At 70.5% G+C, this 57,156-nt stretch carries 48 protein-coding genes, 5 tRNA genes and 1 pseudogene (2 of these 54 running past the window's edge); 19 read left to right on the forward strand and 35 right to left on the reverse strand.

The features are described 5' to 3' along the window. Positions 1-340: the start of a serine hydrolase domain-containing protein gene (locus tag FHW73_RS09480; protein WP_183426447.1), read on the reverse strand. It extends 1,232 nt beyond the left edge of the window; the window shows 340 of its 1,572 coding nt (coding positions 1-340); it begins with the start codon at positions 338-340; its stop codon lies beyond the left edge, outside the window. 3 nt (positions 341-343) lie between these two features. Beyond that, complete coding sequence (locus FHW73_RS09485; RefSeq protein WP_183426448.1) at positions 344-3,127, reverse strand: TonB-dependent receptor; 2,784 nt, start codon at positions 3,125-3,127, stop codon at positions 344-346. 252 nt (positions 3,128-3,379) lie between these two features. On the opposite strand from FHW73_RS09485, the gene FHW73_RS09490 reads away from it, so the two are divergent. The 5 genes from FHW73_RS09490 to arsC all read left to right on the forward strand — a co-directional run bounded on the left by FHW73_RS09490 (position 3,380) and on the right by arsC (position 8,169). Beyond that, complete coding sequence (locus FHW73_RS09490) at positions 3,380-4,789, forward strand: SH3 domain-containing protein (protein ID WP_255492889.1); 1,410 nt, start codon at positions 3,380-3,382, stop codon at positions 4,787-4,789. A 23-nt stretch (positions 4,790-4,812) separates the two neighbouring features. Continuing rightward, complete coding sequence (locus tag FHW73_RS09495; RefSeq protein ID WP_183426449.1) at positions 4,813-5,913, forward strand: dipeptide epimerase; 1,101 nt, start codon at positions 4,813-4,815, stop codon at positions 5,911-5,913. Positions 5,914-5,967: 54 nt separating this feature from the next. Continuing rightward, entirely contained in the window at positions 5,968-6,447 is a 480-nt protein-coding gene (locus FHW73_RS09500; RefSeq protein ID WP_183426450.1) for a GNAT family N-acetyltransferase, read from the forward strand. 67 nt (positions 6,448-6,514) lie between these two features. Continuing rightward, positions 6,515-7,816: a cation:dicarboxylase symporter family transporter gene (locus FHW73_RS09505; RefSeq protein WP_255492891.1), complete on the forward strand. Its 1,302-nt coding sequence runs from the start codon at positions 6,515-6,517 to the stop codon at positions 7,814-7,816. Beyond that, the gene (arsC, locus tag FHW73_RS09510) at positions 7,813-8,169 is read left to right on the forward strand and encodes an arsenate reductase (glutaredoxin) (protein ID WP_183426451.1); all 357 of its coding nucleotides are present in this window, start codon (positions 7,813-7,815) and stop codon (positions 8,167-8,169) included. The genes FHW73_RS09505 and arsC overlap by 4 nt, the downstream gene beginning before the upstream one ends. 34 nt (positions 8,170-8,203) lie before the next feature. Here arsC and FHW73_RS09515 read toward each other — a convergent pair whose 3' ends face one another. The 11 genes from FHW73_RS09515 to FHW73_RS09565 all read right to left on the reverse strand — a co-directional run bounded on the left by FHW73_RS09515 (position 8,204) and on the right by FHW73_RS09565 (position 15,635). Further along, complete coding sequence (locus FHW73_RS09515; RefSeq protein WP_183426452.1) at positions 8,204-9,184, reverse strand: GGDEF domain-containing protein; 981 nt, start codon at positions 9,182-9,184, stop codon at positions 8,204-8,206. A gap of 145 nt (positions 9,185-9,329) precedes the next feature. Then, positions 9,330-9,416 (reverse strand) — tRNA-Leu (locus tag FHW73_RS09520). A 115-nt stretch (positions 9,417-9,531) separates the two neighbouring features. Further along, positions 9,532-9,607: transfer RNA gene (locus FHW73_RS09525), tRNA-Gly, on the reverse strand. Between the two features lie 45 nt (positions 9,608-9,652). Then, a tRNA-Cys gene (locus FHW73_RS09530) sits at positions 9,653-9,726 on the reverse strand. 79 nt (positions 9,727-9,805) lie between these two features. Further along, positions 9,806-9,881, reverse strand: a tRNA-Gly gene (locus FHW73_RS09535). Positions 9,882-9,917: 36 nt separating this feature from the next. Continuing rightward, positions 9,918-10,517 carry a CDP-diacylglycerol--glycerol-3-phosphate 3-phosphatidyltransferase gene (gene pgsA, locus FHW73_RS09540; protein ID WP_183426453.1) on the reverse strand — a complete coding sequence of 200 codons (600 nt, stop codon included), beginning with the start codon at positions 10,515-10,517 and terminating at the stop codon, positions 9,918-9,920. Positions 10,518-10,533: 16 nt separating this feature from the next. Continuing rightward, a complete protein-coding gene (uvrC, locus tag FHW73_RS09545; RefSeq protein ID WP_183426454.1) occupies positions 10,534-12,417 on the reverse strand; it encodes an excinuclease ABC subunit UvrC in 1,884 nt (627 codons plus the stop codon). Beyond that, positions 12,414-13,841, reverse strand: coding sequence for a thioredoxin-like domain-containing protein (locus tag FHW73_RS09550; protein ID WP_183426455.1), 1,428 nt, complete (start codon positions 13,839-13,841; stop codon positions 12,414-12,416). Before FHW73_RS09550 ends, uvrC begins: the two co-directional genes overlap by 4 nt. Before the next feature lie 68 nt (positions 13,842-13,909). Continuing rightward, a complete protein-coding gene (gene kdsB, locus FHW73_RS09555; protein ID WP_183426456.1) occupies positions 13,910-14,701 on the reverse strand; it encodes a 3-deoxy-manno-octulosonate cytidylyltransferase in 792 nt (263 codons plus the stop codon). Between the two features lie 209 nt (positions 14,702-14,910). Further along, positions 14,911-15,279 (reverse strand): hypothetical protein, encoded by a 369-nt coding sequence (locus tag FHW73_RS09560; RefSeq protein ID WP_183426457.1) that lies wholly within the window; start codon positions 15,277-15,279, stop codon positions 14,911-14,913. Further along, a complete protein-coding gene (locus FHW73_RS09565; RefSeq protein WP_183426458.1) occupies positions 15,279-15,635 on the reverse strand; it encodes a hypothetical protein in 357 nt (118 codons plus the stop codon). Before FHW73_RS09565 ends, FHW73_RS09560 begins: the two co-directional genes overlap by 1 nt. Before the next feature lie 178 nt (positions 15,636-15,813). On the opposite strand from FHW73_RS09565, the gene FHW73_RS09570 reads away from it, so the two are divergent. Further along, positions 15,814-17,445, forward strand: coding sequence for an FMN-binding glutamate synthase family protein (locus FHW73_RS09570; RefSeq protein ID WP_183426459.1), 1,632 nt, complete (start codon positions 15,814-15,816; stop codon positions 17,443-17,445). Between the two features lie 25 nt (positions 17,446-17,470). On the opposite strand, the gene lpxK is transcribed toward FHW73_RS09570, so the two are convergent. The 7 genes from lpxK to FHW73_RS09605 form a co-directional block, all read right to left on the reverse strand. Then, positions 17,471-18,460, reverse strand: coding sequence for a tetraacyldisaccharide 4'-kinase (lpxK, locus tag FHW73_RS09575; protein WP_183426460.1), 990 nt, complete (start codon positions 18,458-18,460; stop codon positions 17,471-17,473). Next, complete coding sequence (gene msbA, locus FHW73_RS09580) at positions 18,457-20,247, reverse strand: lipid A export permease/ATP-binding protein MsbA (RefSeq protein ID WP_183426461.1); 1,791 nt, start codon at positions 20,245-20,247, stop codon at positions 18,457-18,459. The genes lpxK and msbA overlap by 4 nt, the downstream gene beginning before the upstream one ends. A 4-nt stretch (positions 20,248-20,251) precedes the next feature. After that, on the reverse strand, positions 20,252-20,704 hold the full coding sequence (locus FHW73_RS09585; RefSeq protein ID WP_183426462.1) for a biopolymer transporter ExbD: 453 nt from the start codon (positions 20,702-20,704) through the stop codon (positions 20,252-20,254). Between the two features lie 3 nt (positions 20,705-20,707). Next, positions 20,708-21,349 carry a MotA/TolQ/ExbB proton channel family protein gene (locus tag FHW73_RS09590; RefSeq protein WP_183426556.1) on the reverse strand — a complete coding sequence of 214 codons (642 nt, stop codon included), beginning with the start codon at positions 21,347-21,349 and terminating at the stop codon, positions 20,708-20,710. A 59-nt stretch (positions 21,350-21,408) separates the two neighbouring features. After that, positions 21,409-23,733, reverse strand: coding sequence for a DNA internalization-related competence protein ComEC/Rec2 (locus tag FHW73_RS09595; RefSeq protein ID WP_183426557.1), 2,325 nt, complete (start codon positions 23,731-23,733; stop codon positions 21,409-21,411). Positions 23,734-24,024: 291 nt separating this feature from the next. Next, positions 24,025-24,768 carry a DUF4431 domain-containing protein gene (locus tag FHW73_RS09600; protein WP_183426463.1) on the reverse strand — a complete coding sequence of 248 codons (744 nt, stop codon included), beginning with the start codon at positions 24,766-24,768 and terminating at the stop codon, positions 24,025-24,027. A gap of 250 nt (positions 24,769-25,018) precedes the next feature. Then, on the reverse strand, positions 25,019-26,617 hold the full coding sequence (locus tag FHW73_RS09605; RefSeq protein ID WP_183426464.1) for a TIGR02594 family protein: 1,599 nt from the start codon (positions 26,615-26,617) through the stop codon (positions 25,019-25,021). 149 nt (positions 26,618-26,766) lie between these two features. On the opposite strand from FHW73_RS09605, the gene FHW73_RS09610 reads away from it, so the two are divergent. Continuing rightward, on the forward strand, positions 26,767-27,273 hold the full coding sequence (locus FHW73_RS09610) for a DNA-deoxyinosine glycosylase (protein WP_183426465.1): 507 nt from the start codon (positions 26,767-26,769) through the stop codon (positions 27,271-27,273). A gap of 187 nt (positions 27,274-27,460) precedes the next feature. After that, the gene (locus FHW73_RS09615; protein WP_183426466.1) at positions 27,461-27,910 is read left to right on the forward strand and encodes a hypothetical protein; all 450 of its coding nucleotides are present in this window, start codon (positions 27,461-27,463) and stop codon (positions 27,908-27,910) included. Between the two features lie 86 nt (positions 27,911-27,996). Here the strand turns inward: FHW73_RS09615 and FHW73_RS09620 are convergent, their stop codons facing one another. The 3 genes from FHW73_RS09620 to FHW73_RS09630 form a co-directional block, all read right to left on the reverse strand. After that, a complete protein-coding gene (locus FHW73_RS09620) occupies positions 27,997-28,848 on the reverse strand; it encodes a pirin family protein (protein WP_183426467.1) in 852 nt (283 codons plus the stop codon). Positions 28,849-29,038: 190 nt separating this feature from the next. After that, positions 29,039-31,246 carry a bifunctional 23S rRNA (guanine(2069)-N(7))-methyltransferase RlmK/23S rRNA (guanine(2445)-N(2))-methyltransferase RlmL gene (rlmKL, locus tag FHW73_RS09625; protein WP_183426468.1) on the reverse strand — a complete coding sequence of 736 codons (2,208 nt, stop codon included), beginning with the start codon at positions 31,244-31,246 and terminating at the stop codon, positions 29,039-29,041. A gap of 338 nt (positions 31,247-31,584) precedes the next feature. Further along, complete coding sequence (locus tag FHW73_RS09630) at positions 31,585-32,514, reverse strand: AraC family transcriptional regulator (protein WP_183426469.1); 930 nt, start codon at positions 32,512-32,514, stop codon at positions 31,585-31,587. A 91-nt stretch (positions 32,515-32,605) separates the two neighbouring features. Between FHW73_RS09630 and FHW73_RS09635 the strand changes: the two genes are divergently transcribed. Further along, complete coding sequence (locus tag FHW73_RS09635) at positions 32,606-33,436, forward strand: oxidoreductase (RefSeq protein WP_183426470.1); 831 nt, start codon at positions 32,606-32,608, stop codon at positions 33,434-33,436. 67 nt (positions 33,437-33,503) lie between these two features. On the opposite strand, the gene FHW73_RS09640 is transcribed toward FHW73_RS09635, so the two are convergent. Together FHW73_RS09640 and FHW73_RS09645 are read right to left on the reverse strand one after the other, a co-directional pair. Further along, positions 33,504-34,049, reverse strand: a complete 546-nt coding sequence (locus FHW73_RS09640; RefSeq protein WP_183426471.1) for a YqiA/YcfP family alpha/beta fold hydrolase — start codon at positions 34,047-34,049, stop codon at positions 33,504-33,506. Continuing rightward, positions 34,046-34,549: an MOSC domain-containing protein gene (locus FHW73_RS09645; RefSeq protein WP_183426472.1), complete on the reverse strand. Its 504-nt coding sequence runs from the start codon at positions 34,547-34,549 to the stop codon at positions 34,046-34,048. The genes FHW73_RS09640 and FHW73_RS09645 overlap by 4 nt, the downstream gene beginning before the upstream one ends. A 92-nt stretch (positions 34,550-34,641) precedes the next feature. Between FHW73_RS09645 and FHW73_RS09650 the strand changes: the two genes are divergently transcribed. The 4 genes from FHW73_RS09650 (at position 34,642) to FHW73_RS09665 (ending at position 38,272) form a co-directional block, all read left to right on the forward strand. Further along, a complete protein-coding gene (locus FHW73_RS09650) occupies positions 34,642-35,214 on the forward strand; it encodes an N-acetylmuramoyl-L-alanine amidase (RefSeq protein WP_183426473.1) in 573 nt (190 codons plus the stop codon). A 76-nt stretch (positions 35,215-35,290) separates the two neighbouring features. Continuing rightward, positions 35,291-36,172, forward strand: a complete 882-nt coding sequence (gene tesB, locus FHW73_RS09655) for an acyl-CoA thioesterase II (RefSeq protein WP_183426474.1) — start codon at positions 35,291-35,293, stop codon at positions 36,170-36,172. A gap of 1 nt (position 36,173) precedes the next feature. Continuing rightward, positions 36,174-37,007 (forward strand): hypothetical protein, encoded by an 834-nt coding sequence (locus tag FHW73_RS09660; RefSeq protein WP_183426475.1) that lies wholly within the window; start codon positions 36,174-36,176, stop codon positions 37,005-37,007. Positions 37,008-37,123: 116 nt separating this feature from the next. After that, positions 37,124-38,272: an RNA polymerase sigma factor gene (locus FHW73_RS09665; protein WP_183426476.1), complete on the forward strand. Its 1,149-nt coding sequence runs from the start codon at positions 37,124-37,126 to the stop codon at positions 38,270-38,272. Between the two features lie 130 nt (positions 38,273-38,402). Here FHW73_RS09665 and FHW73_RS09670 read toward each other — a convergent pair whose 3' ends face one another. Beyond that, entirely contained in the window at positions 38,403-39,065 is a 663-nt protein-coding gene (locus FHW73_RS09670; protein ID WP_183426477.1) for an EF-hand domain-containing protein, read from the reverse strand. A gap of 44 nt (positions 39,066-39,109) precedes the next feature. On the opposite strand from FHW73_RS09670, the pseudogene FHW73_RS09675 reads away from it, so the two are divergent. The 6 genes and pseudogenes from FHW73_RS09675 to FHW73_RS09700 all read left to right on the forward strand — a co-directional run bounded on the left by FHW73_RS09675 (position 39,110) and on the right by FHW73_RS09700 (position 46,189). Further along, positions 39,110-39,969: pseudogene (locus tag FHW73_RS09675) on the forward strand (arginyltransferase). Between the two features lie 8 nt (positions 39,970-39,977). Next, positions 39,978-41,210, forward strand: coding sequence for an endonuclease/exonuclease/phosphatase family protein (locus FHW73_RS09680; protein ID WP_183426479.1), 1,233 nt, complete (start codon positions 39,978-39,980; stop codon positions 41,208-41,210). A 141-nt stretch (positions 41,211-41,351) separates the two neighbouring features. Continuing rightward, positions 41,352-42,608 carry an HlyD family efflux transporter periplasmic adaptor subunit gene (locus FHW73_RS09685; protein WP_183426480.1) on the forward strand — a complete coding sequence of 419 codons (1,257 nt, stop codon included), beginning with the start codon at positions 41,352-41,354 and terminating at the stop codon, positions 42,606-42,608. After that, positions 42,608-44,716: a peptidase domain-containing ABC transporter gene (locus tag FHW73_RS09690; RefSeq protein ID WP_183426481.1), complete on the forward strand. Its 2,109-nt coding sequence runs from the start codon at positions 42,608-42,610 to the stop codon at positions 44,714-44,716. Before FHW73_RS09685 ends, FHW73_RS09690 begins: the two co-directional genes overlap by 1 nt. Positions 44,717-44,850: 134 nt before the next feature. Beyond that, positions 44,851-45,009, forward strand: coding sequence for a hypothetical protein (locus FHW73_RS09695; protein WP_183426482.1), 159 nt, complete (start codon positions 44,851-44,853; stop codon positions 45,007-45,009). Between the two features lie 73 nt (positions 45,010-45,082). Then, a complete protein-coding gene (locus tag FHW73_RS09700) occupies positions 45,083-46,189 on the forward strand; it encodes a hypothetical protein (RefSeq protein WP_183426483.1) in 1,107 nt (368 codons plus the stop codon). Positions 46,190-46,761: 572 nt separating this feature from the next. Here the strand turns inward: FHW73_RS09700 and pnp are convergent. From pnp to FHW73_RS09745, 9 genes are all read right to left on the reverse strand, one after another. Further along, positions 46,762-48,870 carry a polyribonucleotide nucleotidyltransferase gene (gene pnp / locus FHW73_RS09705; protein ID WP_183426484.1) on the reverse strand — a complete coding sequence of 703 codons (2,109 nt, stop codon included), beginning with the start codon at positions 48,868-48,870 and terminating at the stop codon, positions 46,762-46,764. 121 nt (positions 48,871-48,991) lie between these two features. Continuing rightward, positions 48,992-49,255, reverse strand: coding sequence for a 30S ribosomal protein S15 (rpsO, locus tag FHW73_RS09710; protein ID WP_183426485.1), 264 nt, complete (start codon positions 49,253-49,255; stop codon positions 48,992-48,994). Between the two features lie 164 nt (positions 49,256-49,419). After that, the gene (gene truB, locus FHW73_RS09715; protein ID WP_183426486.1) at positions 49,420-50,391 is read right to left on the reverse strand and encodes a tRNA pseudouridine(55) synthase TruB; all 972 of its coding nucleotides are present in this window, start codon (positions 50,389-50,391) and stop codon (positions 49,420-49,422) included. 176 nt (positions 50,392-50,567) lie between these two features. Next, positions 50,568-50,930 (reverse strand): 30S ribosome-binding factor RbfA, encoded by a 363-nt coding sequence (gene rbfA / locus FHW73_RS09720; protein WP_183426487.1) that lies wholly within the window; start codon positions 50,928-50,930, stop codon positions 50,568-50,570. A 125-nt stretch (positions 50,931-51,055) separates the two neighbouring features. Beyond that, positions 51,056-53,668 (reverse strand): translation initiation factor IF-2, encoded by a 2,613-nt coding sequence (gene infB, locus FHW73_RS09725; RefSeq protein WP_183426488.1) that lies wholly within the window; start codon positions 53,666-53,668, stop codon positions 51,056-51,058. A 227-nt stretch (positions 53,669-53,895) separates the two neighbouring features. Continuing rightward, positions 53,896-55,407: a transcription termination factor NusA gene (gene nusA / locus FHW73_RS09730; RefSeq protein ID WP_183426489.1), complete on the reverse strand. Its 1,512-nt coding sequence runs from the start codon at positions 55,405-55,407 to the stop codon at positions 53,896-53,898. An 8-nt stretch (positions 55,408-55,415) separates the two neighbouring features. After that, positions 55,416-56,078 (reverse strand): ribosome maturation factor RimP, encoded by a 663-nt coding sequence (rimP, locus tag FHW73_RS09735; protein WP_221187498.1) that lies wholly within the window; start codon positions 56,076-56,078, stop codon positions 55,416-55,418. A 179-nt stretch (positions 56,079-56,257) separates the two neighbouring features. After that, a tRNA-Met gene (locus tag FHW73_RS09740) sits at positions 56,258-56,334 on the reverse strand. A 158-nt stretch (positions 56,335-56,492) separates the two neighbouring features. Beyond that, positions 56,493-57,156 carry the 3' portion of a cupin domain-containing protein gene (locus FHW73_RS09745; protein WP_183426491.1) on the reverse strand. It continues 605 nt past the right edge of the window, so 664 of the gene's 1,269 nt are visible here — the last part of the coding sequence; the start codon falls outside the window, past its right edge; its stop codon occupies positions 56,493-56,495.

Genomic DNA, 57,156 nt, shown 5'->3' on the forward strand with positions numbered 1-57,156 from the left:
GCAGGTACCGCACCACCGGATCGTCCCAGCGCAGCCGCCCGGCATCGACCAGCCGTGCGAGCACCGCACCGGTCATCGCCTTGCTGTTGGAGGCGATCTTGAACAGCGTTTCGGCATCGACGGCCTCGCCCTCGCCCGCACGCAACTCGCCGCGCGTGTGCCGCAGTACGACCTCGCCATCGACCACCACGCCGACCGCGATGCCGGGCAGCGCGTAGCGCTCGGCCGCGGCGTCGACCAGCGCCGCCAGCCGCGCAGGTGGGACAGGCACAGCGGCCCCTGCGGGCAGGCCGGCGACCAGCCAGCCCGCCAGCGCCCAGGCCAGGCGAGTGGCGCGCATGCCTCAGAAATCGAAAGTGATGTTGGCGAACACCTGGCGACCGATCGCGCTGTAGGCACTGGCGAAGTACGGCCAGGCCGTGTGCGAATCGTCGCGCGGCGGCATCTCGTCGAGCAGGTTCAGCACGCTCACGCCAAGCGTCACGTTGTCGGTGATCGCATGCGATACGTCGGCGTTCCAGATCACATAGGCCGAGGTCCGGCCCGGAATCGCGGTGCCGTTGTAGTTCGGACGACTGCCGTAGCGGTAGCCGTAGAGACTGGCGTTCCAGTCCGCATTCGACCAGGCGGCGCGCCAGTTCGCACGACTGCGTTGGCTGTTGTACTCGACCGTGCTGCGCACATCGCGCGGCGCCTCGTCGCCGAACTGCGCGACTTCGAATTCGAGCACATGGGTGTAACCGGCCTGCAGGTTCAGATCGCCCCAATTGCCCAGATCGAGTCCGTAGCGAAGCGATGCATCGAGCCCTTCGGTGCGCATCAGCGCGGCATTGATCGGATAGGTCGCAAAGCGGGTGATGCGGCCGTCCGGGTTGAGGTCGGAGACCACGCGCTCCACCGCGCCGGCATAGAACTGGCACGATTGCGACCCGGTGTCGACGGCATTGCCGTTGCGGTCCCGGCCGAGCCGGCAGTTGGCCTCCTGCTCCAGGTAGTAGCTGTTGGACAGTGCCTGTACCCGGCCTTCGAGTTCGATGCGGTACCAGTCGACACTGAGCGACAGATTCGGCAGCGCGTCCCAGACCACGCCCAAGGTCGTGGACTTGCCCTTCTCCTCTTCGAGCAACGGATTGGAGGACTGGGTCATGTAGGTCTGGTAGTTGTACGCGGCCGTGCACTCGGGCGTTTCGGCGGCGATGCCGTTGAGGCGGCACAGGTATTCGTCGTCGACGAAGGGATTGGAGCCCGTGGTGCCGGCGTAGACCCAGAGCAGATCGGGGGCGCGGAAACTCGTTGCGTGCGCGCCGCGCAGCAGCAGCGTCTTGAAGGGACGCCACTCCAGGCCGGCCTGCCAGGTGATGGCGTCGTCGACCGAGGTGATGTCGTCGTACTTGTCGTAACGACCGGCGAGCGTGGCCTCCAAGCTCGAGAAGACCGGCACGCGGAGTTCGAGGCCGGCCGCGTAGCGGTTGCGCGGTCCGCCGCCCGGCGTGCTGGTGAGATTGTAGACACGGTCCGGACCGGTGTAGTCGACGGTGGTGCGCGGGTCGGGCGTGAGCGAATACGACTGCTTCGCCGCTTCGACGACGGCCGCCATCTGCAGTGGGCCGGCCGGCAGATCGAACAGCGGGCCACTGAAGACGAACTGGGCCTGGTCGGACTTGGACACGCCGCTGCTGACCACGGTGGTGGTGAGCTGGTCATACAGCGCGGCCGAGCCCGGCGCGAACAGCCGGTCGGTGTAGAACTCGCGGATCTCGGTGCCATCGGCGGTGTGGCCGAGCACCGGGCCCATGTAATGATCGCGCACCGCGCGGGTCAGGAAGCGGGGGCGCGTGGTGGTGATCTCGAAGCGCGACGAGGTGACACTGGCATCCCAGTCGAAGCGGCCGTCGCCGAGTGTGCCGCGCAGGCCGGCGTTGATGGACCAGGCGCGCTCGTCGTATTCGATGTACTTGGTGCCGCCGACTTCCTCGGGCAGGAAGATGCGCTGCGCAGTCACCAGGCCCCGCGTCGGGTCCTGCACGGTGAACGGCCCTTCGCCGATGTAGTAGTGCGTCTGGCTCGAACTCTTGTCGTTGGAATCGCTGCCCAGCAGTTGCACATAGCCGGTCAGCGTGTCGCTGAAATCGAAGCTGCCCGACAGGTAGCCGGAGGTCTTGCCGTAGGCGTTCTGGATCGAGCGCGCGTTGTAGTAGTCGAGCGCGCCGCAGCGGTTGGGCACGGCGACGCTCGATGCCGAATGGAAGGGTACGAAGTTCGGGTTGGTCGCCTCGCAGGCCTCCAGCATCGCTGGGTAGGACGGCGACAACGTGCCCGCATCGTCCCGCCACAGATAGGTCTGCCCGGCCCGGAAGTACACACCGCTGATCGATGCCGTCGGTCGCTCGGGGTTCGTGCGGTACTGCGGATGCGCCAGATAGGTCAGATCGCGCTGCGAGGCGACGATCTCTTCGCGATCCAGACGCTCGAGCGCATAGGTCAGGCTCCAGCGATCACCGGTCCGCCCGCCGGTCCACTGGAACAGTCCACTGTCGCCGCCGCCCCCGGACGTGGTGCCGCCGCGCAGGCGGATGGTGTCGCCGCTGAAGTTCTCCTTGGTGATGATATTGACCACACCGGCGACCGCATCGGACCCGTAGATCGCCGACGCGCCGCCGCTCATGACCTCGATGCGCTCGATCGCCGCCGCAGGAATGCTGCCCAGGCTCACCGCAGTGCCGTTGGAGCCGTAGGGCTGCGGATAGTCGGCTAGGCGCTGGCCGTTGAGCAGGATCAGCTGGTAGCCCGGGCCCAGGCCACGCAGGTTCATGAACTGGCCGTTGGGCGCGTTACCGGTCTGATCGGACTCGTTGAGCGTATTGCCGGTGAACTGGGTGAGCGTGCCCAGCGATTCCCAGACCGTGCTGAAGCCCTGCTTCTGGATGTCCTCGGCGGTGATCACCGTGACCGGCGCCGGGCCTTCGACCTCGGTCCGGGCAATGCGCGAACCGGTGACCTGCACCTGGTCGAGCGTGTTGACGCGGGTGTCGGTCGATTGCGCCGCGGCCGGCATCGCGATGGCCGCCAGCAACGCAAGGGCGAGCGGACAACGGCTCGAACGGAGGTGTCTGGGCGTTACGGGCATGCGGCATTCCCCTGGCGATGGCGTGGCGGGCGCAGCCGATGCACCGCGCGCGATCCACGCCTCGATGCCGGCCTGCTGCTGTGCGCCCGCTCCCCATGCGGCGCGACACGATGACGTTTTGATTACACCGCGCCCCCAGCCTTGTCAATCGCATCGGCCGGCTTGTCCACTGCGGCAAAACACCTATGCTCGAAGCGTCCCCGCGGCCCGTGCGGCCGCCACGCAGGAGCTTCGATGCAGACGACAACGGCCATGATGCGGACGCACCTGCGTGCCTCGCCCGCACGCCGGCGTGCATGGCGGCAGGTGGCCGGCACGGTGCTGGCATCGCTGCTGGCAGCAAGCGCATCGGCGACGACGCCGGCAATCCCCGGCATGACGCGCGCGCAGCTCGATCCGCAGTACTGGATCGACCGGCTCGACGCACCCGATGCGCGCCTGCTCGACCGCGAGGCGATCGCGGCCCAGAACGCCGCGATGCGGCGCGACGATCCCTCAATCCACGACGTGCTCGCATTGCCCGACACACTCGACCGCGCGACGGTCGCCGGTTGGGTCGAGGCGGTGTCGGCGCGCCCGTCGCAGCCCCGCTACACCCTCGATGGCCGCGTGCTGGATGCAGCGGCGCTCGACCGCCTGCTTGCCGATGTCGACCTGGCCGCCCTGCCCGCCGCGCCATCGCCCCGCTTCGGACTGGTCGTGCGCCGCGCCGACCTGCGTGCATTCCCGACCCGCACGCGGGTGTTCAGCCGCCCCGACGACACCGACATCGACCGCTTCCAGGAAGATGCCTTGTTTCCTGGCACACCGGTCGCAGTGGTGCACGCGAGCCGCGACGGCGCCTGGTACTTCGTCGTCAGCGAGCGCTACGCGGCCTGGATCGACGCCGCGCAGGTCGCCCTGGGTACACGCGAGGCGGTCGCCGACTACGTCGCGCGCGCGGCGCGCGGGCCGATCGTCACCGGCGCGACCGCGCGTACCGTCTACACGCCGCAGGCCCCCGAGGTCTCCGAGGTGCAGTTGGAGATGGGCGTGCGCGTGCCCGCACTCGACTGGCCCGGCGACCGTGTGCTCAATGGCCAGATCCCCTGGTACGGCCGCGTCGTGGAACTGCCGGTGCGCACCGCGACCGGCGATCTCGCGTTCACACCTGCGATGCTGCCGCAGTCAGCCGACGTCGCCGATGACGCGCTCGTGTACACCCGCGCGCAGTTGATCCGGCAGGCGTTCAAGTTCCTCGGCGAGCGCTACGGTTGGGGGCACTCGTACAACGCGCGCGACTGCAGCGGCTTCGTCTCGGAGATTTACCGCAGCATGGGCATCCTGCTGCCGCGCAACACCAGTGCGCAGGCCACGAGCCCGTCGCTGGACCGGGTCGCGTTCGCGCCGACGATGTCGCGCGAGGCGCGCCTGCGCCTGCTGCGGCAGACCGATGTCGGCGACCTGGTATTCATCCCGGGCCACGTGATGATGGTGATCGGCCACGTCGACGGCGATCCTTACGTGATCCACGACACCGCCGGCACTTCGCTGCGCGGCGCCGACGGTCAGCTCGCGCGACTGGCGCTCAATGGCGTGGTGGTGACCCCGCTGCTGCCCCTGTTGGGCGGCGACGGCGCGCCGACCATCGAGCGCATCACCAGCCTCCAGCGCGTGCGCTGACCGCCCTGCCCGGACCTGCCGCCATGAAGATCACCGACATTCGCCTGCACATGCTGCGCGTGCCGCTCAGGACGCCGTTCAAGACCGCGCTGCGCACGGTCGAACGGGTCGAGGACGTCGTCGTCACGATCCACACCGATACCGGTCACGTCGGCCATGGCGAAGCCGCCGCGACCGCGGTGATCACCGGCGACACGCAGGGCGCGATCGTCGCGGCGATCGCACAGGTCATCGCGCCCCGACTGGTCGGCCAGGAGGTCGGCGACCTCAACCGCCTCGTGCGCCTGGTGCAGACCGCGTTGGTCCGCAACACCAGCGCCAAGGCCGCGGTCGAGATCGCACTCTACGACCTGTTCGCGCAGCTGCACGGTGCGCCGCTGTACCGCATCCTCGGCGGCGGCGGCGAACCGGTCCTCGCCACCGACCTCACGATCAGCGTCGGCGACGTCGACACGATGGTCGCCGACGCCCAGGCCGCGCTCGCACGCGGCTTCCGCGCACTGAAGGTCAAGGTCGGCCAGGACACCGCGCTGGACCTCGAACGCATCCGCGCGGTCCACGCCGCGGTCGACGGTCGCGCCACGCTGCGGCTCGATGCCAACCAGGGCTGGTCGCCCAAGCAGGCCGTGCAGACGGTGCACCGGCTGGAGGCGGCCGGCATCCAGGCCGAACTGCTCGAGCAACCGGTGCCGGCGCACGACCTGCAGGGCCTGAAGTTCGTCACCGACCGCGTCGCGGTCCCGGTCATGGCCGATGAAAGCGTGTTCGGCCCGGTCGAGCTGATCGAACTGATCCGGATGCGCGCGGCCGACATCGTCAACATCAAACTGATGAAGACCGGCGGGCTGTCGAACGCGATCCGGCTGGCCGACATCGCCGCCCTGCACGGCATCGATTGCATGATCGGCTGCATGCTCGAGAGCAGCATCAGTGTCGCCGCGGCGGTGCACCTGGCGGTCGCCAAGGCCGACGCGATCACCAAGGTCGATCTCGATGGCCCGTCGCTGTGCGCCTACGACCCGGTCGAGGGCGGTGTCCATTTCGACGGCCCGTCCATCACCATCGGCGATGCGCCGGGTCTGGGCATCGTGTCGATCCGCGATCTCGTCCCGCTTCCCGCCTGAGCCCCGTTCGCCTCCGGGCGACAATGGGCGCCCTGTCGTTTCTGGAGGTATCCGATGCTGCGTCCTGTCGATCCGGCGCTCCATGCGCGCGATGCGACCGCCGCCGATCGCGCGCATGTGCTGACAATGATGCGTGCGTTCTATGCGGAAGACCGCCTGGTGTTCGATCCGGTCCGCGTTGGCGCCGGGCTCGATACCCTGCTGGCCGACCCCATACACGGCGTGGTGCTGCTGCTCGGCGACGGCGGCGACGATGGCTATCTGGTGCTCACCCGGGGCTTCAGCCTCGAACAGGGCGGCGCGTTCGCGCTGCTCGACGAGCTCTATGTCGCGCCGCAGGCGCGCGGCCGCGGCCTGGGCGCGCAGGCGCTGGCCCTAGCGGCCGAACGCAGTCGCGCCTGGGGCGTGGCGATGCTGCGGCTGGAGGTGCACCACCACAACCCGCGCGCCAAGGCGCTGTACCTGCGGGCGGGTTTCGTCGACGGCCATCGGGACATGCTGACGCTGACGCTGGACGCCCCCGCAGCGCGATGACCGACCGGCATCGCACACGGCCGTCGGCATGGCATGCTCGCCGGGCCCGCCCCTGCCGACCCGACCGATGACGCCCAGCCCGTCCGCGCCCGCCCGCTTCCGTCTGTCGATGCCCGCGCGCGTGCTGCTCGCGCTGCTGGCCGGTGCCGTCATCGGACTGGCGCTGGCCGCCTGGGACCCCCGGATCGCGGTACGCACTGCCGACATCGCCCAGCCGATCGGCACGCTGTGGCTGCATGCGCTGCAGATGACGGTGGTGCCGCTGGTCGCAGCGCTCGTGGTCGTGGGGGTCAATGCCGCGTCCGATGCCGCCGCGTCCGGGCGCACCGCGCGCCTGGCGATGGGCACCTTCGTCGTGATGCTGGCGCTGTCGGCGACGTTCGCCGCACTCGCCGCGCCGGCACTGCTGTCGCTGGTGCCGCGCGACGAGTCCCAGGCCGCGCTGTTCCGCGCCGCGATCGGCGCGCCCGACGTGCTGCCGCAGGCACCGGCGTTCGGTCTGTGGATCACCAGCCTGATCCCCAGCAACGCGATCGCCGCCGCGGCCGCCAGCGCGATGCTGCCGCTGGTGGTGTTCTCGATGTTCTTCGGTTTCGCGCTGACCCGTCTGGAGGCCGCGCGCCGCGAACGCATGCTCGAGCTGGTGCGCACGATCGCCGATGCGATGATCGTGGTCGTGCGCTGGGTGCTGGTCGCGGCGCCCTTGGGCGTGTTCGCGCTGGTGCTGTCGGTCTGCGCGCATGTCGGCCTGGGCGTGTTCGCCGCACTGGGCACCTATATCGCGCTGCAGTGCGTGCTGTATGTGGCGATCACGCTGCTGATGTACGTCATCGCGGTCGTCGTCGCCGGCGAGCGGCCGGCGCGCTTTGCCGCGGCGTTGTTGCCGGTGCAGGCGATCGCGGCGAGCACCCAGTCGTCGCTGGCCGCGCTGCCGGTGATGGTCGACAGCGCGCGCAGCCGCCTGGGCTATCCACTGGCGGTGACTTCGCTGGTATTGCCGATGGCGGTCTCGTTGTTCCGCATTGCCAGCCCGGTGCAGTATTTGAGCGTGGTGAGCTTCATCGCCTGGATCTACGGCATCGAGCTGGGCGCCGGCCAGTTGGCGATCGCGGTCGCGCTCGCCATCGTGATCAGCATGGGCTCGGTGGGCCTGCCCGGGCAGGTCAGCTTCATGACCAACAACCTGCCGGTCACCCAGGCCGTCGGCCTGCCGGTGGAGCCACTCGGCGTGCTGCTGGCCGTCGACACCCTGCCCGACGCCTTCGCGACCGTCACCAACACCACCGCCGACGTGACCGCGACCGGTGTGGTTGCACGGCGCAGCGGCACGCGTCCCCCTTCTTCCGATAGCGAACCTCCCGCGACATGAGTGATCCCTTCGTCCTCTATCACAACCCCCGCTGCTCGAAATCGCGCGCCGCGCTCGAGCTGCTGCAGGCACGCGGCATCGCGCCGCAGGTGGTGCACTATCTGGAGACCCCACCCGATGCCGCTGCGCTGCACGAGTTGCTGCAGCACCTGGACCTCGCCCCGCGGGCGCTGCTGCGCACGGGCGAGGCGGTCTATGCCGACCTGGGCCTGGCCGACCCGGCGCTCGACGACGCGGCGATCATCGCGGCCATGGCGGCCCATCCGAAGCTGATCGAGCGCCCGATCCTGGTGCACGGCGACCGCGCCGTCATCGGCCGACCGACCGAACGCCTGCTCGAGCTCCTGCCCTGACCCGCAGCGTCGACGGGCCACCGGCGACGCTGTGTCAGTCCAGGCCCTGGGCGATATGCGTGCGGTTGCGGCCTGCACGCTTGGCGAGGTAGAGCGAGGTATCGGCCCGGCCGAACCAGTCCTGCCAATCGTGCTCGGCAGCCAGCATGGCGCCACCGACCGACACCGTGATCGGGCCGGCCGGACTGCGCAGACGCCGTTCGACCTCCCCCCGCACGCGCTCGGCCGCGGCCAGCAGGCCCGCATCGTCGTCTGCGGGCAGCACGAGCACGAACTCCTCGCCGCCGAAGCGGTAGACCGCATCGCCCTCGCGCAGCGTGTCGCGCAGGATCGTGCCCAGCTCGACCAGCACCGCATCGCCGACCGCATGGCCGAAGGTGTCGTTGACCGCCTTGAAGCGATCAAGGTCCAGCACCAGCAGGCCAATCCCGGGCTGCCGGCGATCGTCCACCAGGCTGCGCAGATGCGCTTCCATCGCGCCGCGATTGGGCAGCCGGGTCAGCGGGTCGAGCATGGCGCGGCGCTCCAGCGAATCGCTGTAGTCGCGCAGGCGGCGCGAGAAGGCGAACGAGAACGCATACACCAATGACCAGGTGATCGCGGTCGCCAACCGCCCGAGGCTCGCATCGGGCACGATCAAGAGCATCGTCGCAGCCACGATCAGCAGGGCCCCGCACCACGCGGCGATATGGGGACGCGCGATGTAGAAGTTGGTCATCAGGACCACATACACCCAGCCACTGGCGGCATCGCCGATCAGCACGCAGGCCACGGCGCAGAAGCCGGAGTTCAGCAGCGCCATCAGCCCGCCGGCCGCGTCGGTCCGGCCGGTGCGCCAGGCGCGCCCCACGACCACGGCGATCGCCAGGATCACGAGCGCGTCGAACGCGGCCAGCGTCCATTCCCCGCGCAGGCTGCGCCAGAGCATGAAGCCCGACAGCGTCAGCAGCGTCGTGAGCCCGAGCAGGGACACGATCGCGAGCTGGAAATCGTCGCGGACTCTGGAGGCGGCCATACCTTGCATCGCATCCGCGGTCGCGATGCGCCTCGATCCCCTATGAACGTCACCGAAGAATCTAGGGTCCGCCGGGTGAAGGCGACATGACACGGTGCACAGGCGCGCCGCGTGTTCACGCGGCAGTCGCCTACGCTGCCTGCGATGGTGCCCGGAGCCGGAATCGAACCGGCACGGCCTTGCGGCCAACGGATTTTAAGTCCGGTGCGTCTACCAGTTTCGCCATCCGGGCGGCGGCGCCAAGCGTGCCTGAGCGCCCCGGGAATTGAAACCCAAGCGTGGCCGACCGGCATGACCGCGTGTCGCACATACGAAAAACCCCGCTTGCGCGGGGTCTTTCTTCGAACTGGAGCGGGAAACGAGACTCGAACTCGCGACCCCGACCTTGGCAAGGTCGTGCTCTACCAACTGAGCTATTCCCGCATGACTTCAATTGTACCCTGCCTGCGACCCGAGTGGTGCGCCGGCTGGAGGCCTGGGTCGGAATCGAACCGGCGTACACGGATTTGCAATCCGCTGCATAACCACTCTGCCACCAGGCCGGTGACCCGTCGTCGGGATCCGCAGACCCTGCCGACAAAACGAAACCCCGCGTGCCACCCGGGGTTTCGCGTTTGAAACTGGAGCGGGAAACGAGACTCGAACTCGCGACCCCGACCTTGGCAAGGTCGTGCTCTACCAACTGAGCTATTCCCGCTTGGGAGGCGAAATTCTACCGTTCGCCGGCGGGGTGTCAATACTTGCTGCGTTCGGCCGCGCGCATGATCGGCCAGGCCGCGCGCAGATACGCCAGTCCCGACCACAGCGTGAGCAGCGCGGCGAGCGCCAGCAGCCAGTCGCCGATGACGAAGATCTCGCGCCCCAGCCACGGCAGCGGCGGCGCGGGCCGCTCGGGCGAGACCGAGTACAGCAGGCACAGCAGCGCGACCATCTGCGCGATCGTCTTGATCTTGCCGATCGCCGCAACCTTGACCGTCGCGCGCTGCCCAAGCTCGGCCATCCACTCGCGCAGCGCCGAGACCGCGATCTCGCGCCCGACGATCACCGCCGCCCAGATCGCCATCCACGGCGACGGGTGCCCCTGCACGATCAGAAACAGCGCCACGGCAACCATCAGCTTGTCGGCGACCGGATCGAGGAACGCGCCGAACGCCGAGGACAGGCCGTAGCGACGTGCGATCCAGCCGTCGAGCCAGTCGGTGACCGCCGCCAGCCCGAACACGAACGCGGCGGCGAAGTTGGTCCATTTGAACGGCAGGTAGAACACCAGCACCAGCACCGGGATCATCAGGATCCGCAGCAGCGTGAGCCAGGTGGGAATCGTCAATTTCATCGCAAACTCGTGGCAATCAGTCCTGGCCGGCACCGGGCGTGCCGGCATCGAGCCCGTGTAGGGTCGCATAGATGCGCTGTGCGAGTGCTGCATTGACGCCTTCGACCTGCGCGATCTGCTCCGCGCCGGCTGCCTTCAGACCGCCGAGTCCGCCGAAATGCTTGAGCAGGCTCGCGCGGCGGCGCGGGCCGATGCCGGGAATGTCTTCCAGCCGGCTGGTGTTGCGCGCCTTCTGGCGCCGGCCGCGATGGCCGGTGATCGCGAAGCGGTGCGCCTCGTCGCGCACCTGCTGCACCAGTTGCAGCCCGGGCGAGGCAGCGCCGGGCTTGAGTTCGCGCGCCGGCTGCCCGTCGGTGGCGGGCAGCAGCAAGGTCTCGTCGCCCGGCTTGCGCGCCTCGCCCTTGGCCACGCCCACCAGGCAGATGCCGGTGATGCCGTAGCCGTCGAGCACCGCGCGCGCCTGCGCCACCTGGCCGGCACCGCCGTCGATCAGCAGCACGTCGGGCATCACCCCGCCCTCCTCGGCCACCTTGCGAAAGCGCCGGGTGAGCGCCTGGTGCATGGCGGCGTAGTCGTCGCCCGGCTCGATGCCGGCGATGTTGTAGCGACGGTACTGGCTGCGCACCGGCCCCTGCGCATCGAACACCACGCACGAGGCCACCGTGGCCTCGCCCATCGTGTGGCTGATGTCGAAGCACTCGATCCGCTGCGCCGGCTCGGCCAGGCCCAGCATGTCGCGCAGCGACTCGGCGCGCGCCTGTTGCGCGGCCTGGCTGCCGAGTTCGCTGGTCAACGCGATCTCGGCATTGCGCCGTGCCAGGTCGACATAGCGCGCGCGATCGCCGCGCACGTTGCACTTAAGCTGCACCCGGCGCCCGGCCGCCTCGCTGAAGGCCTGTTCGAGCAGCGCGACATCCTCAATCGTGCGATCGAGCACGATCTCGCGCGGCGGCACCTGTTCGGCGTAGTGCTGGGACACGAACGCGGCGAGCACCTCGGCCGGGTCCTCGCTGCCGTTGGTGCGCGGATGGAACGCACGCGTGCCGAGGTTGCGGCCGTCGCGGAACGACAGCAGCAGTACGCAGGCATGGGTGCCGCGCATCGCGCAGGCGAGCACATCGAGTTCGGCGACCTTGCCGTCGACGTACTGGCGCGCCTGCATGCCGCGCATGTTGCCCAGCAGGTCGCGCAAGCGCGCGGCCTCCTCGAAATCCAGGCGTTCGGCCGCCGCTTCCATGTCGCGCGTGACCTCGTCGGTCAACGCATCGCTGCGACCTTCGAGGAACATCGACGCGCGCCGGACCGCGTCGGCGTACTCGCGCTCCGATACCAGCCCGACGCATGGCGCGGTGCAGCGACCGATCTGATGCTGCAGACAGGGCCGCGAGCGGTTGCGGAACACGCTGTCCTCGCAATTGCGCAGCTTGAACAGCTTCTGCATCAGATTCAGCGTTTCGCGCACCGCGGTCACGCCCGGGTACGGCCCGAAGTAGCGTCCGGGCACGTTGCGCGGGCCGCGATGGACGGCGATCCGCGGCCAGGTGTCGCGGGTCACCAGCACGTAGGGATAACTCTTGTCGTCGCGCAGCGAGACGTTGTAGCGCGGCTTGAGCGACTTGATCAGCTGGTTTTCCAGCAACAGCGCCTCGGCCTCGGTGCGGGTGACGGTGACTTCCATGCGCGCGATCTGCGCGATCATCGCCATCGTCCGCGTCGCCTTGGGCGTGGCGTTGAAATAGCTCGCCACACGCTTGCGCAGATCCGCCGCCTTGCCGACGTAGAGCACCGCATCGTCGGCCGCGATCATGCGATAGACGCCCGGCGCGGTGCTCAGGCCTGCGACGAATGCCTTGCCATCGAATGTCGGCCGCGCGCCGCGCACTTTCGTCGTTCCGGTCATTCGCCCACCGGCACGTGGCGCAGCGCGCCGGTGGTCGAGTCCAGCCGCAGTACGGCATGGGCATCGGTATCGGCGATCCACACCTGTCCGTTCGCGACGGCCAGGGCCGCGGGCCCATGCAAGCGCTGGGGCAGTGCGACTGTCGACAGCGCGCCCCCGCCCAGACGCAACTGGCGCAAGGTGTCGTTGCCGCTGTCGGCGATCCACAGCACCGGCGACTCGGGATCGAGCGCCAGCGCCTGGGGCGCCTGCAACTGCGCGTCGTCGCGCGCGCCGTCGAGGGCGCCGAACTGCCACGGCCCGCCGCCGACCAGCGTGGCGACGCGCCCGGTGGGCAGGTGGACGCTGCGGATCGCCGAGCCCGCGGCATCGCAGACGTAGAGCGTGTGCTGCACGCAGGCCAGCGCCACCGGTTCGGCGAATGCCGCCGCCTCGCCCACGCCGTCGCGGAGGCCCAGTGCACCGCTGCCGCACAGCGGCGCGATCCGGGCCTGGCCCAGGTCCAGTTGCCAGATCCGGTTATCGCCCGCGGTCGCGACGTACAGGCGGTCGCCCGACAGCACGACGGCGCGCGGCTGGTCGAGCACGACCGAGCGCGGGTCGGCCAACGATCCCACCATGGTGTCGCCGGGCCGGCCGGCACCGCAGACCGTGGACACGTCGCCGCTGCGCAGGTCGATCCGGCGCACCGCATGGTTGCCGGTATCGGCGACATAGAGCGCGCCACCGGCCAGGCACAGGCCGTGCGGCCGGGTCAGTGCGGCCAGTTCCATCGGGCCATCGATGAAGCCGGCGCTGCCGCTGCCGAACTGGCGCAGGAGGCGCCCGCGGGCATCGCATTCGAGCACGCGGTGATGCCCGCAATCGGCGACATAGAGCAGATCGCCCGAGACCGCCAGTCCTGCCGGGAACCGCAGCGGCAGCGCGGAATCGCTGTCGCGGCGCAGGCGGATCGGATCGCCGGCAAGTGCTTGCGGTGTCAGCGCCTCGACCAGCGTGCCGATCCGCGCATCGAGGTCGCGGATGCCGTTCTCGCCGACGATGCGCTCGCGCACCCGCCCGTCGCCATCGATCAGCAGCACCGTCGGCCAGGCATCGAGCCCGAAGTGCTGCCAGGCGGTCCAGTCGCGGTCGTGCGCGACCGGGAAGTCGTACTGCTGCAGGTCGACGCGGTGCGCGCTGCGCTTGGCGTCGCGTTCGGCGTCGAAACGCGGCACGTGGACGACGACCACCTGCAGGCGGTCGCGATGACGCGCGCGCAGATGGCCCAGATCGGCCAGCCGCTGCTGGCACCAGGCCGACCCGAGGTTGACGAACGCCAGCGCACAGACCCGCCCGCGCAGCTGCGCCATGCGCAGCGGATCGCGCAGGTTCAGCCACGCCAGGTCGGCGGGAAACTCGGGCGCTGCAACGGCGTCGTTCATGCCGCGATTATGCGGGATCCCGCCCCGCCGCCCTGTCGAGAGCGCCGGTGGCACAGCAGCGCGGTCGCTCAGGCGCCGCCCGCACGACCGCCATCGGCAGCCGACAACCGGGCCTGGGCACGCGCCAGGTCCTCAGGGGTATCGACGCCGGGCGGGAACGGCGCGGGGGTCGGGCCGACGGCAACCCGGAGCCCGGCTTCGAGCACGCGCAGTTGCTCGAGCATCTCGACCTGTTCCAGGTGCCCGGGCGCCATCGCGGCGAACCGGCGCAGGAAGCCTGCGCGATAGCCGTAGATCCCGATATGCCGCCACCACTGGCCAGGCGGCATCGTCGTCCGGTCGCGGGCGAACGCATCGCGCGGCCATGGCACCGGCGCCCGGCTGAAGTAGAGCGCGTTGCCGCCCGCGCCGAGCACGACCTTGACCGCATTCGGGTCGAGCAGCGTCTCGACATCGTCGATCGGCGCGGCCAGCGTGGCCAGGGCGACCTCCGGCTGCGCCGCGAGCGCGGCGACCGCACGGATACCGGCAGCCGGCGCGAACGGCTCGTCGCCCTGCAGGTTCACGACCACCCGCTCGTCCGCCCAGCCCGCAAGCGCGGCGCATTCGGCCAGCCGGTCGGTGCCCGACGGATGCGCGGGCGAGGTCATCGCCACACGGACCGGGGTATCCGCCAGCGCATCGCGGACCCGGACATCGTCGGTGGCCACCCAGACTTCGGCCGCGCCGGCCTCCAGCGCACGCTGCGCCACGTGCAGCACCAGCGGGGCATCGCCCAGCGGTTGCAGGGGCTTGCCGGGCAGGCGGGTCGAGGCATAGCGGGCCGGAATGGCGACGATGAAATCAGCGGGGACGTCCATGGCGCGATTCTCGCATGGCGACCGGGACGCAAGGCCGGTGCGGCGACGGGATCAGGCACATGCGATCGGCGTCGCCTCACGTCCCGTCCGGATGCTGGAGCCGCGACCGCGACCGCGTTACTTGCGGACGGTGCGAGGGCACGCAATGTCAACGGGGCTGCCGGTCATCGGCACGCCCAGGACGGCGCAGGTGATGCAACGCGTTGCGCTCAGGACCGCACGCCGGCCGCCTGCACGCCCGAGCGACGCTCCTTGCGCGCCGCGCCCGCCGCCGAATCGGTCCGCATCTGCGTCCACAACGCCCGTCCGGCCGACGTGCGCCGGCCGTCGGCCGCGCGGATCCTGGCGTTCCGCACGGCCCGACGCATGGTCGCCATCCGCCGACGCCAGCGCAGCAGCCCGGCCACGACCAGCATCCCGGCCAACACGCCTGAGACCACCAGCGCCCAGGGCGCGAGTGCGGCGAGGCCACCGATGATCGAGCCCTGGGTGCGGGCCAGTGCGAATGCGAACACCGCACCCGCCAGCACCACATAGGCCGGCAGGACCAGGACCCGCCAAACGGCGCGTGCAGGCATCAGTGCGTCTCCTTGTCGGACGTATGCGGCATCGGCGAGTGGGGCGCAGGGCCGGCCTCGGATCGGGGCGCCTGGTGCGCGTCTGCGCTCGTCCAGGCCGCGATCTCGGCAGCGTGCATCGTCGGCGACAGCACGACCGCCGGGCACGGGTACTGGTCGCCGGACCGCCAATGCGTGGCAGCCTGGGGCCGCACCTGCTCCCAGCTCGCACCGCGCGACGCCGATTCCCAGACCTGCCGCATCAGCGGCTCGACTTCGTGCCAGTCCGCATCGGGATGTCCGGCCCGGGTCGCGCGCGCCAGCTCGGCGAGGATGACCTGGTGCTGGGCAGTGGGAAAGGAAGCGGCGCGGCGCATGGCTCAAAGGCGATCGAAAAGCGTGGGCTCAGCCTAGGCAGCCAAGCGCCAATCCGCCGTGAAGCCATCGCCCCGTCGGCGAACCGTTCAGATCCAGGGTGGCCGGCCGGTCGCCCCCTCTCCTACCATGGCCGTCCGCATCGGGACCGGCGCCCGCCGGGCCGCACGAAGGAGTCGGATGGTTCGTTACCTGGCATATGGCGTTTCGGTCGTCATGGCAGCCATCGCATTGGTCTGCGCATGGACGCTGCATTCGGGCGCCTGGGCGGTCGCCGCGGCGGTGTTCCTGGCGCTGGCGGGCCTGGGCACGCTGGATCTGCTGCAGCGCCGGGCGACGCTGCGCCGGCTCTATCCGCTGACCGCGCATTTCCGTTACGGCCTGGAATCCTTCCGGCCCGAGATCCGCCAGTACTTCATCGAGGACGACCAGGACGAGGTGCCGTTCTCGCGCCAGCAGCGTGCGCTGGTCTACCAGCGCGCGAAGAATGTCAGCGACGTGGTGCCGTTCGGCAGCGAGCTGCCGATGTACGGCACGCAGTACGAATGGATCAATCATTCGCTGGTGCCCGCGCATGCGCAGTCGCACGATTTCCGCATCCCGGTTGGCGAGGAAAGCGCGCAGCCCTACGCCGCCAGCGTGTTCAACATCTCGGCGATGAGCTTCGGTTCGTTGTCGGCCAATGCGATCCGTGCGTTGAACCTGGGTGCGCAGCGCGGCGGCTTCTATCACGACACCGGCGAAGGCGCGATCTCGCCTTACCACCGCGAACACGGCGGCGACCTGGTGTGGGAGATCGCCTCGGGCTACTTCGGCTGCCGCGATGAGCAGGGCCGCTTCAACGAGGACCGCTTCGCCCGGCACGCGGCCGAAGCGCAGGTCAAGATGATCGAGATCAAGCTCTCGCAGGGCGCCAAGCCGGGCCACGGCGGGCTGCTGCCCGGCGCCAAGGTCACGCCGGAGATCGCCCAGACCCGCGGCATCCCGGTCGGGATCGATTGCGAGTCGCCGGCGGCGCATTCCACGTTCTCCACCCCACTGGGACTGCTGGAATTCGTGGCGCGGCTGCGGACGCTGTCGGACGGCAAACCGGTTGGCTTCAAGCTGGCGATCGGCCATCCCTGGGAATGGTTCGGCATCGCCAAGGCGATGCTCGAGAGCGGCATCCTGCCCGACTTCATCGTCGTCGACGGCGCCGAGGGCGGCACCGGCGCGGCGCCGTCGGAGTTCATCAACCACGTCGGGCTGCCGCTGCAGGAAGCGCTGATGCTGGTGCACAACACCCTGGTGGGCATCGGGCTGCGCGAGCGCATCCGGGTCGCCGCCGCAGGCAAGATCACCAGCGGCTTCGACATCGCCCGGCAACTGGCCATGGGCGCGGACTGGTGCAATGCCGGCCGCGGTTTCATGTTCGCGCTGGGCTGCATCCAGTCGCGCAGTTGCCACAACGACCGCTGCCCGACCGGCGTGGCGACCCAGGACCCGAGCCGTTGGCGCCTGCTCGATGTGCCCGACAAGGCCGAGCGCGTGTTCCATTTCCACCAGAACACCTTGCGCGGGCTGCGCGACATGCTCGGCGCCGCCGGGCTCGAGCATCCGATGCAGATCGGGCCCGAGCATATCCTGCGCCGGGTCTCGCCGACCGAGGTGCGCTCGCTCGCCGCGCTCTACCGGTTTCTGGAGCCCGGCGAACTGCTGACCGGCGTGCCCGAGCACGCGGTATTCCGGACGTTCTGGCCAGTGGCGCGTGCCGACAGTTTCGCGCCGCCCGAACGGGCGCGTGCGATGGCGGCGGTCAAGCGCGCGTCCTGAACAGCGCTTACGCCTGCAAACGCGCTCAGGCCTTGCCGGCCGGACTGCGGACCGCTTCGAGGCGATCGAGCAACGCGATCCAGAATGCCTCGGGCAGTCGCGCGGTGACCGGCACGCTGTAGTGCCGCTCGCCGGCAAACCGCATGCACTTGACCGCATCCTTCTCGGTCATCAGCACCGGCAGATCGCTGCCAAAGCGCAGGTCCTCGGGCGTGTAGCGATGGTGATCGGCGAACGCATGCGGCACCACGGCGATGCGCTCACGCCGCAGCGTGTCGAAGAAGCGCTCCGGATCGCCGATACCGGCGACCGCATGCACGCGCTGCCCGGCGAAGGCCGACAGCGGACGCGCACGCCCGCCGGCCAGCGGCAGTGCGTGCGCGGTCTCCAGGCGCATCGGCCATTCGCCAAACCCCGGTTCGAGACTGTCGTCCATGCCGGCATTGAGCACGCGGAAGTCGCAGCGCGCGCCACGCTCGACCGGCTCGCGCAGCGGTCCGGCCGGGATCAGTGCGCCGTTGCCGTAACGACGGCGGCCGTCGATCACCTCGATCTCGACATCGCGCTGCAGGCGGTAATGCTGCAGGCCGTCGTCGCAGACCACGATGTCGCAGCCCGCTTTGATCAGTGCGTTCGCGGCCGCGACCCGGTCGGCATCCACGCGGACCTTCGCCCCGGTGCGGGCGGCGATCAGCACCGGCTCGTCGCCCGACCAGCGCGGATCGCTGACCGGCTCCACCCAGCGCGGGGTCCCCGCCTCGTCGCGGCCGTAGCCGCGGCTGGCGACGCCAGGCGTCCAACCGGCGGCCTGCAGGCGCTCGACGATCGCGATCGTCAACGGCGTCTTGCCGCTGCCACCGGCGATCAGGTTGCCGATGACCAGCACCGGCCGCGCGACCTTGCGGGTGCGCAGCCACGCGCGTCGCCAGGCGCTGGCGCGTGCGTACACGCGGGCGAGCAGCCGCGCATGCAGTGGCGGGCGGCTGCCGTCGAACCAGTAGTCCGGCGCCTTCACTCGCCCTGCTCCGCCGACGGCTCGGCCTCGCGGAACTGCATGCGATGCAGGTGCGCGTACAGGCCACCGCGCGCGAGCAGTTCGCGATGGGTGCCGCGCTCGACCAGCCGGCCCTGGTCGAGCACCAGGACCTGGTCGGCATGCTCGATCGTCGCCAGCCGGTGGGCGATGACCAGCGTGGTGCGGTCGGGCATCAGATGCTCGAGCGCGTCCTGCACCAGGCGCTCGGATTCGGCGTCCAGCGCCGCGGTCGCCTCGTCGAGGATCAGGATCGGCGCATCCTTGAGCATCGCGCGGGCGATCGCCAGGCGCTGCCGCTGGCCACCTGACAGGCGACCGCCGCGATTGCCGATGCCGCTCTGCAGGCGGTCGGGCAGTTTGTCGACGAACTCCATCGCATTCGCCCCGCGGATCGCGCCTTCGAGCGCCGCGGCCGGCGCGCCCGCCATCTCGCCATAGGCGACATTGGCCGCGACGGTGTCATCGAACAGCATCACCTGTTGACCGACCAGCGCGATCTGCCGGCGCACATCGGCCAGCCGGTACTCCTCCAGCGGATGGCCGTCGAGCAGGATCTCGCCGGTCTCGTGTTCGTAGAAGCGCGGCAGCAGCTTGATCAGCGTCGACTTGCCGCTGCCCGAGCGGCCGACGATCGCGGTGACGGTGCCCGGGCGCGCGACGAAGCTGACATCCTCCAGTGCCGGCTCGGCCTGCCCCGGATAGCGCGCGCCGACGCGACGGAACTCGATCTCGCCGCGCGCGCGCGCCAGCGGCCGCACGCCCGGGTCGTGTTCGTCGGGCGCATCGAGGATCTCGAACAGCCGCTCGGCCGAAGCCACCCCGCGCTGGAGCATGTTCTGCACATTGGTCAGCTGCTTGAGTGCGGGGATGATCGCCATCATCGCGATCATCAGCGCGACGAAGCCACCCGCGGTCAGCCGGCCCTGCGAGGCCTCGTAGCCGGCGATCAACAGCAGCAGCGCCAGGCCGATCGAGCCCATGAGCTGGACCACGCCCGAGGAGATCGCGCGGGTCGCCTCGACCTTCAGGTTGAGCCGCATATGCCGCTCGGCAACTTCCGCATAGCGCGCGTTCTCCGCCGCCTGGGCGCCGTAGATCTTCACTTCCTGCTGGTTGCTCAGCGACTGGTCGGCGGTCTGCATCAGCAGCGCGGCGCTGTCCTGGATGCTGTGGCTGACGCGCCGGTAGCGACGTGCGACCTTGCCCATGATCCACGACAACGGCGGCGCGATCGCCAGGATGGTCAACGTGACCTGCCAGCTGGTCATCAGCATCACGATCAGCGAGGCGATGATCTGCAGCGACTGCTGCAGCATCACCTTGGCGGCATCGATCGCGGCCTGCGAGACCTGGTCGCTGTCCGAGCCCAGTCGGACCAGCATCGACGGCACCGGCTCGGCATCGAAGCGCATGCCCGGCAGCCCGAGGTACTTGGCGAGCACGCGCACGCGAAGGTCCCGCGCGATGCCGCGCCCGGACTTGGCCATGTTGTAGTCGGCCAGATAGCCGGCCAGGCCGCGGACCACGAACAGCGCGATGATTGCCGCCGGCAACCACAGGTTCACGCCGGCATTGGCCGACACGAACGTCTCGTCGATGATCGGCTCCATCATCTTGGTGAAGGCGCCGCCGGCGGCGGCCTCGATCAGCATGCCGACCAGCGCGACCGACAGCAGCCCGCGGTAGGCGCCGGCGAAGGTCAGCAGCCGGCGGTAGACCGGCCAGGCGCGATCGGCGCGTGTCGCGCCTTGGGGAGGAGAAGCCATGAGGTCAACGTTCCTGTGAAGCGGGATCGCCCACGCGTCCGGCCGTCTGCGGCGCGGTTGCGTTGGCGATGCGGGTGAAGCCCAACTGGCCGAGCGCATCGTAGGCGGTGACAACCGCCTGCCAGGGGGTGCGGGCGTCGGCACGCAGCAGCACCACGCGCGCGCGGTCGTCGCCGGCGACCTCGACGATCGTGCGCTTGAGCGCATCGACATCGGTGCGCAGTGCCTCGCGGTCCTCGACGAAGTAGCGGCCGTCGGCGTTGATCAGCAGCGTCAGCGTATCGGCCTGGACATCGTTGCGCTCGCCCGTGGCCTGTGGCAACTCGAGCTTGAGCACCGAGCGCGCGTCGAACGTGGTGGTGATCACGAAGAAGATGATCAACACCAGGATCACGTCGATCAACGGCACGAGGTTGATCTCGGGCTCGTCGCGCGCACGCCGATCGCGGATGCGCATCGCTCAGCCCCGCCCCGGCGCGGCCGGCGGCGAGCGGCGCGCCGTGCGCGGGTCGATCGCGTCCATCAGCAGGATCGCCTCGTGCTCCATCGCCACGATGTAGCCATCGATCCGCGCGCGGAAATGCCGGTGGAACATCAGCGCCGGCACCGCGACGATCATGCCCGTCGCCGCGCACACCAGCGCCTTGCCGATCCCGCCGGCGAGCTGGTCGACATCGCCGATGCCATGGTCCATCACGCCCAGGAACATCTGGATCATGCCCACCACCGTGCCGAACAGTCCCAGCAGCGGCCCGGCCGCGGCGATCGTGCCCAGCGCATTGAGATGGCGTTCCATCGCGAACGCGACATGGCGGCCGACATCCTCGACGCGCTCGCGGATCTCCTCGCGCGGCCGGTCGCGGACATCGAGCGCCGCCGCCAGCAACGCACCCAGCGGCGCGGTCGCGCGCAGCGAGGCGATATGCGCCGGATCGAGTGCGCCGCGCGTGGCCCAGGCCCGGACCTCGTCGCCCAGGCCGGGCGGCAGCACCGCACGCCGACGCAGGGCCCAGAAGCGCTCGACGATGATCGCCAGCGCGAACGCCGACAGCAGCAGCAGCGGCATCATCGGCCAGCCGCCGGCCTTCACCAGTTCGAGCACGCAAACCCCTTCGGCCACGGGGCCGGTCCACTCGGGCGCCTAGGATAACGTAGCGCGACTCAGCCCCCGGCGGCGCGCTCGCTGCGGCGGGCAGCGTCCCACAGCCGCGGTGCACGCGCGCGCTCACCGGTCACCCGGATGCCCCCGGGCCCCAGGCGCACCCGCAGCGCGCCGGCCTCGGCCGTGCCCGGCGTGGCGGCGCCCTGCTGGGCCCAGCGCGCGAGCGCCTGGGCGTGCGGATGGCCGAACCGGTTGCCGTGGCCGGCCGACATCAGCGCATGCCGGGCGCCGGTCGCCGCGACGAACCCCGGATCCGAGGAGCCGGCGCTGCCGTGATGCGCAGCGACCACGACATCCGCCACCAGTGCCTCGGCGTCGCGGTGCACCAGGAGCCGCTCCACGACCGTGTCGATGTCGCCGGGCAGCAGCGCCGTGCCATGCGCGGTCTCCACGCGCAGCACGCAGCTGGACGGATTGCGGAACGGCGGGAAGTACAGGTCCGGATGCAGGAACCGGAACACGACGCCATCGGCGCGCCAGGCCGAGCCCATCAGGCACGGCGAAGCGCCGGGCACCCGGTCCCATTGCGGCGCGAACACCACCGGCGCGGCGAAGCGCCGCTGCACCGCGCCCAGGCCTCCGGCGTGGTCGGCATCGCCATGACTGACGACGATCGCATCGAGCCGGCGTACGCCCAGGGCGTGCAGTGCCGGCACCACGACCCGTTCGCCGGCGTCGTAGCCGTCGGGCATCGCCGGGCCGGTGTCGTAGAGGACCGTGTGGCCCGCGGTGCGGATCAGCACCGCCAGCCCCTGGCCGACATCGAGCACGACCAGCTCGGCTTCGCCCGGCCCGGGCAGGTCCCGGTCCGGCCATAGCAACGGCAGCCAGAGCAGCGCAGCGAGGCCTTTGCCCGGCACGCCGCGCGGCAGCAGCAGCCAGAACGCGGCCAGCAGCGCCAGCGGCAACGCGAGCCGATGCGGGGCCGGCAGCCACCACAACGCGAACGGCGCGGCCGCAAGCCAGTCGAACAGCCGCCAGCTCGGCGCGAACGCCCACGCCGCCAGCCGCCAGGCCCAGTCCCCGGCGCCGGCATGCAGCGCTTCCAGGCCGGTGCCAAGCACCGACAACGGCACCACGACCAGGCTCCACCACGGAATCGCGACCAGATTGGCCAACGGGCCGGCCAGTGACGCCTGGCCGAACAAGGTCACGGTCAGCGGCAGCAGACCCAGCGTCGCCACCCATTGCGAGGCCAGTAGCCCGCGCGTCGCCGACAGCGCGCGGGCGTCGGGCAGGCACCAGACCAGCCAGGCGACGCCGGCAAAGCTCAGCCAGAAGCCGGCTGAGAGCACCGCCATCGGGTCGACCAGCACCACGGCGATCGCGGCGTAGGCGAGCGCATCGGCGATGCGCAGCCGGCGGCGCACCAAGCGGTCGACCACCACCACTGCGATCATCAGCACCGTGCGCACGGTCGGCAGTTCCCAGCCGGCCGCGGCGGCGTAGACGCTGGCAGCCCCCAGCGCGACCACTGCGGTCGCCTGCGGCCGGGGCAGCACGCGGCCCAGCGATGGCAGACACCACCACACCGCCGCCGCCAGCAGCGCGAACGCGCCGCCGACCATCCCGACGTGGAAGCCCGAGATCGCGATCAGGTGGGTCAGGCCGGTGGCGCGCAGCGCTTCCCAGTCGAGCTCACCGAGGCCGCGCGTATCGCCCACCGCCAGCGCCCGGACGAACCGCGCGGCGTCCCCGCCGACCACCCGCTCGATCCGTTCGGCGGTGCGATGGCGCCAGCGGTCGATGCCGCCGGCCGCCTCGAGCCGCGTCATCGGCTCACCGGTGCGCAGATAGCCCACAGCGGCCACACGCCGGGCCATTGCGTGTTTCTCGCTGTCGATCCAGCCAGGATTGCGGAGGCCACGCGGCGCGCGGACGCGTGCGGTGAAGTGCCAGCGGTCGCCGGGCTCGAGCGCCAGCCGCCGCGGGTCCGGAGCCGCGTCGCGGGCATCGAACCACGACAGCCGCAGCAACCGGCCGCGCAATGCCGCAGGCCCGACATCAGCATCGACCCGGAATTCGAACCAGGTCCGCTGCGCCTCGTGCACGGGCAGGCCGACGAGGCGTCCGGACACGACGACATCGCTGCGCCCCATCGTGGCCGGCCACTGCAGCGACAGCGCATGCGCCGCATGCAATCCGCACAGCGCGAGGCCGAAAATGCCCGCACCTGCCACACGCAGCCCCACGCGCCCCAAACCCCAGGCGCCCGCCGCCAGCACAAGCGCGAGCCCCAGCGCCCACGCCGGCAGCAGCGCCGGCAACGCGAGGCAGGCGGTCGCGCCGAGCACCAATGCCGCGCCGGTCGCGGTGCCGAACATCACGACAGGCGGACGTATCGGCCCGACCTCAGTCCGGCCCGATCTGCCGCACCTGCGCCCGCCATTGATGTTGTCGGCGCCGCCACCCCGCCCGGCGATCGCACCCTCGCCCTGTTCCATCCGCGCGTCCTGCACTGGCCTGCCGACAGCCTGCCGCGCGGCGCGGCCTTGCGCCGTCCGGCGACTGCGCGGCCGCGGGTCGGGAATCGCCGCATCCGATCCCGTGCGCCATGGCGTCCGCACCGACCGCCGCCCCACCGGGGCGATGGCGCCCGGCCCCGCTCCGCGACGCTACTGCCGGTAGTACGCCGTCCAGCGCCAGCAGCCGGACTCGCGCGCGAATTCCAACGCGCCGATGCGCGCCTGGTCGTCGACGCCCGGCGCGATCCGCCAGTCCGGTGCTGCGCTGTCGGGCGAGGCCGCGTAGTCGGCCAGCGGACGCCAGTCCCGTGGCAGGCCCGCATCGGCGTCGAGCCAGGCCGGGCACGCCGCCAGCAGCGCGGCGCGGTCGAGGGTCTGGACCGGATCGTCGTCCAACAGGCCCGGCGCGGCCAGTGGCAGCCGGGCGTGGGCGACCAGGGCGGCACAGTCGCGCCGCGCGAGCGCATCGCGAAATGCCGGCCACGCCGCGCCAAAATCGCCGGCCAGGCAGGACGCGGCGTCATCGTTGGCGCGCGTGCAGGCGTCCGAGGGCGCACTGTCGGCGACCTGGATCAGCACCTCGGTGTAGTGATGGCCGGTCTCGGCGGGAAACAACGTGCCGCGCACACGCCGACATCCCGGCGCGAGTCCGCTGGCGCCGCTGCCGGCGAGCTGCAACGCGTCCACCCGCCGCGTCGTGGCGCCGTCCTCGACCTCGATCGGCGCGTCCAACTGCAGCACAGGTACCCGCACCACCGGATCGTCCGGCGATTCCCCGAAGCCCGGCGGGCCACGTTCCTCGCGCATCGCCACCCGGCCGATGACCACCGAGACCTCGGGCTCGAGGCGATAGCGCGCGGGCTCCGCAGGTGCAGGCGCGGGCGCGGCATCCACCGCGGCCCCAGTCCCGGCGTCGCCCCCGGACGGCGCAGGCGGTGCCTGCGTCGGCGCCCCCGGCGGCTGCCCGCAGGCCACGAGTCCGGCCAGGGCCAACATCCAGGCGAATCTGCAGTCGCGCACGGCCATACGGCGGGCTCCGAACAGGGCGATGGCCCAGCCTAGAGCCCGGCGCGTGGCGGCGCCAGCTCCCGGCCGCGGTGCGCCACACGCACCGGCCGGGCTGCCGGCCACGCATGCTGCGCCGTCATGGCGTGCGGGTCACGTGGCCTTCCTGCCAGCCCTCGACCACCTGGATCGCGCCGACCACGCGCGAGAGCTCGGCGGCCGACAGACTGGCGATGCTGCGGCCGCTGTCGAGCCCGGTCAGCCGTTCGATGGTCCGTTGGTAGGCGTTGGTGTCGTTCTCCACCGGCGGCGCGTAGCGGTGGATCGCATCGTTGATGCTCAGGTTGCGATAGCTCGGCCCCTGCAACAGCGCGCCGATGGCGCGTTCGCCGGTGGCGCGGTCGGGGAATACCGCAAAGCCGCCCGGCCCGGTGCCGAGCGCGCCATGGGCATTGGCGAAGTCGCCGGCGCGGATGTTGCCGGGATTGTGGTTGCGCCAGGCCAGCGTGCCGCCGCTGCGGGTCTCGACCGCGCCGTCGGCATGGGTGATGACGGTATCGCGGCCCTGCGCACGGGCGCTCGCGCCGCCCTCGCCCACCGTCGCCGTCGCATCCGGTCCGGACGCGGTGGAGGTGGAGGGGGTGGACACCGCGCCGCTGGGCACCCGGACGAACTGCCCGGGATGGATGAGGTCCGGGTTCGCCGCCAGGTGCGGATTGGCCTGCAGCAGCGCCGGCAGGCCGACGCCATGCCGCCCGGCGATGCCTGACAGGGTGTCGCCGTCGCGCACGGTCACCGTGGTGCTCGCCCCTGCCGGCAGTGCAACCGTGTCGCCCGGATGGATCCGGTCGGGCGCGGCGACGAAGCGCGGATTGGCCGCCAGCAGTGCATCGAGCCCGACGTCGTGACGGCGCGCGATGCCTGACAGGGTATCGCCAGCGACCACCGTGACCTGGCCGCCACGCGGGGCCGGCGATGGGTTGGGCGCAGGCCCTGTCGGGTCCGGCGTCGGCGACGGCGCGGCCGGCGCCCCGCTGGGACGCCGGATCGCGATCGCATTGCCCAGGTCATACGGGGCCACGTTGACCGCATTGCTCTGGTTGCCGCCGAGCAGATGCACGGTGTTGCCCTCGACCCGGTCGACGAAGCCGACATGGTTCGGGAACACGACCACGTCACCGCGCTGGATGTCGGCGCGCGGCACCGCCTCGCCCCAGTTCGCCCACTCGCGCGCGCGGTAGGCCTCGTTGGCGATCGGATGGCCTGCCTCCTTCATGACGAAGGCGACGAACGAGCCGCACCAGGCGTTGTCGCGGCCGCTGTCGTCCTTGCCCCAGAAGCCGGACGCGGCGTGGTACTCCATGATCCGCGGGTTCGCGCGCGTGCCCGAGACCTCGGCCTGCCCCAGTTCGCGCTCGGCGATGGCCATCCAGCCGGCACCGCCGTCGTTGGCCGCGGGCAGCTGCGCACGGATGCTCGGGTGCACGCTCGACAACGGCTCGGAGTTGGCATGCGCCGCCGGCGCCGCGGTCCCGGCGACCGGCTCGGGAATCGACAGCGTCTGGCCGCCGGCGATCCGGTCCGGATCGCGGACCTGGGGATTGGCGGCCAGCAGCGCGTCGAGGCTGACACCGTGCTGCTGCGCGATCGCCGACAGCGTATCGCCGGGACGCACAGCGTAGTCGCTGCCGGCACTGGGGGACACGTGGCTGGAGAGCGATGAGACGGCGTTGACCATGGCGGCAGACTCGCGACGGGATAGCGCCACCCTCGGCGACCGGCCCGGTCAGGGCAATCCGGGGCCGACCCCAGCCCGGGTCGACCCCAGGTGCGCAGGCGTCATCGCCGGCATGGCAGCATGCGGGCCCCCGCCCCACGTCCGCCCCGATGCCAGACCCGGTCCTGCGCAGCTTCGCCCCCGTCGTCGGCCCCGGCGCGCGCGTGCTGGTGCTCGGCAGCATGCCGGGCGTGGCCTCGCTCGATGCGGGCCGCTACTACGCGCATCCGCGCAACCTGTTCTGGCCGATCATGGGCGCGCTGTTCGACGCCGGGCCCGAACTGCCCTATGCGCAGCGGCTGGCGCGTCTGCAACGGGCCGGGATCGCCTTGTGGGACGTCGCTGGCGAATGCGTGCGTCCCGGCAGTCTGGATGCCCGGATCGAGGCCGGCAGTGTCGTCGCCAACGACATCGCCGGTCTGCTGGCGGCCCATCCGGGCATCGACCGCATCCGCTTCAACGGCAGCGCTGCGCAGACCCTGTTCCGCCGGCACGTGCTGCCGGTGTTGCCGCGCGTCCCGGACCTGGCGCGGCTCCCCTCGACGAGCCCGGCGCATGCGGTGCTGCGGTTCGACGACAAGCTCGCCGCCTGGCGCGCTGGCCTGTGCAACCAATGACGGGCAATCGACGGCGCAAGCCTGTCGCCAACGCGCGATCTTGAGCGCCACAATGCGGACCGTCGCAAAGACGCGCAGGTCTCCGATCTGCGGATGCGCCGCAATCCGACGCGCGTTCTCTTCGTTTCCGATACTCGCCCGCCGGCCCCTGCGCTATGGTCTGCCCAGGTCATACAGGGAGCCGATGATGCATCGCATCCGAACGCTGACGTTGCTTGGCGCATTGTGCTGCGGCACTGCCGCCGCGCAGGCCGAGAGCGCCAGTGCCTGCCCGCAGTTGCCGGTCATCGCCAACGTGCAGTGGAGCGTGCAGGAGAGCGAGGATTTCGTGTTCTGCCGCGCGATCGAGTTCGACACTCAACGCCAGCCGTTCGCGGTCGCGATCGGGCGCACGCCGACGTTCCAGCCGCGCCGGGGCGAGCGGATCGGCCATCCGGTCCGCATCGACGGGCTCTCGGCATGGTGGCATGCGCCGCAGAACGACCTGACCAGTGCCATCGTGCGCGAGACGCTGCTGGAACTGGCCTCGGGCCACTACGCCCACATCATCGTGCGCGCCGACGACCCGGCGCAGCTGGCGCGCACGTTGCGCCAGGTCGAGCAACTGGAATTCGCCGACGTCCGCCTGGGCAACTGAGGCGGACGTGCGCGGGGCCGGCTCTAGACCGGTCTTTTCTAGAACCGGTCTTTTCTAGAACCGGTCTTTTCTAGAACCGGTCTTATCTAGAACCGGCCTTCCTGGAAATCCACGAACGCCTGCATCAGTTCTTCGCGGGTGTTCATGACGAACGGGCCATGACGGGCCACCGGCTCGCGCAGTGGACGCCCGCCGACGACGATCAGCTTCGCGCCTTGTTCGCCGGCATGCAGTTGCAACCGCGCGCCGCCGCCGAGCACGCCAAGTTCCTGCGCCGCGAGCGGGCGCGTCTCCTCGCCCTCGCCCACTGTCGTCTGACCTTCGTAGACGTAAGCGAAGACGTTGTGGCCGTCGGGCAGGTCGAACGCCCACGCGCTGCCCGGCGCCAGTGCGATGTCCAGATACAGCGGCTCGGTCGCCGGTTGCGCGATCGGACCGGCGGTGCCGTCCACGCTGCCGGCGATGAGCTTGACCGTCACGCCCGGCGCGGGCTCGACCACCGGCAACCGGTCGGGCGCAAACTCCTGGTAGCGCGGCGCGGTCATTTTTTCGCGCGCGGGCAGGTTCACCCACAGTTGGAAGCCGCGCATCCGTCCGGCCTGCTGCTCGGGCATTTCCGAATGCACCAGGCCGCGCCCGGCGGTCATCCACTGCACGCTGCCGGGGACCAGCAGGCCCTCGTTGCCGTGGTTGTCACGATGGCGCATGCGCCCGTCGAGCATATAGGTCACGGTCTCGAAGCCGCGATGCGGATGGTCGGGAAAACCGGCCAGGTAGTCCTCGGCGCGGTCGGTGCCGAACTCGTCGAGCATCAGGAACGGATCGAGATCGGGCAACTGCGGCGTGCCGATGACGCGGGTGAGCTTGACGCCGGCGCCGTCGCTGGCGGGCATGCCGCGCACGGTGCGCACGACGCGGGCGGTCTGGGAGGCGGTCATCGGGGAACTCCGAACAGGGTCTGAGCGCACACGATGCGGGTGCGGCGGGCCGATTCCACCGGCGTGGATGGAACGCAAGGTTTCCGCCGGTACCAGGCGCAGCGCGTCGCCTCGCGTCATGCCGGGCCAGGTCGGTCCCCCGGCCCACATCGCGGGCGCGCGACCGGGCCCGAGCGGGGGCCCGGCTGCGTCAGCGCGCGGTCAAGCGCCAGGCGCGGTGGATGCGCGGGTTGCGCTCGAAATCGGGCGCGATCGTCGCCGGTGTGATGTCCTCGCAGTGCGCGAACGCGGCCACCGCCTCGGTGTCGAGCCGGAATCGACGGAAATTGTTGGAGAAATACAGCGCGCCGCCGGGCGCCAGCCGGGCAACGGCCGCGCGCAGCAGGCGCACGTGCTCGCGCTGGATGTCGAAATCCTTGGCCCGCGCCGAATTGGAGAACGTCGGCGGGTCGCAGAAGATCAGGTCGTACTGCGCGGTCTCGGCTTCCAGCCACTGCAGCGCGTCGGCCTGCACCAGCCGATGCCGGGCGCCGCCCATGCCGTTGGCGGCGAGATTGTCCGCGCACCACTGCAGGTAGGTCGCCGACAGGTCGACGGTCGTGGTCGTCCGTGCGCCGCCGGCCGCGGCATGCACGGTCGCAGCCCCGGTGTAGCCGAACAGGTTGAGAAAGCGTGTGTCTGCCGCTTCTTCCGCGATGCGCAGGCGCATCGGGCGATGGTCGAGGAACAGGCCGGTGTCGAGATAGTCGAACAGGTTCACGCGCAGGCGCACCTGGCCCTCGTCGACCAGCATGAACGCATGGCGCGCGTCGAGCCGGCCGTACTTGCTGCCGCCCTTGCCGCGGCTGCGGGTCTTGATCGCGATGCGCTCGCGCGGAATGCGGAACACCTCGCGGGCCGCACTCAGCACGTCGCCGAAGCGTCGCCGGGTCGTGGCCTCGGGAATCTCGGCCGGCGCGGCGTACTCCTGGAGATGCAGCCACAGCGGCGCGCCATCGGCGGTCGGGTCGGATTCGGACTGGATGTAGACGTCGATCGCGGCCGCGTACTCGGGCAGGTCGGCGTCATAGACGCGGTAGCAGGTCACGCCTTCGCGCTCGCGCCAGGCCTTGAACCTGCGCAGGTTCTTGCGCAGGCGGTTGGCGACCATCGTCGCGCCATCACTCAGCGTCTGCGGGGCGTCGTCGACCTCGCGCTGCGGCGGACGCACCGGATCGCAGACGATCAGGCTGCACTCGAGCGCACCATTGAAGACCTGGTACTTCTTCTTCGCGCGCAGGCCGGTCGCGTGCGCGAGTTCGGCATCGCCGCACAGCAGGCTCGCACGCCAGTCCGGCACCGCGCGCGCCAGCGCATTGCCGAGGCTGCGGTAGAGCGCGGCATCGGCGGCCAGGCGGGCGTCATAGGGCGGATTGCAGACCACCAGGCCGCGCGGCGCGGCGTCGTTCGGTGCGGCGCCGTCGGACAGCGCGGACGACGGTGGCGCCTGCAGGGCGACGACGTCGCCGACCTGCCAGTCGATCGCGTCGCGCAGCCCGGCCGCGGTGGCGTTCTCGCGTGCGGCATGCACCGCGTGTGGGTCGAGATCGCGGCCGAAGAACGCGGTGCGCAGGTGCTCGCGGCCGCTGCGCTCGCGCGCCAGGGCCTCGTCGCACAGGGTTCGCCAATAGGCGGCATCGAAGCCGTGCCAGCGACTCGGCGTCCGGCCGGTGGTCGCCGCGCCGCCGTCGCGGGCCAGGCCCGGCGCGACATCGGCGGCCATCAACGCCCCTTCGATCAGCAGCGTGCCGCTGCCGCACATCGGATCGAGCAACGCGCCACCCGCGGCGTACAGCGCCGGCCAGCCGCCGCGCATCAGCACCGCTGCGGCGAGGTTTTCCTTCAGCGGCGCATCGCCCTGGGCGCGGCGCCAGCCGCGGCGGTGCAACGGCCCGCCCCCCAGGTCCACCGAGAGCAATGCGCGCCCCTTGCGCACCACCAGGCTCAGGCGCAGGTCCGGCGCCTCGACATCGACATCCGGGCGCGCGCCGGTGGCCTCGCGCAGGGTGTCGACGATCGCATCCTTAACCCGTTGCGCGGCGTAGCGCGCGTGGGTGATCGCGCTGCCGGAGACGTGGGCATCGATCGCCAACGTCATCGACGGATCCAGATGGGCCGCCCAGTCGACCGCGCGCGCGCCGGCGTACAGCGCGTCCTCGTGTTCGCAGGCGTAATCGGCGATCGGCCACAGCACCCGGCTGGCGAGCCGCGACCACAGCACCGCGCGCTGCGCGTCCTGCAGCGTGCCTTCGGCATTGACGCCGGCGACGGTGGCCGTGGCCTGGGCCGCGCCCAGCGCGAGCACCTCATCGACGAGCAGATATTCCAGGCCCTTGGCGCAGGAGACGAAGAATTTCACGGGCAGGCGGACCACTCAAGGGAAGGAAAGACGCGGCGCACGCCGCGCGCGTTGCGCATCGCCAGCGCTCGCACCGGATCTGGGCGGCACGGTTGCGGCCACCGATCGGAACGGCGCGCAACGCACGGCACGAAGATGGCGCGCAAAATACCACAGGGCCCTGTGCCCCCCTTCCGCGGGGCAGCGCGACGTGTTGCTGCCCCCCGCGGCACCGCACGGGGCGGCGGCCGCACTGCGACGTGGCCGCCTGGCCACCCAGCGCCTTCATGGCGCAGGGACACGAGCGCGTCCCGGCGTGACGCACTCGCCGATCGCGACGGTGGCGCCCGCGTCGCCGCTCAGTGCGAGGCGACGAATCCACCGCTGGGCACGGCCGGCGGCACGGCGAAATCGGCGCGCATGCGCGCGACCTCCGCCCGCGGCGGCCGGCCGAACAGCCGTTTGAACTCGCGGTTGAACTGCGACGCGCTCTCGTACCCCACCGCATGACAGGCGGCCGTGGCGGTCATCCCGTCGCGCGCCATCAGCACCCGCGCCTGGTGCAGGCGGATCGACTTCAGATACTGCATCGGCGCGACCTGGGTCACGGCCTTGAAATGGGCGTGGAACGACGGCGTGCTCATGCCGGCCGCCTGCGCCAATTGCGCGACATCGAGCCGTCGGGCGTGATCGCGATGGATCCGCTGCAGCGCCCGGCCGATGCGGCCGAACGGACCCTGCTGGGCCAGCGCCGCGCGCAGCGTCTGCCCTTGCGGTCCGGTCAGCACGCGGAAGTACAGCTCGCGTACGAGCGCACGGCCGAGGATCGCCACGTCCAGCGGCTGGCTCAGCACCTGCAACAGGCGCTGCACGGTCTGGCGCAGCGTGTCGTCCATCGGGCTGGACACCAGGCTTTTGGGCGCCTGCGCGGGGGGCACGCCGCCGGCGTGCTCGATCTCGAGCATCAAGCCCGCCGCGAGCGGCACGTCCAGATGCAGATACAGCGCCAGCAATGGCCGCTCCGCGCTGCCCTCGGACTGCATGGTGAACGGCACCGGCACCGAGACCGCGAGGTAATGCTGCTCGTCGTAGACGAACACCGCATCGCCGAAGTACCCCCGCTTGGCGCCCTGGCACACGAAGACGATGCCGGGGTCGTAGAGCACCGGCGTGAGCGTCAGCGGCCGGTCCGAGCGCAGCACCCGCACGTCCGGCAAGGCGGTCAGGTTGTAGCCCTCGCGCGGCGCCAGCGCGCGCAGCAATGCAATGGAATCGAGTGCGGAATTCATAGGAATAGGCAAGCAAAACAGACGTTTCGGCGTCGTGGCTGCATGGCGCCCATAGCATCCTACATCCACACCTCGAACCCCGGAGCATGCCGTGGCACAGTCGAAAACCCTGCTCATCACTGGCGTCAGCAGTGGCTTCGGCCGTGCGCTCGCCCAGGCGGCCCTGGCCGCCGGCCATCGCGTCGTCGGCACGGTGCGCAGCCCGCAGGCGCAGCAGGCGTTCGAGGCGCTGGGTGCCGGTGCGGTAGGCCGGGTCCTGGATGTGACCGACTTCGACGCCATCCCCGGCGTCGTCGATGCGATCAAGGCCGACATCGGGCCGCTGGACGTGCTGGTCAACAACGCCGGCTACGGCCATGAGGGCGTGCTGGAGGAATCCCCACTGGACGAGCTGCGCCGGCAGTTCGACGTCAACGTGTTCGGCGCGGTCGCGATGATCAAGGCCGTGCTGCCCGGGATGCGCCGGCGGCGGCGCGGGCACATCGTCAACATCACCTCGATGGGCGGCTTCATCACGATGCCCGGCATCGCCTACTACTGCGGCAGCAAGTTCGCGCTGGAAGGCATGTCCGAGACCCTGGGCAAGGAAGTCGCGCCGCTGGGCATCCACGTCACCGCGGTGGCACCCGGCGCGTTCCGCACCGATTGGGCGGGCCGTTCGATGGTCCGCACCCCGCGCAGCATCGCCGACTACGACGCGCTGTTCGACCCGATCCGCGAGGCGCGCCAGTCCAGGAGCGGCCACCAACCGGGCGACCCGGCCAAGGCCGCACGCGCCATCCTGACCCTGCTCGACGCGCCACATCCACCGGCGCACCTGCTGCTGGGCAGCGATGCGCTCGAGCTGGTGCGCGGAAAACTCGCCGCCCTGGAGGCCGAACTCGCCACCTGGGAAGCGGTGACCCGATCGACGGACGGCTAGGGGCGCGCCTGGTTGTCGCCGCCGCGGCCTCAGTCAGGCCTTGTGCGCGCGTTCTGCGGGTGCCGCCCTACAGTCGCACCAGCAGTTCGGCAAAGGCCTGCGCCGAGGCGGCGACATGCGCGCCCAGGCGGTGGTCGTCGTCGACCAGCAGCAGCCGGCCGCGCCGCGCGCGGGTCCACTCGACGACATCGGCGGCCGGGATCAGTTCGTCGTGCCAGCCGTGGATCACCGACAGCGGGACCTCGGCGGCCTGCAATGGATGCGCGGCATCGAGCCGGACCGGCGGCGCCATCAGAAACAGCGCCGCGACCGGCACCCGTTGCGAGACATGTCCGGCGATCCACGCACCCAGGCTCGAGCCGGCCAGCACCACCGGGCCGCGCGCAGCCGCAGCCGTCGCGGCCTGCATCAAGCGCTCGATGCGCGCACCGACATCGCCCAGCGGGCTCACCTCGCGCCGCGCATCCAGGTCGGTGTAGTCCGGGCGCTCGTGGGTCCAGCCCAGCGCCTCGGCCGCCTGCGCCAGCGCGGTCACCTTGGTCGCGTCCGGACCGCTCTCGAAGCCGTGCGAGAGGATGCAATGGCCTCGCAATGGCGCGCGCCGCGCACTCATGCGGCCACCTCCCAATGCACGGCGTCGCCGACGCGCAGCGTGCCGCCCTGCACGATCCGCGCGCACAGCCCGCCCATACCGCGCATCGCGTTGTAACCGCCCGCGCCCAGCACGGTCTCCATGCGCGAACACGGATCGCAGGGATCGGTGCCTTCGAACACAACCTCGCCGATGCGGAAACGCTGGCCCTTGAACGCGATCAACGGAATGCCCGAGATCACCAGATTGCGGCGCAAGGTCGCCGGCGCGACCGCGTCCCGGCCGCTGAACGCGGCGATCGCCGGCAGGTGCTCGGCCTGGATCAGGGTCGCGCCACGCTTGCCGCTGCCACCGGCGTAGCGGTCGCCGGCCAGCCCTGCGCCGGTGTGCGCCTGCGCGGTCTCCACGACCGTCATCGGGACATCGCGCGCCGGACGCAGGCCGATCCAGTCGAGCCGGCCGGTGCGGGGAAACTGCGTCATCAAGGCGTGCAGCGGGGAATCGGGCGGCGGAAGTCTCATCCGGTCAATGGTAGCCCGAACCCCCTTGCACACGCGCACGTGCCTGCGCCGGCGCGCGGTCGTGCTGCGCGATCCGGGCTACCATCCGCGCCATGTCCGCCGCCGCGCCCCTTCCGACCCTCGTGCAGCAGCCGCTGCCCTACGTGGACCGGCTCACGCGGCGCGCGCGTGCCGACATCACGCTGGTGGTGATCCACTGCACCGAACTGCCGGACCTGGCGACGGCACGGACCTACGGCGAGCGCGTGCTCTACGCCGCCGGCACCGGCAACAGCGGGCATTGGTACATCGACCGCGACGGCACGATCGTCGAATACGTGCCTGCCGAGCATGTCGCCCACCATGTGCGCGGCCGCAACGCCGAATCGGTGGGCATCGAACTGGTCAACCGCGGGCGTTTCCCGCACTGGCTCGACTCGCGCCACCAGGCGATGGACGAGCCCTACCCCGATGCGCAGATCGAGGCGCTGATCGTGCTGCTGCGGCAGTTGTGCGACACGCTGCCGTCGCTGCGCGCAATCGCCGGCCATGAGGACCTCGATCTCGAGCAGGTCCCGGCCAGCGACGATCCGCAACTGCGCGTGCCGCGCAAGCGCGACCCTGGCCCACGCTTCCCCTGGGACACGGTACTGGCGCAGGTGCCATTGCGCCGCATCGTCGCCTGAACGTCGCGATCGGGGCCGGGCGCCGGGCGCCCCCTATAATCGTCCGCCCGGTGCTGCCCGCCACGACTCTGCCGCGATGACCCCGCCCGTTTCGGAACTGATCGACCTGCTTTCGCTCGAGCGCCTCGAGGACAATCTGTTCCGCGGCCAGAGCCGCGACATCGGCACCAAGTACGTGTTCGGCGGCCAGGTGCTCGGCCAGGCACTGTCGGCTGCGCAGGCGACGATGACCGCACCGCGCCCGGCGCATTCGCTGCATGCCTACTTCCTGCGCGCCGGCGACGTCGATGCGCCGATCGTCTACGACGTCGACCGCACCCGCGACGGCGGCAGCTTCTCGGTGCGCCGTGTCACCGCGATCCAGCACGGCAAGGTGATCTTCTTCTGCGCGGCCTCGTTCCAGGAGGCCGAAGCCGGCGCCACGCACCAGCTGACGATGCCCGAGGTGCCCGCGCCCGAGGACATCGCGCCGCAGGACCCGCTGCCGGCCGAGGTGCTGGCCCGGTTGCCGGTCAAGGTGCAGCGCTGGCTCGACCGCAGCGGCCCGTTCGAGTTCCGCCACGTGTATCCGCGCGACGAACTGCAGCCGCCCAAGCGCCCGCCGTTCCAGCAGGTGTGGTTCCGGCTGTCGGAGCGCGTCGGCGACGCGCCGTCGCTGCACCGCGCGCTGCTCGCCTACGCCTCCGATTTCCACCTGCTCGGCACTGCGACCTTCCCGCACGGCATCAGCTACTACCAGCCGAATGTGCAGATGGCCTCGCTCGACCACGCGCTGTGGTTCCATCGTCCGTTCCGGGTCGACGACTGGCTGCTGTACTCGCTCGACAGCCCGAGCGCGCAGGATGCGCGCGGCCTGGCCCGCGGCCAGATCTTCGACCGCACCGGGCGCCTGGTCGCCAGCAGCGCGCAGGAAGGCATGATCCGCGTGCGCCCCGACACCCCGCCGGCGGCCGACTGACATGCGCCAGGTCTTCTCCAGCGCGCGTCTGGAAAACGTCGAGCGCGTCGCCGACATGCTGCGCGCCGAAGGCATCGAGGTGCAGATCAGCAACGGCCGCTCCTACAAGGGCAACCGGCGCGGCACCTTCAGCTATCGCGACCAGGCCGCCGGCCCCCGGCCCGCGGTCTGGGTGACGCGCTCGGAGGACCAGCCGCGCGCACGCGCGCTGCTGCGCGACACCGGCCTGCTGCAGACCCAGCCCTCGACGCGCAGCTACCTGGCGCAGGGCGAGCTGACGTTCGCGGCCGACAATGCGCCGCCACCGCGCCGGGGCCTGAGCCGGGCGGCGAAGATCCGCTATGCCCTGCTGGGCGGTGCGGTCGTGGTGATCGGGCTGTCCTGGTGGTCGCGGCCCTCGCCCGACGCGCCGACCCCGACGCCCGACATCGCGCCGCCCGCCGCGCAGGGACCGTCGCTGGACATGCTGCCGCAGACAGTCGAGGCCGGGGTCCACCGCATCCCGGTGCCGCAGGCGCTGGCCGGCACCCTGCTCGCCGATGCGCTGCGCGCGCAATCGGGACCGGTCTGCGTGGCCGTCGACGGCGACACCCCGACCGCCCCGCTGCTGGCCGAGCTCGAAGCCGGCTATGCGCAGGTGCTGCCGGCCTCGGCCTGCACCGGCGGCGACGGCCAGGCCGCGTGGCTGGAGATCCACAACTACCGCACCGACGGCTCGGGCCGGGGCACGGTCGAGTTGTCGAACGGCGGCAGCGACCCCGCCCAGGGCGTGATCACGCGTACCTTCGATGTCCAGCGACAGGGCCGCGACTGGCGCTTCGCGCCGGCGAAGTAGCGCAAGCCTCACCGCCAGTCGCTGCCCGCGGCCGCGTGGATGCGGCATGATCGGCCGGCCGGTCACATCCGGCCGCCCGGATGCGTCCTGGGTGGACCCTCAGCTGGAAACGACCGATGTCCGCGATTGCCGCCGACCCGAGCCTCGAAGACCGGATCCACCTGGAGCTGCCGGCCGCGCGCGATGGCGACCAGGCCGCATACGGGCGCATCGTGCGGCTGAGCCAGAACGCGACGACCGCGATCGCGCTGGCGATCACCCGCGATGTGCAGGCCAGCCAGGACATCGCCCAGGAGGCCTATCTCAAGGCCTGGCAGCAGCTCGGACGGCTGCAGAACCCGACCAGCTTCCTGCCGTGGCTGCGCCAGATCACCCGCAATCTCGCGCGCGACCATCTGCGCGCGCGCCGCGACCGGCTGGTCGCCGGTGAGGTCGCAGACCTCGCGATCGCGCAGGCCGCCGATCCCGATAGCTGTCCGATGCAGCGGATCATCGACGACGAGAGCGGGCGCGTGGCCGCCGACCTGATCTCCGAGCTGCCCGACGACAGCCGCGAAGTGTTGTTGCTGTACTACCGCGAGGGCGGCAATTCCCGGCAAGTCGCCGCGCTGCTCGGCCTGTCGGACGCGGCCGTGCGCAAACGCCTGTCGCGGGCGCGGCGCAGCCTGCGCGAAGACCTGATCGCGCGCTTCCGCGATTTCGCCGAAGGCTCCGCGCCCGGCACCGCGTTCACCGTGCTGGTCGTGGCCGGACTGGGCAGCTTCACCAAGCCGGCGCTGGCGGCGGGGGCAGCCGGCGGCACGATCGGCAGCGGCGTCGCCGGCAAGGCACTGTTCGGTTCGGCCGGTGCCGCCGGCGCCAGCCTGGTGTTCGGCGCGCTGACCTGGTGGCTGTGCCGCAAGCTGCTGCTGCAGTACACCGACACCGACGACGAGCGGCGTGCGCTGCTGCGCTTCTACGATCGCTGGATGCTGGCCTCGGTGATCGGTGGTGCCTTCGTGGGCCTGGCGTATGCGGTCTCAGGCAACAGCTACACCGCGTTCTGCATCGCGACCGTGACCTTGCTGGTCGCGATCACGTTGCCAGCGTTGACCCGGTTGCCGCGGCTGATGAATCCCCTGCTCGCCCGCGATGCCGCGCGCGACCCGGCCGGGGCGCGGCGACGCGCACGGATCTATGAGCTGACCTTCGGCCGCACCGGCATGCTGCTGGGCAATCTGATGGTGATCGGCATGCTGGTGATCATCGGCCTGCGCGGGCATTGATCGCAGCGGTCGTACCTGGCGGCCACGTCCGATCGCGCCCCTCTGAACCGCGCATGCCCGACGCACGCGCGCCCGACATACAACGCCGAAAGGCGCCGCCTGATGCGACGCCTCCGGCCCGATCCTCGACTCAGCGCTGCGGCCGGGCGGCCCGCAGTTCCTCGCGGCTGAGCGTGCCGTCGCGGTTCTCGTCGAACCAGGCGAAGCGCTCGGCCAGCCGCGGCATCGCCTCATCGACCTCGACCCGGCTCAGTCGGCCGTCGCCGTTGAGGTCGGCAGCGCGGAACATCGCGTCGAAGCGACGCTCGCCCTCGGTGCGACGTTCGGCCCGCTTGGCGTCATGCCACCGCCGCAGCTCGCTCCGGGTCAAATAGCCATCGCCATCGCGGTCGATCGACGCGAAGTCGGCGACCAGATCGAAGCCGCGCCCGCCACGCGCATGCGCGCCGTGCGGGCCGCCATGCGGCTTGCGTGCGCCGCGGTCGACCGGCCGCGCCGCATCGCCCTCGCGCGCTGCATGCGCGGCCAATCGGGCCTCGCGTCGTGCCTGCCAGGCCTGCTGCCCCGCCTCGGCCTCGGCCCGGCTGATGCGGCCATCGCCATCGGTGTCCAGGCGCGCCAACGCGTCGATCGGATCGCGGGGCAGCCCAGGGCGGCCGTGGCCGCGATGTGCCTGCGCCTCGGCCCCGGTCGGCGCGGCGCCTTCGGCGACGGCCGGCGAACGGGCCGACGCGGTGCCGGCAGCGAGAGTCAGTGCGGCGAGCAGCGCCGCAGAGAGCAGGGTCTTGTGCATGTGGGGTTCCCGTTGTGGACGGCACGGCGCCGCCCTGTGCATCGATCAACGCGCCCGCCGCGTCTGACGTTGACGCCGTCCCGGGCCGGTTCAGCCGGCAGACGGCGGCCGCCGTCGCATCCGTTGCGACGACCGGCGCTATCCTGACCCGATGCCGTCACCGCCCCGCCCCAGCCACCAGGATGCCGCGGTCGCGGACGAACTGCGCCTGTTCCACAGCGGCGCCCACGCCTGCGGTTACTGGCCCGAGCGCGTGGCCCGCGATCTCGTGCTCGATCCCGAGGATCCCCGCCTCGCGCTGGCCTATCCGCAGGCGCTGCGCTGGGGCTTCCGCCGATCCGGCGACCTGCTCTACCGGCCGCACTGCACGGCATGCCGGGCCTGCGTCGCGGTGCGCATTCCGGTCGCCGCCTTCGTGCCCAATCGCAGCCAGCGCCGGACCCTGGCGCGCAACGCCGACATCGCAGCGCGCATCCTGCCGGCCGGGCGCAACGACGAGCGCCTGGCGCTGTACCGGCGCTACCTGCGCGCGCGTCACGTCGACGGCGGCATGGACGACCATGGCGCGGCGGAGTTCGACCAGTTCCTGATCGGGCGCTGGAACGATGGCCGCCTGCTGGAACTGCGGCTGCACGGCCGGCTGGTCGCGGTCGCGGTCACCGACCTGGCCGACGATGCGCTCTCGGCGGTCTACACGTTCTTCGACCCCGACGCATCAACACGCGGCCTGGGCACACTGGCGATCCTGCAGCAGATCGCCTGGGCCCGCCGCGAGGGACGCGCGTATCTGTATCTTGGCTATTGGATCGAAGGACACCGCAAGATGGACTACAAACGCAATTTCCAACCGCTCGAAGGCTTCGATGGACGCCAGTGGCGTCCGATGACGGCGTGGGCGCGATGAGGCGCGGCATGCTCTGGCTGCTGCTCGTCGTCGCCGCGCTGGGGCTGGCCGCCTGCGTCCGGGTCCATGTGCACGGCGATCGCCCGACCACGGCCTCGCCGCCGGCGCCTGCGCCCGCCGCCGGCGCGCTGCGCATCGCCACCTACAACACCTCGCTCAACAGCGACGAACCCGGTGGCCTGCTGCAGCGTCTGCAGGGCGACGACGCGGGTGCGCGCAAGGTCGCCGCTGTGCTGCAACGGGTGCGTCCGGACATCGTGCTGCTCAACGAGTTCGACTACGTCGCCGACGGCAGTGCGGCCACGCTGTTCCAGACCCGCTGGCTCGAGCGCGCGCAGCCCGGTGGCGGTGCGCCGCTGCACTATCCTTACCGCTACCTGGCGCCGGTCAACACCGGCGTGCAGAGCGGGCTGGACCTCGACGGCAACGGCACGGTCGGCGGCGAGGGCCGCGACCGTGGTAACGACGCCTGGGGCTACGGCCTGCATCCGGGCCAGTACGGCATGCTGCTGCTCTCGCGTTACCCCATCGACGCCGAGGCCGCGCGCACGTTCCAGTGGCTCAAGTGGAGCGCGATGCCCGATGCGCAGCGCCCGCACGACCCGGCGACCGGCGCCCCGTTCCATCCCGACGTGGTGTGGGCGCAGTTGCGGCTGTCGTCCAAGTCGCACTGGGACGTGCCGGTACGCACGCCCGCCGGCGTGCTGCACGTGCTCGCCTCCCATCCCACGCCGCCCGCGTTCGACGGACCGGAGAAGCGCAACGTCGCGCGCAACCACGACGAGATCCGCGTCTGGCACGACTATCTGTCGCCGGGCGCGCATGACTGGCTATGCGACGACGCCGGGCGCTGCGGCGGGTTGGCCGCCGACGCCCGGTTCGTGATCCTGGGCGATCTCAACAACGATCCGGTCGACGGCGCCGGCGCGCACGAGGCGATCGTCGGCCTGCTGGAACACCCGCGTGTGTTGAGGATGGCCACGCCGCGCAGCGAAGGTGCGGTCGAGGCGGCGGCGCGCGATGGCGGGGCCAATCTCGAGCACCGCGGCGCGGCCGCCCACGACACCGGCAGCTTCGGTCCGCGGGTCGGCAATCTGCGACTCGACTACGTGCTGCCGTCGGTCGGCCACGTGCCGGTCGCCAGCGGGGTGTTCTGGCCGCCCAGCGACGCGCCGCATGCCGAGATCGTCGATGGCACCGACCATCGGCTGGTCTGGGTGGACGTGGCCGAGGGCGGCTGACGCGTTGCGTCCTGGCATGGCGCCATCCGGCGATCGGCGCAGGACGGCTGCCGCGCCCCTGCTGGCGATCGGCGCGCGGCCCGTGCACCATCGGGGAATGCCGCCCACCGTACCGCCCCGCCAGCACGAGTCCTGCGCCCGATGAGCGAGGGGCTGTTCCGCGACGAAGTGCTGCGTGCGCGCCGCGAGGCGTGGCTGGGCACCGTTTCCCTGCCGGTGCCGCGCCGCGGCTGGCTGCTCGCCGCACTCGGCGGCGCCGCGTTGCTGGCGATTGCCGCGACCCTGGCGTTCGGCAGCCTGCACCGGACCGTGCGCGCTTCGGGCACGCTGCAACCCGCCGAGGGCCTGCAGCGCGTGCAGGCGCCCGAGGCCGGCGTCGTCGTCCGCGTCCACGTGGCCGACGGCGCGACCGTCGCAGCCGGCGATCCCTTGCTCGACATCGCGGTCGATCGCGACCTCGCCGATGGCGGCGCGCCCCTGTCGGCGCGGGTGGCCGAGGGCCTGGAGGCCGAGCGCACGCGCCTGCGTGCGGCGCTGCAGGCCTTCGACATCGCCCAGCCGGCCCGCGAGGCCGACCTGCAGGCGCGGCTGGCGACGCTGGTCGACGAGGTCGGCTCGGCGCGCGACGAGATCGCGCTGCGCGAGCGCCAGGCCGCCAATGCCGAAGACGTGTTCGCCCGGCTGCAGCCGCTGCGCGAGGCGCGCATCGTCAGCGAGGTCCAGGTCCAGCAGTACGAGAACCAGGCCCTGGACGCGCGCGCCGCGCTTGGCGCCGCCCGGCGTGCGGGTCTGGAGGCCGAGCGCCGGCTCGCCGATGGACGCCGCAGCCTGCGCGAGCAGGCCTTGGCCCGGGCCACCGAGCGCGGCACCCTGGTCCAGGCGTTGGCCGACCTGGACCGCGGCGATGCCGAGAACCGCGCGCGCGGCACGATCCGGCTGCGCGCCCAGCGTCCGGGCGTGGTCAGCACCTCGGGGCTGTCGACCGGCAGTCCGGTCGCCGCTGGCGAGCCCTTGCTGACGATCGTGCCCAGTGATGCGCGCTTCGTCGCCGAGTTGTGGGTCCCCGCGCAGGCGGTGGCGCATCTGGCACCGGGACAGCGCGTGGAGATGCGCTACGACGCCTTCCCGCACCGCCGCTACGGCCAACAGCCCGGCGAGGTGGTCAGCGTGGCGCGCGCCGCGCAGCCCGCGCCGGCGCATGCGCGCACCGGCGCCGATCCCGGCGTGCCGCTGTATCGCGTACTGGTGCGGCCCGACCGCCAGGACGTGCCGGGCGCCGACGCCGCGCTGCGCACCGACATCGGCGTCGATGCCGACCTGATCCTCGAACGCCAGCGGCTGTACCAACGCCTGTTCGGCGATCGCTTCGCCCGCCCCACCGTCGCCCGAGCCGACTGATGCCCCTGTCTTCCCGTCGACGCGTGCCGGTCGTGCAGCAGAACGAGATCGCCGAATGCGGGCTGGCCTGTCTGGCGATGGTCGCGGTGCATCACGGCCACGATCTCGACCTGGCGGCGATGCGCCGGCGGTTCCCGATTCCGATCCAGGGCGCGAGCCTGTCGCGGCTGATGGCGATCGCCCGCGAACTCGGTCTCGAAGCGCGCCCGTTGCGCACCGAACCCGAGCACCTGCACACGCTCCAGGCGCCGTGCGTGCTGCATTGGGACCTCAACCATTTCGTCGTGCTCGTGCGCGTGTCGCGCGGGCAGGCGCTGATCCACGACCCGGCACGCGGCGCGGTGACAATGCCGCTGGCCGAGCTCGGCCGGCATTTCACCGGCGTGGCGTTGGAACTCACGCCGGCCGCCGATTTCGCCCCGATTTCCGACCGCACCCGCGTGCCGCTGCGCGCGCTGTTCGGTCGGATCTCCGGCATCGGCCCGGCGGCCACGCAGATCCTGCTGCTGGCGCTGTCGCTGGAGCTGTTCACGCTGCTGCTGCCGCTCGCGCTGCAATGGACGATCGATGGCGTGCTGGTCACCGCCGACACCAGCCTGCTGACGCTGATCGGGCTGGGCTTCATCGGCGTGGTCGCGTTCCAGGCGACGATCGCGGCGGTGCGCGGCTGGCTGGTGGCCGACCTGGGCGCCTCGCTCAATGCGCAGTGGATCGGCAACCTGTTCGCGCACCTGCTGCGGCTGCCGCTGGACTACTTCGAAAAGCGCAGCGTCGGCGGCGTGCTGTCGCGCTTTTTGTCGGTGCAGTCGGTCCAGCAGACGCTGACCGGCAGCTTCGTCGAGGCAGTGCTCGACGGGCTGACCGTGCTGCTGGTGTTCGCGCTGCTGCTGTTCTACAGCGGGCCGTTGACCGCGCTGGTGCTGCTGGCCTTCGCGCTGTATGCGCTGCTGCGCTGGCTCGCCTACCGCCACCTGCGCGACCTCAAGGAGACCCAGCTGGTGCACCTGGGGCGGCAGCAGAGCCAGATGATCGAGTCGATCGGCGGTATCCAGACCATCAAGCTTGCAGGCCTGGAAGCCGCCCGCCTGGCGCGGCTGCGCAACGCGACGCTGGAGGTCGCCTCGCGCGAGGCCGCGATCGCGCGCACCACCGCGACCTTCGGCGCGCTCTCCAAGCTGATCTTCGGCCTGATGCGCGTGGGCCTGATCTGGCTGGGTGCGCTGCTGGTGCTCGACGGTCGGTTCACCGCGGGCATGATGGTGGTGTTCGTCACCTACGCCGATCTGCTGGCGATGCGCGGCGGCGCGCTGGTCGACAAGCTGGTCGAGTTCCGCCTGCTGGGCATGCACGGCGAGCGCATCGCCGATGTCGCGCTGGCCGCGCCCGAGGCCGATGTCGAAGCCGTGCACTCCGGCCCCGATCCCGCGCCCGAGCTCATGATCGAGGGCGTGTCGTTCCGCTACGACGAGAGCGGCCCCTGGGTGCTGCGCGACTGCTCGCTGCGGGTCAGAGCCGGTGAATCGGTGGCGATCACCGGCGCCTCGGGCTCGGGCAAGACCACGCTTGCCAAACTGATCCTGGGGCTGCTGGCGCCCAGTGAGGGCCGCATCCTGATCGACGGCGTCGACATCCGGCACCTGGGCCTGGCGCGCTATCGCGCCCGCTTTGGCGTGGTGATGCAGGACGACGTGCTGTTCGCCGGTTCGATCGCCGACAACATCAGCGTGTTCGATCCCGATGCCACGCTGGACCGGATCGAAGCGGCCGCCCGGATCGCACAGATCCACGACGACATCGCCGCGATGCCGATGGGCTACGAGTCGCTGGTCGGCGACATGGGCTCGGCGTTGTCGGGCGGCCAGAAGCAGCGCGTGATCATCGCCCGCGCGGTGTACCGCCAGCCCGATCTGCTGCTGCTCGACGAGGCCACCAGTCACCTCGACGTGCCGCGCGAGCGCGCCGTCAATGCGCTGATCGCCGACCTGCGCGCGACCCGCATCATCATCGCGCACCGCACCGAGACCGTGCGCAGTGCCGATCGCGTCGTGCGGCTGGTGAATGGGCGCGTCGCCGAAGACGACGGTACGCACGACACGAACGGCGCCTGACCGCGCGCATCGAAAGTTCGGAAACACGACGCAGGTCCGGAATCCGGGGTTCCGCATCGTGCCTGTGGGCGACTAGCATCGAAGACGCCGGATCCGGACCGGCCCCTTTCAATCCGGAAGCCACTGGAGGAAACATGAGCCATCAAGACGCGCAGCATGTCCGCCCCATCGCACGCCTCGCCGCCCGCGAGTTGACCGAAGACGAGGTCGCCGCTGTCGCCGGCGGCAAGCCCGACCACACGCATGCCACCGGCCCCAACGGCGACGATCCGGGCGATCCGGGCGTCGTCTGATCCGCTGCGATCCCGACGCGGCCGGCCGTCCCCCGACGGCCGGCCGCATTGCATGGCCGATGCTGCCAACGCCATGACCGCACCCCTGATCGTGTCGTCGCTCGCGCACGACATCCATGCCGCCGCCGCGTGCTGGGGGCTGCAACGCGCGGGCGTTGCCTCACGCTGGATCGCCGGCTGGCACGAAGGTGCGCCGACGCTCGAGATCGCGCCTGACGCCGCTCCCATCGTCGACAGCTGGGGACCGGACGGCACGCCGCGCAGTGTGTGGTTCCGACGCCCGATGCCCCTGGCGACATTGCCGAATGTGGCTGAGTCCGACCAGCGTTTCGTCGGCGATGAGTGGCGCCGCTTCGCCGGCAATCTGCACGCGGTGGCCGGCGACATTGCCGGTCCGCTGTGGGTCAATCCGCCGGCCTCGGCCCTGCGCGCCGAGCACAAGTTCGTCCAGTTGCAGGCCGCCGCGCAGCTCGACCTGCCGTTCCCGGCCACGCTGATGTCCAGCGACCCGGCGCGCATCCGCGCGTTCGTCGCGCGCCACGGTCGGGTCGTCTACAAGCCCTTCCAGACGCACAGCTGGCAGGATGCCAGCGGTCGGTTGTTCAGTACCTACGCGCGGGTCGTCGATGCCGACATGCTCGCCTCCGATGCGAGCCTGCAGCTGTGTCCGGGCATCTACCAGCAGGCGATCGACAAGGTCTGCGATCTGCGGGTGACGGTGATCGGCACGCACGTGTTCGCAGCGCGCCTCGATGCGCCGCACGACGATGACGTGGTCGACTGGCGGTCGGCCTCGATCGCAGGTGCGGTGAAGACGTCCGCTTACGCGCTGCCGGCTGTCTGGCGCGACGGTCTGCTCGCGCTGCACCGCAAGCTCGATCTCGCGCTGGGCTGCGTCGACCTCGTGGTCGATCGCAGCGGCGCGCTGCACTTCATCGAGGTCAACCAGGCGGGCCAGTTCCTGTTCCTGGAGCAGGCGCTGCCGGACCTTCCGCTGTTGCGCACGCTGTGTGCGTTGCTCGCGCAGGGCCGGCTGGATTGCGATCCGGGCGCGATGCCGGACGATGTCGGCTTCGCGGCCTATCTCGACAGTGAGGTCTACGCGGACTGGTGGGCCGAGGTCGCACCGCGCCTGCACACCGCCGGCACCGTGCCGCCAGGCGTCAGCCTCGAGGCCTGAACTGCGCACCCGCACTTTCTCGCACGTCGAAAAGAACACACGGTGCTTATTCCCCGCGACTGGGGGGCTCTACTTCGGATGGTCAGCGGCCTGCCGGCCGGAAGCCGCTTCCCCCTCGGCAGGACATCCTGTCCTGACTCGGGCGCGCGCCATCCATGGCGCGCTCGACGCGGCCACCGGCCGGCAGGCCGCTACAGCAAACGAGTGCAACCCGACGTCGGTAGACGCCTCGCGTCTGCTGGAAGAAGTCGTGCGCCTTCGGACTCAGTGCGTCGTGCTGGTCGGGGATTGCGATAGCGGGCCAGGGATGGCCCGCGGCGGCGAGTCAGCCATGGGTGAGTGTGGGCTGCTCGTGCGGCATGCCGCGCAGCCCGCACGAACGCCCGGCGTGCTTCGCCGGGCCGGACCGCGGAGCGGGCTGACCGAGCCGGTGAGCAGTCCCCGACCGGCGCGACGCGCGCTCCGGAGACGAACTCCCGTTCAGAGCACGCAGAAGCAAGATGACCGTAACTTCGCAAAGAAAAAAAAGCGGGCCTTTCGGCCCGCTTTTCTTCATCTCGTGACGCCAGGCCTTACTCGGCCGGCGTGCCCTCGCCTTCGGCGACGGCCTTCATCGACAGGCGGATGCGGCCCTGCTTGTCGACTTCCAGCACCTTGACCTTGACCACGTCGCCTTCCTTGAGCACGTCGCCGACCTTCTCGACACGCTCGTTGGAGATCTGCGACACGTGGACCAGACCGTCCTTGCCGGGGGAGATCGTCACGAATGCACCGAAGTCCATCAGCTTGACGACCTTGCCCTCGTAGATGCGGCCCGGCTCGACGTCGGAGGTGATCTGCTCGATGCGCGACTTCGCGGCCTGGCCGGCAGCGCCGTTGACCGACGCGATCGTGATCGTGCCGTCGTCCTGGATGTCGATCTGGGTGCCGGTCTCCTTGGTGATCGCCTGGATGACCGAACCGCCCTTGCCGATGACCTCGCGGATCTTGTCGGGGTGGATCTTCATCGTGATCAGGCGCGGCGCGAACTCGCTGAGCTCGGCACGCGGCGTGGTCAGCGCGCTGCTCATCTCGTTGAGGATGTGCAGACGGCCTTCCTTCGCCTGGGCCAGCGCGACCTTCATGATCTCCTCGGTGATGCCCTGGATCTTGATGTCCATCTGCAGCGCCGAGATGCCGTTCGTGGTGCCGGCGACCTTGAAGTCCATGTCGCCGAGGTGATCCTCGTCGCCCAGGATGTCGGACAGGACGACGAAGTCATCGCCTTCCTTGATCAGGCCCATCGCGATACCCGCGACCGGCGCCTTGACCGGCACGCCGGCATCCATCAGCGCCAGCGACGAACCGCAGACCGAGGCCATCGACGAGGAACCGTTCGACTCGGTGATCTCCGACACGACGCGGATCGTGTACGGGAACTCTTCCATCGTCGGCATCACCGCGAGCACGCCGCGCTTGGCGAGGCGGCCGTGGCCGATCTCGCGACGCTTCGGGCCCATCATGCGGCCGGCTTCACCCACCGAGTAGGGGGGGAAGTTGTAGTGGAACAGGAAGTGTTCCTTGTACTCGCCGGCGACCGAATCGATGATCTGGCCGTCGCGGGCGGTGCCCAGCGTGACGGCGACGATCGCCTGTGTCTCGCCGCGGGTGAACAGCGCCGAGCCGTGAACGCGCGGCAGCACGCTGACCTTCGAGCTGATCGGGCGCACGTCCGCCGGGCCGCGACCGTCGATGCGCTTCCTGGTCTTGAGGACCGAGTTGCGCATGGTCTGGTATTCCTGCTCGCCGAACTCCTTCGACAGGTCGCCATGCGACCAGGCGTTGGCCTCGGCGTGCGGTGCGATGGTTTCGAGGATCGCCTTCTTGAGCTTGGAGATGGCGTCCTTGCGCTCGAGCTTGTCGCGCACCTGGAACGCACCCGCGAGCTGCTCGCCGATGGCGGTGCGCAGGGTCGAGATCAGGCCTTCATCGGCCGCCGGGGCCTGCCAGTCCCACTTCGGCTTGCCGGCTTCGGCGACGAGCTCGTTGATCGCGGCGATCGCGACCTGCTGCTGCTGGTGACCGAACACCACCGCGCCGAGCATCACGTCTTCCGACAGTTCCTTGGCCTCGGACTCGACCATCAGCACGGCCTTGGCGGTACCGGCGACGACGAGCTCGAGCTCGGAGTCGACCAGCTCGCTGGTCGTGGGGTTGAGCAGGTACTGGCCGTTCTTGTAGCCGACCTTCGCCGCGCCGATCGGGCCGTCGAACGGCGCGCCCGACAGCGACAGGGCGGCCGAGGCGCCGATCAGGGCGAGAATGTCGCCGTCGACCTCGGGGTTGAGCGACATCACCGTGGCGATGACCTGGACCTCGTTGCGGAACCCTTCGGGGAACAGCGGACGGATCGGACGGTCGATCAAGCGCGCGGTCAGCGTCTCCTTCTCGGTCGCGCGACCTTCGCGCTTGAAGAAGCCGCCCGGAATCCGGCCGCCTGCGTAGAACTTCTCCTGGTAATCGACGGTCAGCGGGAAGAAATCCTGCCCTTCGCGCGCGGTCTTGTTGGCCACTGCGGTGACCAGCACCTGCGTGCCTTCGCACGAGACCATGACCGCGCCGCCGGCCTGGCGGGCGATCTCGCCGGTTTCGAGCGTCACCGTCTGGTTACCGAACTGGAAGCTCTTTGTCACTTTTGCCACGTTGAATTCCCTTGATGACTCTTGCGATGGACCGGACGGAACCCTTGCCCCGACCGGGTGGACGCTGCGCGCGCCCAAAAAACGACCGCGGCGCATTTCTGCGCCGCGGGGGGAGACGGGTTTAGCGACGCAGGCCGAGCTTCTCGATCAGCGCCTTGTAGCGGTCTGCATCCTTGCGGTGCAGATAGTCGAGCAGGCTGCGACGGCGGTTGACCATCATCAGCAGGCCGCGGCGGCTGTGGTGGTCTTTCTTGTGCGTCTTGAAGTGCTCGGTCAGGTGCACGATACGTGCGGTCAGCAGGGCGACCTGGACTTCCGGCGAGCCGGTGTCGTTGTCGCCGCGCTTGTGTTCTTCGATGATCTTGCTGTTGTCGATCGTGGTCATGTGTTTCGCTCTTGACGCGCGTCCCGCAGAGACAGCGACGGATCAACCGTCACGTACCGCCCGGACCGCCTGTGGATGGAGAGTACATTTCGCCTGGAAAAAGGCGGCCAAGATTGTATCGCCTGCGGCCTGGCCGAACAAGGCGACGTATTCATTCGGCGTGCTCAGTCCGGGGCGGCCGCGCGCCGGAACATGCGCCGCGGCCACAGGCTGCCGTCACCCTGCACCTGCGCCAGCCCCTCGGCCCGCCCGTTCGGCCCGAAGACCGCGACCTCGCCGGCCGCCGCGAACGGACCGGGCAGCGACTGCCCGTTCTGCAGCCGGGCCGCCTGGCGGGCATCGATGTGGACGGCCGGCCAGGCCAGCATCCCCGCCTCCAGGTCCAGCAGGCAGGCCTCGAGCTGGTGTTCGCCGCGCGCAGCGAGGGCCTGGAGTTCGTCGAGCGTCCACATTCTGGGATCGCGGAACGGATCGACCCACAGCCGACGCAACTGGGCGACGTGCGCGCCGCAGCCCAGCAACTCGCCGAGGTCGCGGACCAGGCTGCGCACATAGGTGCCCGAGCCGCACTCCACGTGCAGGCGCAGTTGTGGCGCCCCGCCGGGGTCGAGCACGCCGTCGAGCAGGTCGGCCGCCGACTGCAGTTCGAAGGCGTGCACATCGACCGGCCGCGACTCGACTTCCACGGTCTCGCCGCGGCGGGCCTTGGCGTACAGCGGTTCGCCCCCGCGCTTGAGCGCCGAGTAGATCGGCGGACGCTGGTCGATGCGGCCGGTCAGGCGCCGCAGCGCGGCGTCGATCGTGGCCAGATCCAGCGGCGGCACCGGCCGCTCGCGCAGCAACTGACCGGCCGCGTCGTCGGTATCGGTGACCTGGCCAAGCCGGGCGACGGTGGTATAGGCCTTGCGCGCGCCGAGCAATCCGCCGGCGATCTTGGTCGCCTCGCCGAAACAGACCGGCAACAGTCCGGTCGCCAGCGGATCGAGGCTGCCGGTATGGCCGCCCTTCTCGGCCCGGAACAGGTGGCGCACGCGCTGCAGGGCCTGGTTGGAGCTCAACCCGCCCGGCTTGTCGAGCAGCAGGATGCCGTCGAGCTTGCGGAACTTGGTACGCGGGCGGGACTGGGGACGGCTCATCTGAGGATCGGCGGTCGAAGAGAGGAGTGACGTCCCGCGGGATGCGGGCGGCGTCATGGCCACGGCATCGGCCTGGGCGCCGCGTCGGCGTCAGGCGCCCTGCGCACGGCGTCGTCCCGAACCACGGGGCCCCGCCACACCGGCGACGCCGGGCCGCCGGGCCATGCCGCGAGCGGTCAGGCCTGCTCGCCGCCGTCGTCGAGATCGCGCAGCAGATGGTCGATGCGCTCGCCGCGATCGACCGAATCGTCGTAGTGGAAATGCAGCTCGGGCACGTGGCGCAGCTTGACCGCCCGCGCGAGACGGAAGCGGATTTCGGGCGCGACCGCCTTGAGCCCCTTCAGCGCCTCGGTCGCGCGCTCGGACTGCAGCGCCGTCACGAACACCTTGGCGTGGGCCATGTCGCGCGTGACCTCGACGTCGGACACGCTTACCGACGGCAGGCCATGCTCGGACACGGCCTCGCGGACCAGGGTGCCGAGTTCTCGGCGAAGCTGGGCGGAGACGCGGTCGGTGCGGTGGAAGGATTTGGTCGGCACGTGATTCGTATTCGTGAGTCGTCTTGGGTGGTGCGAAAGCCTGGCTCGATCCTGCGATGGGCAAGGACCCGTGATCCGCGTTCGCGGATCACGTATTCCTCCCACCACCGATCGGTCGCGGACGCTTACAGCGTCCGCTGCACCTCGATGCGCTCGAAGCATTCGATCTGGTCGCCGGCCTTGACGTCGTTGTAGGCCTTCACGCCGATGCCGCACTCGGTGCCATTGCGCACCTCGTCGACGTTCTCCTTGAAGCGGCGCAGCGATTCGAGTTCGCCTTCGAACACCACGGTGTTGTCGCGCAGCACGCGGATCGGCTTGGAGCGCTTGACCACGCCCTCCACGACCATGCAGCCGGCCACCGCACCGAACTTGGAGCTGCGGAAGACGTCGCGGACCTCGGCGATGCCGATGATCTCCTCGCGGATCTCCATGCCCAGGATGCCGGACGCGACCTGCTTGACCTGGTCGATCACGTCGTAGATCACCGAGAAGTAGCGCAGGTCCAGGCCGTTGCCTTCGATGACCTTGCGCGCCGAGGCGTCGGCACGGACGTTGAAGCCGATGATCGTCGCCTTCGCCGCCGCCGCCGAGTTGGCGTCCGATTCGGTGATGCCGCCCACACCCGAGACGATGATGTTGACCCGGATCTGATCGTTCGACAGCGCGGTCAGGGCCTGCTTGAGCGCCTCGACCGAACCCTGCACGTCGGCCTTGACGACCAGGTTGAGCGACAACTGCTGCTCGGCCTGGCCCATCTGCGCCATGATGTCTTCCATGCGGTTGCCCGCCGCCTGCACCAGGCGCGTCTCGCGGCGCTTGGTCTCGCGCTGCTGGGCAACGTCCTTGGCCAGGCGCTCGTCGGCGACGACGACGAAATCGTCGCCGGCATCGGGCACGCCCGACAGGCCGAGCACCTGCACCGGGATCGACGGACCCGCGGTCTGCACCTGGGTCCCGGTCTCGTCGAACAACGCCCGCACACGGCCGTACTGCACGCCGCAGACCAGGTAGTCGCCGCGGGCCAGCAGACCCTGCTGCACGAGCACTGTCGCCACCGGGCCACGGCCCTTGTCGAGCGAGGACTCGATCACCGTACCGCTGGCGCGACCTTCGGCGACCGCACGCAGTTCCAGGATCTCGGCCTGCAGCGAAATCGCATCGAGCAGGTCGTCGACGCCGTCGCCGGTCTTGGCCGACAGCTCGACCATCTGCGTGTCGCCGCCGAAGTCCTCGGCCACGACCTCGTGCTCGAGCAGCTCGTTCTTGACCCGGTTCGGATCGGCGTCGGACTTGTCGATCTTGTTGATCGCCACGATCAACGGCACCTTCGCCGCCTTCGCGTGCTTCACCGCCTCGACCGTCTGCGGCATGACGCCGTCGTCGGCCGCGACCACCAGCACCACCAGGTCGGTGAGCTTGGCGCCGCGGGCGCGCATCGAGGTGAAGGCCGCGTGGCCCGGGGTGTCGAGGAAGCTGATGACGCCCTTGTCGGTTTCGACGTGGTAGGCGCCGATGTGCTGGGTGATGCCGCCGGCCTCGCCCGAGGCGACCTTGGTGCGCCGGATGTAGTCCAGCAGCGAGGTCTTGCCGTGGTCGACGTGGCCCATGATCGTGACCACCGGCGGACGCGCGGTCAGCTCGCCCTGCGACTCGCCGACGTGGGCGATCAGCTCGCTCTCGGCATCGTCGGCATCGGCGCGCACGGCCGTGTGGCCGAGTTCCTCGACCACCAGCACCGCGGTGTCGTGATCGATCGACTGGGTGATCGTCGCCATGACGCCCATCTTGAACAGCGCCTTGACCACGTCGCCGCCCTTCATCGCCAGCTTCTGGGCGAGATCGGCCACGGTGATCGCCTCGCCGATCGCGACTTCACGCACGACCGGCGCGGTCGGACGCTCGAAGCCGTGCGGACCGGCGCCGCTGCGCGCAGGCGCGCTGCCGCGGCGCTGCGGGCCACCCCGGGCCGGCCGGCCACGCGTGCTGGTGCTGCGGCGCGCCCGGTCGGACGCACTCAAGTGCAACTGCCCGGCAAAGCGCGCGGTGCTGTCGTCGTCCTCGACGCCCGACACCATCGCGTGCGAACCGCGGTTGCCCTTCTTGGCATTGGCGTTGGCGTTGCGGTCGTCGCTGCGCGGCGCCGCCGGCGCCTTGTGCGCATGGGCGTGGCCACCGGCCGGCTTGCGGGCGGTCGCGCTCTCGCCGGCGTCCGGGACTGCAGCAGCGGCCGCGGCCGCCTGGCGCAGCCGCTCGGCTTCGGCCTCGGCTTCGCGCTTGCGCTGCTCGGCCTCGTCGGCGCGACGCTTGTCTTCCTCGGCCAGGCGCTGCTGCTCGGAGAGGTTGCGCTGGCGCGACTCCTCGAGCTTGCGCAGGATCTCGGCGCGCTCGGCATCCGGATCGACCGGCGCCCCGCCATCGGCGGGCCGGCTGAGCGTGACCTTCTTGCGCACGACCACGTCGACCGTCTGGCGGTTCTTGCCGCCGCCGACCGTCAGCTCCTGCTTGCGGCTGCGGCTGAGCGTGATCTTCTTCGGCGCGGAGACTTCCTCGACAGGGGCGTCGCCCTTGCCGTGGGCGCGCTTGAGGAAGCCGAGCAGCTTGAGCTTCTCGGCACTGGTCACGACCTGGTCGGGGTTGCTGAACTGCATGCCCGCTTCGGACAGCTGTTCGAGCAGTTTCTCGACCGGCGTGTTCACCAGTGCGGCCAGCTTACGGATGGTGGTTTGTTGCGACATTCGTGATTCCGATTCCTTGCGCGCCGCCGCAGGGGCGGCGCAGTGGATTTGTCATTCTAGCGCTGCATGGGGTGCATTCCGAACGCGACCGCCTGCGGGGACCGGGGCGACTGCAGGACCGCGGCCCTCAAAGGGGCATGCGACCTGCGCCATCACTGCGGCCTTCCCGACGGTCCGACTACGACTTCGGGTCGTCCTGCCCGGCCTTCACACGACCGGGCGGCAGATCACCCCTCCCGTTCCAGACGTGCGATTTCCTCGGCACGTGCGGCCAGGATCAACGCCGCGGCGCGCGCCTCGTCGAGGCCCTCGATACCGAACTCCAGCACCTCGTCGGCGCCCAGGTCGGAGAGCTCCTCGCTGGTGCGCACGCCGTGGGCGGCGAGCGCGAACGCGGTGTCCTCGTCCATGCCCTCGAGCGCCAGCAGGTCCTGGGCCGGCGCGTTCTCGTCGGCTTCTTCCTCGACCGCGAGCGCGTCGTTGAGCAGCGCGTCGCGGGCGCGCGAGCGCAGCTCTTCGACGATGTCCTCGTCGAAGCCCTCGACGGCGAGCAACTCGCCGACCGGCACGTAGGCGATTTCCTCGACGGTGCCGAAGCCCTCGGAGACCAGGATGCCGGCGATTTCCTCGTCGACTTCCAGCTTGTCCATGAACAGCTGGCGCGCGGCAGCCTGCTCGGCCTCCGACTTCGCGGTCACCTGGTCCTGGGTCATCACATTGAGCTGCCAGCCCGCCAGACGGCTGGCCAGGCGCACGTTCTGCCCGCCCTTGCCGATCGCCTGCGCCAGCTTGTCCTCGGCGACCGCCAGGTCCATCGAGTGCTTGTCCTCGTCGACGACGATCGACTGCACCTCGGCCGGGGCCATCGCATTGATGACGAACTGCGCCGGGTTGTCGGACCACAGCACGATGTCCACGCGCTCGCCGTTGAGCTCGTTGGACACCGCCTGCACGCGCGACCCGCGCATGCCGATGCACGCGCCGATGGGATCGGTGCGGGTGTCGTAGGCGACGACGGCGATCTTGGCGCGGTCACCGGGATCGCGGGCGCAGGCCTTGATCTCGACCAGGCCCTGGCCGACTTCCGGCACCTCGAGCTTGAACAGCTCCATCATGAATTCGGGCGCAGCGCGGCTGATGAACAGCTGCGGGCCACGGGGCTCGCTGCGCACGTCGTACAGGTAACCGCGCACGCGATCGCCGGCGCGCACGACATCGCGCGGAATGGCCTTGTCCTTCTGGATCAGCGCCTCGGCGTTGCCACCCAGGTCGACGTAGACGTTGCCGCGCTCCACGCGCTTGACCACGCCGGTCACCAGCTCGCCCACGCGGTCCTTCCAGGCATCAACGACCTGCTGGCGCTCGGCCTCGCGCACGCGCTGCACGATCACCTGCTTGGCGGCCTGGGCTGCGATGCGGCCGAAATCGACGTTCTCGATCTGCTCTTCGATGTAGTCGCCGACCTCGACGCCATCGGCCTCGTCGACCGCGTCCATCAGGCGGATCTGGCGATCGGGCGATTCCATCACCACGTCGTCGGCCACGACCTCCCAGCGGCGGAAGGTCTCGTAGCTGCCGTCCTTGGGGTCGATCGCCACGCGGGTCAGCACGTCCTGATCGACGTAGCGCTTCTTGGCTGCAGTCGCCAGCGCGGCCTCGATGGCCTCCAGGATCACGGTCTCGGGGACGCCTTTTTCGCTGGCGACCGCATCGACGACCAGCAACAGTTCCTTGCTCATCTTTTCATTCACTCCGCACCGGCCGGCTTGCGCGGCCGCTTGTTGTCACGTGGTGTGTTGTCTGCGTTGCGGGCCGCGCCGGCGGCGCGTCCCTTGTCCTTCGACGGCGCCAGGCCCAGCGCGGCCCAGTCGGGGACCAGCCGCGCCTTGTCGATGTTGTCCATGCGCACCGTCAACGGCGTGCCGTCGACGTCGAACGTGATGGTCTCGCCGTCGACCGCGTCGATGCGGCCGGTCAGGCGGCGTCGCCCGTCCTGCGGCAGCTTCAGGCCGACCTTCGCGGTCTGGCCGGCGAAGCGCGCGAAATGCGCGGCCTCGAACAGCGGCCGGTCGACGCCGGGCGAGGACACCTCGAGCGTGTAGTTGCCGCTGATCGGATCCTCGACGTCGAGCTGGGCCGACACCTCGCGGCTGACCGCCTCGCAATGCTCGATGGTCACGCCCTGCCCGGCTTCGCCGTCGCTCGCCTCGCCTTCGGCGGCCTCGGGGTCGGTGGCCGGCACGTCGATATAGAGCCGCACCAGCGCGCCACCGGGCGCCGGCAGGTATTCGATGCCCAGCAGTTCGAGGCCGAGAGACTCGACCGTCGCCGCCAGCATCGTCTTGAGTTGTGTCGCCTTGTCCGCCACTCGTCCCTCGCGTTGTCCGGTACCGCGTCCGATCGCCTGCACTTCGACGACCTGCCGACGCGCGCGTCGGTTTTGCGGTCGTGGAAAACGACAAGGGGCCCGACGGGCCCCTTGTCCGATACCACTGGATGTCGGCGCCGAAGCGAAGCAGGAGCTTCGGCAAGCCCAGACTTTTCGCTTTCGGGCACCTTGCGGATACCCATCGATCGACGCGAAAAATTTGGTAGCGGGGGCAGGATTTGAACCTGCGACCTTCGGGTTATGAGCCCGACGAGCTGCCAGACTGCTCCACCCCGCATCAGGAGTGCGATTATGAAGCGAGCGGTGCGGAATTGCAAGCCAGAACACCGGTGCAGATCCCGTTTCGCATCGCTCGATCGTGTGGGCGAACCCAGGTCACGACCGACCGCGGGCGCATCATAACGCAAGCACCAGTGCGGGCGCCATCGCTGTGCGCTAAACGGCCGATACGCAGGCGAGCGCACGCGTGGAGACCAGCCATTGAAGCAGCGCACGGGCCTCGTCTCGAGGCATCGAAGTCGTCCCTACGGGCCGCTCTTCGAACGGCGCAAGCAGCGCGTCGACGGCGATCGCCGCGCCGCCATCGAAGCGCCGCAGCCAGGCGGCGGCCACCGGGTCGAAACGCTCGACACGGCGGACATGCCCGGCCGCGCCGCACAGCACCGCACCCGACGCACCGTCGTGGCTCCAGAGCAGCGGATAGGCCGGATCGGCCAGCCGCAACTGCGCCCGGTCGTCGAGCGCCGCCAGCGGCATCGCCGGCGGCGGAGGCATGAAGCCGCCGCCGGTCGACAGCGATAGATAGCCCGCCGTCGCCGCGCTGCGCAGCGCCTGCGCAGACGTCAGGTCCCGCGCCCGTTCCAGCGCCTGCACCACGCCGGCTGGCCGTCCGGCGTCCTCCATGCCCAAGGCATCGGCAGCCGGCCCTGTCTCGTCCGCATCGCAGGCCTCGGCCGCGCGCTCGATCGCATCGAGGGCATAGAGCACCGCATGGCCGTCGTGCGGGACGCCGACGTTCACGCTGGTGGCCACCTCTGCGCCGACCGTCTCGCCGACGTGGTAGTACGTCGACGGCCAGTAGAGCAGATCGCCCGGACCG

The sequence above is a fragment of the Luteimonas sp. RC10 genome (genome assembly GCF_014192745.1).
Lineage (GTDB): Bacteria > Pseudomonadota > Gammaproteobacteria > Xanthomonadales > Xanthomonadaceae > Luteimonas.

What these genes read in the sequence shown, in the direction of transcription:
- FHW73_RS09485 (WP_183426448.1), bottom strand. Translation starts at nt 3,127, where the DNA reads ATGCCCGTAACGCCCAGACACCTCCGTTCGAGCCGTTGTCCGCTCGCC.
- FHW73_RS09490 (WP_255492889.1), top strand. Translation starts at nt 3,380, where the DNA reads ATGATGCGGACGCACCTGCGTGCCTCGCCCGCACGCCGGCGTGCATGG.
- FHW73_RS09495 (WP_183426449.1), top strand. Translation starts at nt 4,813, where the DNA reads ATGAAGATCACCGACATTCGCCTGCACATGCTGCGCGTGCCGCTCAGG.
- FHW73_RS09500 (WP_183426450.1), top strand. Translation starts at nt 5,968, where the DNA reads ATGCTGCGTCCTGTCGATCCGGCGCTCCATGCGCGCGATGCGACCGCC.
- FHW73_RS09505 (WP_255492891.1), top strand. Translation starts at nt 6,515, where the DNA reads ATGACGCCCAGCCCGTCCGCGCCCGCCCGCTTCCGTCTGTCGATGCCC.
- arsC (WP_183426451.1), top strand. Translation starts at nt 7,813, where the DNA reads ATGAGTGATCCCTTCGTCCTCTATCACAACCCCCGCTGCTCGAAATCG.
- FHW73_RS09515 (WP_183426452.1), bottom strand. Translation starts at nt 9,184, where the DNA reads ATGGCCGCCTCCAGAGTCCGCGACGATTTCCAGCTCGCGATCGTGTCC.
- pgsA (WP_183426453.1), bottom strand. Translation starts at nt 10,517, where the DNA reads ATGAAATTGACGATTCCCACCTGGCTCACGCTGCTGCGGATCCTGATG.
- uvrC (WP_183426454.1), bottom strand. Translation starts at nt 12,417, where the DNA reads ATGACCGGAACGACGAAAGTGCGCGGCGCGCGGCCGACATTCGATGGC.
- FHW73_RS09550 (WP_183426455.1), bottom strand. Translation starts at nt 13,841, where the DNA reads ATGAACGACGCCGTTGCAGCGCCCGAGTTTCCCGCCGACCTGGCGTGG.
- kdsB (WP_183426456.1), bottom strand. Translation starts at nt 14,701, where the DNA reads ATGGACGTCCCCGCTGATTTCATCGTCGCCATTCCGGCCCGCTATGCC.
- FHW73_RS09560 (WP_183426457.1), bottom strand. Translation starts at nt 15,279, where the DNA reads ATGCCTGCACGCGCCGTTTGGCGGGTCCTGGTCCTGCCGGCCTATGTG.
- FHW73_RS09565 (WP_183426458.1), bottom strand. Translation starts at nt 15,635, where the DNA reads ATGCGCCGCGCCGCTTCCTTTCCCACTGCCCAGCACCAGGTCATCCTC.
- FHW73_RS09570 (WP_183426459.1), top strand. Translation starts at nt 15,814, where the DNA reads ATGGTTCGTTACCTGGCATATGGCGTTTCGGTCGTCATGGCAGCCATC.
- msbA (WP_183426461.1), bottom strand. Translation starts at nt 20,247, where the DNA reads ATGGCTTCTCCTCCCCAAGGCGCGACACGCGCCGATCGCGCCTGGCCG.
- FHW73_RS09585 (WP_183426462.1), bottom strand. Translation starts at nt 20,704, where the DNA reads ATGCGCATCCGCGATCGGCGTGCGCGCGACGAGCCCGAGATCAACCTC.
- FHW73_RS09595 (WP_183426557.1), bottom strand. Translation starts at nt 23,733, where the DNA reads ATGTTCGGCACCGCGACCGGCGCGGCATTGGTGCTCGGCGCGACCGCC.
- FHW73_RS09605 (WP_183426464.1), bottom strand. Translation starts at nt 26,617, where the DNA reads ATGGTCAACGCCGTCTCATCGCTCTCCAGCCACGTGTCCCCCAGTGCC.
- FHW73_RS09610 (WP_183426465.1), top strand. Translation starts at nt 26,767, where the DNA reads ATGCCAGACCCGGTCCTGCGCAGCTTCGCCCCCGTCGTCGGCCCCGGC.
- FHW73_RS09615 (WP_183426466.1), top strand. Translation starts at nt 27,461, where the DNA reads ATGCATCGCATCCGAACGCTGACGTTGCTTGGCGCATTGTGCTGCGGC.
- FHW73_RS09620 (WP_183426467.1), bottom strand. Translation starts at nt 28,848, where the DNA reads ATGACCGCCTCCCAGACCGCCCGCGTCGTGCGCACCGTGCGCGGCATG.
- FHW73_RS09630 (WP_183426469.1), bottom strand. Translation starts at nt 32,514, where the DNA reads ATGAATTCCGCACTCGATTCCATTGCATTGCTGCGCGCGCTGGCGCCG.
- FHW73_RS09640 (WP_183426471.1), bottom strand. Translation starts at nt 34,049, where the DNA reads ATGAGTGCGCGGCGCGCGCCATTGCGAGGCCATTGCATCCTCTCGCAC.
- FHW73_RS09645 (WP_183426472.1), bottom strand. Translation starts at nt 34,549, where the DNA reads ATGAGACTTCCGCCGCCCGATTCCCCGCTGCACGCCTTGATGACGCAG.
- FHW73_RS09650 (WP_183426473.1), top strand. Translation starts at nt 34,642, where the DNA reads ATGTCCGCCGCCGCGCCCCTTCCGACCCTCGTGCAGCAGCCGCTGCCC.
- tesB (WP_183426474.1), top strand. Translation starts at nt 35,291, where the DNA reads ATGACCCCGCCCGTTTCGGAACTGATCGACCTGCTTTCGCTCGAGCGC.
- FHW73_RS09660 (WP_183426475.1), top strand. Translation starts at nt 36,174, where the DNA reads ATGCGCCAGGTCTTCTCCAGCGCGCGTCTGGAAAACGTCGAGCGCGTC.
- FHW73_RS09665 (WP_183426476.1), top strand. Translation starts at nt 37,124, where the DNA reads ATGTCCGCGATTGCCGCCGACCCGAGCCTCGAAGACCGGATCCACCTG.
- FHW73_RS09670 (WP_183426477.1), bottom strand. Translation starts at nt 39,065, where the DNA reads ATGCACAAGACCCTGCTCTCTGCGGCGCTGCTCGCCGCACTGACTCTC.
- FHW73_RS09680 (WP_183426479.1), top strand. Translation starts at nt 39,978, where the DNA reads ATGCTCTGGCTGCTGCTCGTCGTCGCCGCGCTGGGGCTGGCCGCCTGC.
- FHW73_RS09685 (WP_183426480.1), top strand. Translation starts at nt 41,352, where the DNA reads ATGAGCGAGGGGCTGTTCCGCGACGAAGTGCTGCGTGCGCGCCGCGAG.
- FHW73_RS09690 (WP_183426481.1), top strand. Translation starts at nt 42,608, where the DNA reads ATGCCCCTGTCTTCCCGTCGACGCGTGCCGGTCGTGCAGCAGAACGAG.
- FHW73_RS09695 (WP_183426482.1), top strand. Translation starts at nt 44,851, where the DNA reads ATGAGCCATCAAGACGCGCAGCATGTCCGCCCCATCGCACGCCTCGCC.
- FHW73_RS09700 (WP_183426483.1), top strand. Translation starts at nt 45,083, where the DNA reads ATGACCGCACCCCTGATCGTGTCGTCGCTCGCGCACGACATCCATGCC.
- rpsO (WP_183426485.1), bottom strand. Translation starts at nt 49,255, where the DNA reads ATGACCACGATCGACAACAGCAAGATCATCGAAGAACACAAGCGCGGC.
- truB (WP_183426486.1), bottom strand. Translation starts at nt 50,391, where the DNA reads ATGAGCCGTCCCCAGTCCCGCCCGCGTACCAAGTTCCGCAAGCTCGAC.
- infB (WP_183426488.1), bottom strand. Translation starts at nt 53,668, where the DNA reads ATGTCGCAACAAACCACCATCCGTAAGCTGGCCGCACTGGTGAACACG.
- nusA (WP_183426489.1), bottom strand. Translation starts at nt 55,407, where the DNA reads ATGAGCAAGGAACTGTTGCTGGTCGTCGATGCGGTCGCCAGCGAAAAA.